This window comes from Streptomyces sp. NPDC085937, assembly GCF_044540535.1.
In the GTDB taxonomy this organism is placed as follows: domain Bacteria; phylum Actinomycetota; class Actinomycetes; order Streptomycetales; family Streptomycetaceae; genus Streptomyces.
In genome coordinates this window covers 1-56,533 of sequence record NZ_JBITSH010000009.1, presented here as the reverse complement: position 1 = coordinate 56,533, position 56,533 = coordinate 1, and the positions used below count along the sequence as shown (strand labels likewise).

The following is a 56,533-nucleotide window of genomic DNA, read 5'->3' as shown; positions in this document are numbered from 1 at the left end:
GGCCGCTGCCGCCGCGAGCAGTGATCACCGGCTGCCGCCGGACGGGTCCGGCCTGTGTGATCCGCCGCCCCGGCTGGGCGGGCGGTCCCCTCCCGGAGGCGGTGTCCCCGCTTGCACCGCGAAGTCTCTCCCCCGACCGGGACGGAGGGAACATCGTAGTCGAGGTCCGGACGGACCGGTTTCCGTACGTCATGGTGGTCGCCGCAACGTATCCGGGCAAGATCGCCAGGACGACGCGACACGCACTTTTCGGTCATAAGCCGTATTTACGGCGGGTGATGGGGCGCGCGAGCGGGGCGCGCGTCAGCCCTCCACGACCTCGGCGTACCACTGCGACAGCTCGGGTACGCCGTCGGCCGCCCACTGGTGACCCGCGTCCACAACGTCGAACTCCCGTCCGCCGGTGAGGTGTACGACCGGCTGACCGTCGGCGCGGAGCTCCCAGACCGCGCCCGGCACGGTGCGCACGATGACGGTGCCGAGGTACAGACCCGCGTCGTTGCCCAGCCAGTCGGAGGTGTCCTCGTCGTCCCGCCACCTGGGGACCAACTGGTCCAGTGCCTCCAACGAGGCCGGGCTGTCGTCGAGTCGGACTCCCGCCCCGTAGGCCTGGGAGCGCAACAGCGCGCACTCCGCGAGGAGTTCCGCGAGACCCGCCGGATCGGGAAGTTCGTCCTTCCGGCGCCGCCTGCCCAGGAACGGGATCTTCATTTCTCCAGCCTGTCATTCGAACCGCCGCGCGCAAACAGGCGCGCGGGGTCCTTCGACGGCCGGCCGGGCCTTGTTACACGTCCAGGTCGACCACGACCGGCGCGTGGTCCGAGGCGCCCTTGCCCTTACGCTCCTCGCGGTCGACGTAGGAGTCGGTGACCGCCTTGGCGAACGGCTCGTTGCCGTAGACCAGGTCGATGCGCATGCCGCGGTTCTTGGGGAAGCCGAGCTGGCGGTAGTCCCAGTAGGTGAAGGGCTGGTCGTACTTGAGGGGGCGCGGGACCACGTCCGACAGGCCGGCCTCGCGCAGGGAGGCGAGGGCGGCCCGCTCGGCGGGCGTGACATGCGTGGAGCCCTCGAAGGCGGCGCGGTCGTAGACGTCGTCGTCGGTCGGGGCGATGTTGTAGTCGCCGAGGATCGCGAAGGGGCGGTCGCCCGCCGCGTCACCGGCCACGGCCGCCTTCAGCGCCTCCAGCCACTGCAGCTTGTACGCGTAGTGCGGGTGCTCCACCTCGCGGCCGTTGGGCACGTAGACCGACCAGACGCGGACCGGGCCGCAGGTCGCGGAGACGGCGCGGGGCTCGACGGAGCCGTCGTACCCGGGGTCGCCCGGAAGCCCCTTGACGACGTCCTCCAGGCCGACGCGGGAGAGCACCGCCACGCCGTTCCACCGGCCGGTGGCGTGCACCGCCGACTCGTACCCCAGCTCGCGCAGCTGGTCCACCGGGAACTGGGCCTCGGCGACCTTGGCCTCCTGGAGGCACAGCACGTCCGTGCCGCTGCTCTCCAGCCAGGCCAGGAGCCTCGGCAGGCGGGCGGTGATCGAGTTCACGTTCCAGGTCGCGATGCGCATGCTTCACAACCTACCCGCCGGGTCCGACAACGCTCGACCGGCGGCCGCCGGCTGTGGACGGCCGTGCCGGACGGGGCCCGCGCGGTCAGATCCGGACCGCTCCCCGCGGGGCCAGCCGCAGGTGCTCGGCACCGCCGAGGGCGCCGATCTGGCGGTCGTAGACCGGCCGGGCGAGGTCGGTGAGCAGCGCGTCATGGATGTCGTACGCCCGTTCGGGACGGACCTCGCGGACGTAGTCGATCACCTCGGAGATCTTGTTCCAGGGCGCCATGACGGGCAGCATCAGCGTCTCGACCGGGTGGTCGGGGACGGTGAGCGCGTCGCCGGGGTGGAACAGCTTCCCGCCGTCGACGAGGTAGCCGACGTTGGTGACGCGCGGGATGTCCGGGTGGATCACGGCGTGCAGTTCGCCGTGGACAGCCACGTCGAAGCCGGCGGCGGTGAAGGTGTCACCGTGCCCGACGGTGTGCACACGGCCCGGGAACGCGGCGGAGATCTGGTCGGCGACCGACTTGAGGGTCCAGATCTCGGCCGCCGGGTTGGCCTCCATCGCGGTGCGCAGCCGGCCCTCGTCGAAGTGGTCCGGGTGCTCGTGGGTGATCAGCACCGCGTCCGCGCCGACGGCGGCGTCCTCCTCGCTGAACCCTCCCGGGTCGAGGACGAGGACGCGTCCGTCCTTTTCCAGCCGGACGCAGGAGTGCGACATCTTGATGAGCTTCATGGCTCCATCCTGCATCCGGCGCCCGGAGCGGCGCGCAGGGGGACGGACCGGGGACGGCCCCCGGTGGCCGCGGCTCACTCCGGCGGGGTGGTCTCCTCGCGCACGACCTGCTGGGCCACCCGGAAGGCGGCGCTGGCCGCGGGGACGCCGCAGTAGACCGCCGCCTGCAGCAGCACCTCCTTGATCTCGGCCGGGGTGAGCCCGTTGCGCAGCGCGGCACGGGTGTGCACGGCGAGTTCGTCGAGGTGGCCGCCCGCGACCAGGGCGGTCAGCGTGACGCAGCTGCGGGTGCGGCGGTCGAGTCCGGGGCGGTCCCAGACCTCGCCCCAGGCGTACCGGGTGACCAGCTTCTGGAAGTCCTCGGAGAAGGGGTCGGTCTGCTCCAGGATCCGGTCGACGTGCGCGTCGCCCAGCACCTCGCGGCGCACCTTGATGCCGGTGTCGTACGGGTCCGGGACGCCCTGCGCCTGCGCGGGGACGGCGGCCGGGGCGATCTCGGCGAGGGGGGCGGGCTGCGCGGGGGCGACGGCCGGGACGGGCGGCCGTGGCACGGCGGCGGGCATCACGACGTGGCCGGTCGCGTTGTCGGGGAGGGGCTGCCAGGCGGTGGAGAAGTGCCGGACCAGCAGGTCGGTGACGGCGGCCGGCTGCTCCACCGGCACCAGGTGGGAGGCGCCGGGTACGACGGCGAGCCGGGCGTCCGGGATGCCGGCGACCAGGGTGCGGGCCTCGGCGGGGCCGGTGACCTGGTCCTCGGAGCCCACCAGCACCAGGGTCGGTACGCCGACGCTGCCGAGGCCGGCCCGGACGTCGAAGGAGGCGAGCGCCTCGCAGGCGGCGATGTAGCAGCCGGGGTCGGTGGTGCGGACCATCTGCACGGCCCACTCGGTGATCGCGGGCTGGGCGGCGGCGAACCCGCCGGTGAACCAGCGTTCGGGCGCGGAGCGGGCGATGGGGTCCAGGCCGTTGGTCCGCACGATCACCCCGCGCTGCCGGAACTCGTCCGCGGTGCCGAAGCGGGGGGAGGCGGCGATCAGTGCGAGGGACGCGAGCCGCTCGGGGTGGCGCAGGGCCAGCTCGATGCCGACGGCGCCGCCCAGGGCGCAGCCGGCGTACCCGAAGCGCTGCACGCCGAGGCCCTCGAGGGTGGCGAGCAGCCGGGTGGTGAGATCGGTGACGGAGACCGCGGGGTGGGCGGGGGCGCCGCCGTGCCCCGGGAGGTCGAACCGGAACACCCGCCACTGCTTCGTCAGCTCGGGAATCTGGCGGTCCCACATGTGCCAGGTGGTGCCGAGGGAGGGCCCCAGGATCAGAACCGGAGCGTCTTCTGGTCCGTCGAAGCGGTATTGCAGGGTGTTCGGTGCTGTCTCGCTCACCCGTCAGACCCTCTCACGTCTCACGCAATGCGACGTGGCCGGGGGAATCACGGACGGTCGACCGCCCCCCACGCCCCGCCACGTCCGGTACTGCCGGAACCTTAATGGATGGAGCGGAGACTTCTCCGGCGCACGCTTCATCCCGGGCCTCCCGATACGACCGAAACACACACGTTCGAACCGCCACCCCACTCGTTGCGTTACAGGAGCGGCCATGCATCCGCATGACACGTTCACGAACTCCGCACGATCCGCGCCCGCCTGGGACGGGCGCCGCGACCGCCGGCCGCGACCGGCGAGGGAGGATGGCAGCTGACGTGACGGACGTCGAACACCGGACGCGACGCGCCTGGGACACCTACGGAACGCATCACCTGAGGCGCGGGACACCGCTGCCCGACGTGAACGAAGTCGCCTGGGGCCCGGCCCCGGACGACCCTGGTGACGAGATCCTCGGGGACGTCAGCGGCCTGCGCGTCCTCGACATCGGCTGCGGGACGGGACGGCACGCCGCACACCTGGCCCGCGCCTACGGGGCGCAGGTCGACGGTGTCGACGCCTCCGCCGCCCAGATCGCACGAGCCCGCGCCCGTCATCCCGACGTGCCGGGGCTCCGGCTGATCCACGCCGACGCCGTCGGACACCTGGGTACGGCGCCGCCGTACGACGTGATCTACTCGGTCAGCGCCTTCCACTTCTTCGACCCGCACCGTCTGCTGCCTGCCCTGGGGACCGCGCTCACGCCGGACGGACGCTTGGTCTTCACCGTGCTGCACACCAACTCCGACGGCCACGGGCCCAGTTCCACGGTCACCCCGCGCCCGGAGGTCCTGCACCTGGCCGGCGGCGGCACCCTCACCCTGCACATGTGGGTGCTCACGCCGGAACTGTGGCAGGTCCTGCTGGACCGACATGGACTTCACGTACGGCGCATCACGGCTCTCGACGCCCCGGAGGAGGAGAACCACGCCTCCTACCGGCTCTTCGAGTGCCGGGCCACGGCATCCGACGGCTAGGGCGCTGTCCGCGTACCCCGGGACGCTCCGTACGGCGTCCCGGGGGCAGTCGGGGCCACAGCGGAGGGGTGATGGTGGCCAGGCCGTAGGGCGGAAGGCCGCCGTGGGTCAGCGGGTTGCCAGGGTCTCCAGGGTCGTCACCGCCTCGGCCGGCCCCTGGCGCGGGCCGTGCCGGGGGCCGGGCGGCTACCGGCCCAATCTCGTCGTCACCGCGGAGCCGGTGGTCAACTGACGTTCCACGTCCAGGCGTTCGGAGTCTTTTCGAACTCGCCTCACCCAAACGGCAGTTCTTTGGCGCACGCATTCGATCATCCGAGGACATCCCCGAAAACCCGTGCCCTCGGGCCGGTGTGGCCCGCCTACGGTTCCAGCGCGGCCGGGGCGAGTGCGCTGCCCCGTGGAGGCCGCCGCGAGCACGCAACGACTGGAGAGGGAGACACCCGTGGCAACTGTGGAAGTGTCGCTGAAGGACGTCATGACCGTCGTCGAAGGGGCCCTGGGAGCGGCCGTCGTCGACTACTCGAGCGGCATGGCGCTGGGAACGCTGGGCGGGGGGAAGGACCTGGACCTCACCGTCGCGGCGGCCGGCAACACGGATGTGATCCGCGCCAAGGTGCGCACGATGGAACTGCTGGGCCTCACCGGCCAGATCGAGGACATCCTCATCACGCTGGAGTCCCAGTACCACCTGATCCGCCTGGTCACCGGCCGCAGCGGCAACGGCCTGTTCCTGTACCTCGTGCTGGACAAGTCCCGCTCGAACCTGGCGATGGCCCGCCACCAGCTCAAGCGGATCGAGGAACAACTGGAAGTGTGAACCGCCCCGGGTCCCCGGCCGACGCGCGCCCATGATGTGAAGAATTTTTCAAGTCGCCACATGAACATGGCTCCAAGCCATGGGCGCGCGTCACGCCGGGCCAGAAGGATCGACGGCGAAGGACGGCACATCGTGCGGCGGCGCCCACGCCGGGCGCCGCCGCGCCCTGGAGAACATTCCCGACGCGGCAGGGAGCGCGCACCCATGCAAGTCCCCCTCTACCAGGCCAAGGCAGAGTTCTTCCGGATGCTCGGGCACCCGGTGCGCATCCGGGTCCTGGAGCTGTTGCAGCACGGGCCCGTGCCGGTGCGTGACCTGCTCGCCGACATCGACATCGAACCGTCCAGCCTGTCGCAGCAGTTGGCCGTGCTGCGCAGGTCCGGCATCGTCGTCTCGGTACGGGAGGGCTCCACCGTGACGTACGCCCTCGCGGGCGGCGACGTCGCCGAACTGCTCCGCGCGGCCCGCAGGATCCTCACGGAACTCCTGGCCGGGCAGAGCGAACTGCTGGCGGAGCTGCGGCAGGTCGACGTGCCGGTGCCGACGGCGCCCGGCGGCGGGGACGGTTAGGCCCGCGCCGACGGCGCCCGGCGGCGGGGACGGTAGGCCCGCGCGTCACCAGGGCCGCTCAGGCACTCGGGAGCGGGGACGGCCGGGACCTCTCGTCACAGGTCGCCGAGGGTGTCGAGGCCGGTCAGGGCGCCGACCGGGTCCGGGTCGGGGGTGCCCCGGGGCCACCAGTCGTCCTGGTCCGGCTCCGACTCGTACGCGTACCAGAGGTGGTCGCGGCCGAGGCGGAGCTGGACATGGCCGCGGGGGTGGGTGAGGCGGTTGCGCCAGGGCCGGAAGGCGGGCAGGTCGGCGGCGAGCAGCAGGGGGCGGGCACGGTCGAAGCGGCCGGCCGGGGGGTCCCACGGCTCCTCCAGCACGGCCAGCCCGGTCGGGCCGCCCTGACGCCAGGCGGCCACCGCGCGCGCCAGGTCGCCGGGGGTGCGGCCGGCGGCCCGGGCGAAGGAGGAGTACAGCGCGCGGGTGCCGGCGGTCAGTCCGGAACCGGGGCGGGCGGCGGCCAGTCGCACCGCGTCGTGCCACAGGGTGAGCGGGCCGACCGGGTCACGGCCGGTGGTGAGCAGGGCGTGCGCGCGGGCGGCAGCGTCGGTGGCGAGCTGGTCCAGCGCGAACGGGTCGGGGCCGCCGGGCGACGCGGGGTAGACGGGGGGCTGCTCCGGGTGCGGCGGCGGGGGCAACGGCGCCGGGGGCGGCGGGAGTTCGGTGCCGCGCCGGGCCAGGGCGTCGGTGGCCCGTATGCCGGGCAGCGGCTCCGGTTCCTTGCCCTGGGCGGCACGGGCGGCGCGGGCCGCGCTGAGCCGGGACAGCACGTCGATCACCTGGCGCTCGCTCCGCCCGCGCAGCAGGAGCAGCACGAACGGGTCCGCGTCGAGCAGCCGGGCGGTCTGGTAGCAGAGGGCTGCCGCGTGTTTGCACGGGTGCCCGGAGTCGGGGCAGCTGCAGCGCGGGGCGAGGTCGCCGGGGCCGGGCAGCAGCGGGACCCCGCAGTCGGCGAGGGACTGCGGCATCTCCTTGTCCAGCAGCGCCGCGATGTGGCCGGGGCGTTCGGCGGCGGCGTCCAGGAACCGCTCCCAGTCGGCGTCGTCGAACGTCCGCAGCCGCACCTGCACGCGGTAGGGCCGGGCGCGGCTGCCCCGGACGTATGCGAGGACCAGGCCGGGCGTGACGGTGATGGCGTCGACGTGTCCCTGTTCGGCGTAGCCGCGTCCGCGGGCGAGCCGGGCGGGGTCCAGCGCGCCGTCCTCCAGCGCGGTCACCCACGCCCTGCCCCACCACGTCTCGGCGAACTGCTCGGCGCCGTCCGAGGAGCGGGGCGGGAACGGCGGGAACGAACGGCGCAGGTCGCCGTCCCGCGCGGGGGCGGCCATGGAGGACGGGGCGACGGGGGGCACCGCCGCCGGTTCGCCGGTGATCCCTGTGCCTCGCGCTGTCCCAGGCGCGGTGTCTTCGCGGGCGGTCGGCCGGGCATCCGGCCCGCGGCCGGGAACGCCGGCGGGTGCGTCCGGGGCCGGGTCGTCCGCCGTGTCGGGCATGCGGAAGGCGTCGGCCAGGGTCTCACGGATCTCCCGCGCGCGGCGGTCGGCGGCACGGTCGCCCCGCGTGGTGCGGGGCACCCTGGGCGCGGGTGCGGAGGCCCGTCGGGTGCGCTTGGCCTCGTCCACCTGCTCGCGGGCGCGGGCCCGCGCGGCTTCCTCGCGTGCGGCGCGCAACGCCTCCCGCGCGACGTCACCGGGGCGGTGGGCCGACGGCTCCGCGCCGTCGCCGGTGGCGGGGGCCGTGGCGTCCGCTTCGTGCGCGGAGTCGGCGCTGTCCTCCGGGACGGGCGCCGGGGCCGGGGCCGGGGTCTCGCCTGCGTTCGGTCCTTCTCCGGCGGGTGTTCCTCCCTCTGCGGGAGACTCACCCTCGGCCGCCGTGGCCTCGATGACGTCCGTGACCGTCGTGTCCGTGTACGGGTGCGCGTCACCCGCCGCTTCCCCGGCCACCGCGTCCGAGATCGGCCGCGGCTCGGCGGCCACCTCGGCGGAGGCCTCGACGTCGGACTCCGGCCCGGGCCCCACCCCGGGTTGCGGCTCGCCGGTCGCTCCCCTCCGTGCCCGCAGCGCGCGGTGCAGGGCCTCCCGGGCCGCGTCGGACGGACGCGGGGCCTGAGGCGCCGGGGACGCCTCCCGGACCGGAGAGGGCTCCTCCCCCGCCGACGGCCCGCCCCGCGGCTCTCCCCGCCACGCGTCCTCCGAGGTCTCCCCCTCCGACACCCGTGCCCGAGCCGCGCGCAGCGCCTCCCGTGCCTCCTCCGACGGGCGGGGTGTCATGCCGACCTCCGCAGGGACACCAGGTCGGACAGGTCGCGGTCGGACAGCTCGGTGAGCGCGGACTCGCCCGAGCCGAGGATCGCGTCGGCGAGGGCCCTCTTGGACTGGAGCATCTCCGCGATGCGGTCCTCGACGGTGCCCTCGGTGACCAGGCGGTGGACCTGGACGGGCTGGGTCTGGCCGATGCGGTACGCGCGGTCGGTGGCCTGTTCCTCCACCGCCGGGTTCCACCAGCGGTCGAAGTGGACGACATGACCCGCCCGGGTCAGGTTCAGTCCCGTCCCCGCCGCCTTGAGGGACAGGACGAGCACCGGGACCGCGCCGCTCTGGAAGCGGTCCACCATCCGCTCCCGCTCGGGCACCGGCGTACCGCCGTGGAGCAGGTCGACCGGTACGGCGCGCTCGGCGAGGTGGCGGGTGATCAGGCGGGCCATGCCGACGTACTGGGTGAAGACGAGGGCCGAGCCGTCCTCGGCGAGCACCGTGTCCAGCAGCTCGTCCAGCAGGGCGAGTTTCCCTGAGCGGGCGGCGAGCCGGTCGCCGGCCGGGGCGTGTTCCTCCTTCAGGTACAGCGCGGGGTGGTCGCAGATCTGCTTGAGCGCGGTCAGCAGCTTGAGCACCAGCCCGCGGCGCCCCATGCCCTGCGCGGTCTCGATGGCGACCATCGACTCGCGCACCACCGCCTCGTACAGCGCGGCCTGCTCCCGGGTGAGCGGCACCGGGTGGTCCGTCTCCGTCTTCGGCGGGAGCTCGGGGACGATCCCCGGGTCGGACTTCTTGCGCCGGAGCAGGAAGGGGCGGACGAGCCGGGCCAGCCGCTCGACCGCCTGCTCGTCCTCGCCGGTCTCCACCGCGCGCGCGTGCCGGGCGCGGAAGGACTTCAGCGGGCCGAGGAGCCCGGGGGTGGTCCAGTCCAGCAGGGCCCACAGCTCGGAGAGGTTGTTCTCCACGGGGGTGCCGGTGAGGGCGACCCTGGCGGGGGCCGGGATGGTGCGCAGCGCCTTGGCGGTCGCCGAGTGGGGGTTCTTGACGTGCTGCGCCTCGTCGGCGACGACCATGCCCCAGCGCTGTTCCGCGAGGGTGGGCGCGGCGGAGCGCATGGTGCCGTAGGTGGTGAGGACGAAGCCGCCGTCCAGGTCGTCGAGGCTGCGGTCCGGGCCGTGGAAGCGGCGTACGGGGACGCCGGGGGCGAACCGGGTGATCTCCCGCTGCCAGTTGCCGAGCAGGGACGCGGGGCAGACCACCAGGGTGGGTTCGGGGCGGGCCCGCTTCAGGTGCAGGGCGATGAGGGTGACGGTCTTGCCGAGGCCCATGTCGTCGGCGAGGCAGCCGCCGAGGCCGAGGGAGGTCATGAGGTCGAGCCAGGCCAGGCCGCGCAGCTGGTAGTCGCGCAGGGTGGCGTCCAGGCCGGGCGGAGGCGCCGCGGGCCGCACGCCGGCGGTCAGGCGGTCGCGGAGGGCGGCCAGTGTGCCCGCGGGCACCGCCTCCACCGTCTCGCCGTCGACCTCCGCCTGCCCGGTGAGGGCGACGGACAGGGCGTCGACGGGGTCGAGCAGCCCCAGGTCACGCTTGCGGGCCTTGCGGACGAGGGCGGGGTCGACCAGCACCCACTGGTCACGCAGCCGGACGACCGGGCGGTGCGCCTCGGCGAGGGCGTCCATCTCGGCCTCGCTGAGCGGGTCGCCGCCCAGGGCGATCTGCCAGCCGAACCGCAGCAGGTCCTCGCTCTCGAAGAATCCGGTGCCGTCGGTCGCCGAGCCGGGCGCGGGCCGGACGACGGCCGTGGCGGTGAGGTCCTGCGCGAGGTCGCGGGGCCAGTGCACGGCGACGCCGGCCGCCGCGAGCCGGGTGGCCGCGACCCCGAGCAGATCGCTCAACTCGTCCTCGGACAGCGCCAGTACGTCCGGTACGTCCTGGTCGGCGAGCCGGTCGAGCGGGGGCCAGACGCGGGCCGCCCGGCGCACGGCGAGGGCGGCGTCCACACGGGCGCGCGGCCCGAAGCCGTGGTCCGCCTCGCCCGACCACAGGGCCGCCGCGTCGGCCACCAGCGTCGGGTCGGAGAGGCTGTGCACCTGCACGATCGCGGCGCCCGCGCCACGCGCGCCGCCGCCCGCGCCGCCGGCGGTCTCGCCGGTGTCGAAGAGGTCGTGGGCGGACAGGTCCAGGCGGAGCGAGATCCGCACGCCCGCGTCCATGCCGGCGGCGACCTCGGCGGCCCAGTCCCGGGCGTCGGGCAGCTTTTGGGGCCGCCGCGCGGCGAACGGCAGGCCGGAGGCGTAAGGGGCGGCGGGGGTGCGGGGCAGGGCGTCCGCGACCGCGTCCAGGAAGGCACGGACGAGCGCCTCGGGCGTGGGCAGGCGCAGGGGGCCGGGTCCGGGCAGCGGCACCGCGTGGCCCTCGTAGGGCAGGGCGGCGGCCACCGCGCGCAGGTGTGCCACGTCGTCCGGTTCGAGCGGGCCGGCCCGCCAGGCGTCGTACCCCTCGGCGGTGAGGCCGGGCAGCAGGCGTCCGCGGGCGGTGAGCCGCAGCGCGTGCAGGGCGGCGGCGCCCCAGCAGGCGGTGGCCGGGTGGGCCGCGGCGTCGTACCGGGCGGCGACCAGCAGGGGCAGGGCCTCGTCCACGGGCAGGGACAGCGCGGGGACGGTGCGCCGGCGCACTCCCGCGCCGTGCGGCCGGACGACGGTGAGGTCCGTACGCCGGTCGTCGTCCCCCTGCTCGGAGGGCAGGTCCGCGCCCTCGGGGTCGTAGAAGGCGATCCGCCCGTCGCGTGGGAGGGGTGCGGGCAGGAACACGGCCGGAAGGCGCGACGACGCGACGAGCCCGTCGTCCTTCCCGGACACCGCCGTCACGGACACCGCCGTCACGGTCGCCTCGCTCATACGCCTTGTCACCTCCCCGCCCGCCGTTCGGACCAGTCGTCTTCGACTTTACGGGCGGGGTCCGACAACCGGCTCCGGAGGCCAGGTCGGGCGGGCGGGTCAGGGCACGGTGCGGGCCACGACGTACACCCGGGGGTAGCCGGGTTTGTCGTGGTTGACGACCACGTCGTGGGTGGGCGCCGGGTCCTCCTGCTTGTGCACCAGGCCGGACCAGGTGCCGGGTCCGTCGAAGGTCCAGCCGGTGACGTCGCGGTCGCGGTCGCCGATGGTGAGGCGGTCCTCCTTCAGGTCCTTCTCCGCCATGCCCATGCTGGTGAGGAAGGCGGTCAGGCCCGCGTCACTGGTCTCGAACTCGACGTACAGGCGGCTGGTCTTCCAGTTGTTGGTCTCGTAGGAGGCCACCCACCAGGCCGGATGCGGTATCGGCACCTGGTAGATGCGGCGCTGGAGCTTCGACGGCCAGCCCTCGGTCAGGCCGGTCGCGGAGTACTTCGCCTCCTTGTCCTTGCCGCTGGCCCGGCTCTGGTTCGCGGAGATCACCAGGTAGCCGGCCGGGACGCCGATGAGCAGCACGATGATCAGCAGGGTGAGGGCGCGGCGGCGGATCATGTGCCGCCGGTCCTCGCCCGGCTGCGACCCGCCCGCGCCGTCCTGCCCGCCGGGGTCGCCCGTCAGCGGGGGAAGCTCGCCCGTCACAGCGACTCCGAGCTCGTACGGCGGGCCTCGGCGAAGCGCTCGTAGCGCTCGTACCGCTCGACACGGCGGCGCTTGGCGCGGCGGAAGCGGCGGGCGACGAGACGGGCGAGGTCCGCGGCGCCGACCATGCCGGCCTCGGGGCCGAGCTGGGCGCGGACGATACGGGCCTCCGGGCGGTAGCCACGGCCGGTGAGGTGCCGCTTGAAGGCGTCCCGGGCGGGGCCGATGAGCAGGTCGTCGGCCGCGGAGACACCGCCGCCGATGACGAAGCAGGAGGGGTCGAGGGCGGCGGCCAGGTTGGCGATGCCCACGCCGAGCCACTGGCCGATGTCCTGGAGCAGTTCGATGCACATGGCGTCGCCCTCGCGGGCCAGCTCGGTGATCATCGGCCCGCTGATGTCGGCGATGTTGCCCTTGACGTGCTCGATGATCCCGTAGGCGACCGGGGAGTCGGCGGCGGCCAGCTCCCTGGCCTCGCGGACCAGGGCGTTGCCGGAGCTGTACTGCTCCCAGCAGCCGCGGTTGCCGCACGGGCAGCGGTGGCCGCCGGGGACGACCTGCATGTGGCCGAACTCTCCGGCGACGCCGTACTTGCCGCGCTTGACCTTGCCGTCCTCCAGGATCGCGCCGCCGATGCCGGTGCCGAGCGTGATCATGACGAGGTTGTCCTCGCCGCTGCCGGCGCCGAAGCGCCATTCGGCCCAGGCTGCGGAGTTGGCGTCGTTGTCGACGAGGACCGGGACGGCGAGGCGGTCGGCGAGACGGTCCCGGAGGGGTTCGTTGCGCCAGGACAGGTGGGGGGCGAAGAGCACGCGGTTGCGGTCGGCGTCGACCCAGCCGGCCGCGCCGATGCCGACGGCGTGCACGTCGTGGCGGTCGGACAGGTCCAGCACCAGCTCCACGATGGTGTCCTCGACGACCTTCGGGCTCTTGGACTTGTCCGGGGTCTCCGTGCGGAGCTTCTCCAGGATGTTGCCGTCGGCGTCCACGACGCCCGCCATCACTTTGGTGCCGCCGATGTCGATGCCCACGGTCGGGACCCGGGGGGCCGACAGGTGGGAGCGGCGCTCCCGGGTGCCGACCGTTCTCAGGACGGTGGCGCGCCGGGATCCGATGGGGGCGGTGAAGTCGCGGTAGGTGCTCATCGGGTGCGATTGTGCCGCACGGGACCGCCGATCGCGGTACCGGGCAGGTGACGGGGTACGTCGGATCCGGCACCGGAAACCGACGGCGGCGGGCCTTCCCCCGTTCGCGTCCGCACCGGTTCACGGTGGGCGCGTCATGCCCCTGTGGATCCGGTCACATTGTCCGGACAATGCGACGACCACGACGACGACCGTGCGCGCACGGGCCCCGCGGGAGCCCTTACGGGATCGCGCTCAGTTCCGCACCAGCAGCTGGAACTCGAAGGAGTACCGCGAGGGCCGGTAGGTGTGCGTGCCGTACTCCACCGCGCGGCCGGTGTCGTCGAAGGTCACCCGCTGCATCGTGAGCAGCGGGGCGCCGGGCTGCTCACGCAGCCGCTCGGCCTCGACGGCGGTGGCGGCGCGCGCGCCGATGGTCTGCCGCGCGCTGTGCAGGGTGATCCCGGCGGCCCGCATCAGCCGGTACAGGCCGGTCGCCTCCAGCTGGCCGGTGTCCAGGTCGAGCAGGGCGGGCGGAATGTAGTTGCACAGGTACGCGATGGGCTCGCCGTGCGCGGACCGCAGGCGTTCGATGCGGTGCACCTCGGTGCCCTCGGTCACCCCGAGCGCGGCGGCGACCTCGGCGGACGCGGTGACCGTGGTGTTGACCAGCACGGCCGTGGTGGGCCGCTGCCCGGCGGACTCCAGGTCGTCGTAGAGGCTGCTCAGTTCCAGCGGGCGTTTGACCTGGCTGTGCACCACCTGGGTGCCGACCCCGCGGCGGCGCACCAGCAGGCCCTTGTCGACGAGCGACTGGATGGCCTGGCGGACGGTCGGCCGGGACAGGCCGAGCCGTGCGGCCAGCTCGATCTCGTTGCCCAGCAGGGTGCCGGGGGTCAGGGTGCCGTGCTCGATGGCGGACTCCAGCTGCTGGGACAGCTGGAAGTACAACGGCACGGGGGAGCCGCGGTCCACGCTGAGCTCCAGCTGCACGGTCGGGTCCACTTCTGGTTTCGGCACGGGGTGAGCGTAGTCCGGCGGGCTGTTGACGGGAAGTCGTGTAGTTCGGTTGTCCGGACATACGCATTGACAGGGAGCGGTGCGAGCCCCACTTTGTTTCCATGCGCATCGGGGTCATCGGTACGGGCCGCATCGGCACCATTCACGCCCACACACTCAGCAGGCACCGCGAGGTCGGGTCCCTGATCCTCACGGACGTCGATCCGGCACGGGCGCAGGCCCTCGCCCAACGGCTCGGCGAGACGGCGGCGCCGGGGGTGGACGAGATCTACACCTGGGGAGTGGACGCCGTGGTGATCACCGCGGCCACGTCCGCGCACGCCGATCTGATCGGCCGGGCGGCCCGCGCGGGGCTGCCGGTCTTCTGCGAGAAGCCCATCGCCCTTGATCTCGCCGGGACGTTACAAGCGATCACGGAGGTGGAGACCGCCGGGACGGTGCTGCAGATGGGCTTCCAGCGGCGGTTCGACCGGGGGTACACGGGCGCCCGTGAGGCGGTGCGGTCGGGCAGGCTGGGGCGGCTGCACACGGTACGGGCGATGACGAGTGACGCGGAGCCGCCGGCCCCCTCGCGTCTGGCGCAGTCCGGCGGGCTGTACCGGGACACCCTGATCCACGACTTCGACGTCCTGCGCTGGGTGACCGGCCGGGAGGTCGTGGACGTCTACGCCGGCGGGTCGGACGCCGGTCCCCCGATGTTCCGCGAGGCGGGCGACGTCGACACCGGCGCGGCGCTCCTCACCCTCGACGACGGCACCCTCGCCACGGTCACCGGGACCCGGCTGAACGGCGCCGGCTACGACGTACGCATGGAACTCGCCGGGGAGCTCGACCAGATCGTGGTCGGCCTGGACGACCGTACGCCGATCGCCTCCACGGAACCGACCGGGCCGCCGGCCGCGGACAAGCCGTGGACGGGCTTCCTGGAGCGGTTCGGACCCGCGTACGAGGCCGAGCTGGTCGCGTTCGTCGAGGTGGTCCGGGGCGAGCGGCCCAACCCCTGCGACGGCCGTGAGGCTCTGCGGGCCCTGCTGATCGCGGAGGCCTGCGAGCGGTCCCGCCGGGAGCGCAGACCGGTCCGCCCCGCGGAACTGCTGAGCAGCTCCACGGACGCGCTGACCTAGCGCGCGTTCACGATGGACAGCGCTGACCTGGAGGCGTTCTCGATGGACGCGCCGACCTGGAGCGCGTTCTCGATGGACGCGCCGGCCTGGAGCGCGTTCAGGACGTCCTGGCGGTGACCGGCAGGACCGTTCCCTGGGCCACCGCGCACAGGGTCTGCGTGCCGTCCTCCGCCACGGTGAGCAGGTCGCAGCGGGTCACGGCCTGGCGCCGGCCCGCGTGGACGACATGGGCGCGGGCGCGCAGGGTGCGGCCGGTGGCCGGGCGGAGGTACTCTGGACGGAGAAGCCACCGGTCAGCACGGACGGGCCGAGGACGGCGCCCGCGGCGAAGGTGAGCGCGTTGTCCGCCGCGTAGGCGAGGACCCCGCCGTGCAGGAAACCGTTCTGCTGGCGCAGGTCCTCGCGGACGTCGATCTCCAGGGTCGCCCCGCCGTCGCCGAAGTCCGTGAGCCGGGCGCCCAGCAGCCTGCTGAAGGGCTGCGCGTCCAGCAGCCGCCGTGCGGTGGCGAGGTCGAGCTCGGGGGGCGGGGTCATGCGGCGGGCCTCCTCGGGGCGGACGGACGGTGCGCGGGCCGGACGGCGGACGTCAGGAGCTCCCGGTCTCCTCCAGCAGGCCCGCGTCATGGGCGAGCAGGGCGATCTGCACGCGGTTGTTCAGGCCGAGCTTGGCCAGGATGCGGGAGACGTGCGTCTTGACGGTGGCCACGCTCATGTACAGCTCGGCGGCGATCTCCGCGTTGGCCAGGCCCCGGCCGACCGCGACGGCGACCTCGCGTTCGCGGTCGTTGAGCCCGGTGACGCGCTCCCGGGCCCGGGCCCGACGTGTGTCGCCCGCGGCACCGGCCGCGTGGGCCATCAGCTGCCGGGTGACCGCCGGCGACAGCACCGGGTCCCCCGCCGCGACGCGTCGTACGGCGGCGACGATCTCGGCGGGCGGGGTGTCCTTGAGCACGAACCCGGCCGCGCCCGCGCGCAGGGCCCGCAGTACCTGGTCGTCGGCGTGGAAGGTGGTCAGCACCACGACCTGGGGGGCGTCCTCGCGGGTCCGCAGCGACTCGGTCGCGGTGAGCCCGTCGACGGACGGCATCCGGATGTCCATGAGGACGACGTCCGGGCGGGTGCGGTCGACGAGCGTCCCCACCTCGCCGCCGTCGGCGGCCTCGCCGACGATCTCGATGTCGCCGGCCCCGCCCAGCATGAAGGACAACCCGGCCCGCACCAGCGGGTCGTCGTCGACGAGAAGCACGCGGATCGCAGTCATGGGCGGTACGTAATCATGGCCGGGCGGGAGGGGGACACACCGAGGGGCCGGGCAGGAGTCATCGCCATGGCAGCCGTGCCCGTACCTCGAAGCCGCCGTCGGGGGCGGGGCCGTGTTCCAGGGTGCCGCCGGCCAGGGTGGCCCGTTCGGTGAGCCCGATCAGTCCCTGCCCGGCACCCGGCACCGCCGGTACGTCCCCCTCCGGGGCGGGGTTGCGCACGGTGACCGCGAGGTCCTCCCCCGGCCCGCCGGCGACCGACACGGTGACCTCCGTGCCGGGCGCGTGTTTGCGGGCGTTGGTCAGGCCCTCCTGGGCGATCCGGTAGGCGGTGCGGCCGACGGACGCGGGGACGCCGGCCGGGTCGGTGACCCGCTGCTCCAGGGTGACCTTCATGCCCGCCTGCCGGGACTCGGCGACGAGGGAGTCGAGCGCCGCGAGCGTCGGCTGCGGGCGGCCGCCGTCCTCGCTCTCGCCGGCCCGCAGCACCCCGATGATCTCCCTCAGGTCCTGCAGTGCCTCGTGGGCACTCTCCCGGATCACGCCGGCCGCCCGCGCGACCTCCTCGCGCGGGGCGCCGGGCCGGAACTCGAGGGCGCCCGCGTGCACGCTGAGCAGCGTCAGCCGGTGCGCGAGCACGTCGTGCATCTCGCGGGCGATGGCCTCGCGGGCCAGCCGCTGGGCCTGCTCGGCCCGCAGCCGCGCCTCCGTCTCGGCCCGCCGGGCGCGCTCTCTCAGGCTCAGCATGAGCTGCCGCTTGGAGCGGACGAACATGCCCCAGCCGACGACGGCGACCGTCAGCACGACGAGCAGGACGACCGCGGCCGCATAGGGCAGGTCGGGGTCGGGACGCCACCAGAAGTACAGCGGTACGAGCGCCAGCTGGACGCCCCCCACCCAGGCCACGTACCGGAAGGGCCGGTGCACGGCGAGCGTGAACAGGGCGATGACCGCCACGCCGCCGGAGGTCTCCGAGACGAAGCTGACCGGCATCATGACGGCGGCCAGGGCGAACGGCCACCGCCGGCGCAGCCAGACCGCGCCGCACGACAGCGCGCCCAGCACCTGGTCGGCCACGCTCACGAACCGGGGAAGATCGGGGGTGTCGGCGAGCGTGTCCGCGCCGAGCAGTCCGATCAGGACGGCCAGCAGGAAGCAGGCGAAGTCGACGAGCCAGTCCCGGGCGGTACGCCGGGGCCGGCGCCCCGAGCGGGCGGCGTCCGGGTCGAGTTCGTGGATGAGGGCGGACGGGAAGAACCACCTGGGCCCCGTGAACACCGGGGCGGTCCACGCCGCCTTGTCATCGGTCACGGTCGACAAATCTATGCGGGAAGCGGCGCGCGGGACGCCACGCGGGCGGGATCGTCGACCAAAGTCGGGCCGGTGGCGACTTTCGGCGTCCCTGAGCACGCCGGTCGTCCACCTCGGTCGGAAGGGGCTCGCCCCGCGGCCGATGTGGGTGGGGGGTCCGCGGGGCGAGAGTCGGGGGCATGAGGAAACTGCTGGAGGTTCTGGGCTTCGTGGTCGTGCTGCAGGGCGTGGCCGGTCTGGTGACGGAGTTCACCGACTGGGACTGGGGCCTGGTGCGGCGGACCGGGTTCTTCGACGGCTACGAGGTCTACGCGAGCGTCGCCCTGCTGGTGCTGGGGATCGCCCTGTTCGCCGTCGCGGAGAGCCGGAGGCCGGGCGGGTGACCGGCGGGCGGCCGGCCGCCGCACCGTCCCCGCCGCCGCGTCGCCGTCCTGGTCAGCAGGTGTGGTCGACCAGGTCGAACGACGCGTAGTGGTCGGCGGTGTAGTAGTCCTCCTGGTACTCCTCACCGGTCACGATCCGGCGGGCGCCACGGGTGGGGGAACCGGGCGTGATCACCGTGTACTCGTGGTAGTAGCCGCTCGACCGGTCCGGCAGGACGCCTTCCCGGTTCTGGAAGACGGTGCCGTCCTGCTCGAACGGGAAGGGCCCGCCCTGGTCGATCAGGTCGAGGGTGTCGTGCGCCTCGGCGGGCAGGTCGCTCGCGCATATGTCACCGACCGCGAGGACGGACGCCGCGGCGACGGGGGCGGCGTGGGCCGGCGGCGCGGAGACGGCTCCGCCGCCGCCCAGCAGAAGGACGGACAGAAGGGCTGTTGCGGCGCCGGACCGGGCCGCGCGTGGGGGGAATCGCATATCCCATGATGACGCGCGTAGACCCTGGCATGTCAATGTCAAGTACATGGAGTTTTCGGTGCGGTCCAGTGAGTTTCCCGTGACGTGACGTGCGCCGCCGTCCGCGGCGGCCCTCCGGGCGCAGGTCGACGTCCGTTCGCCGCCAGCACGGCGGGACGAGCGGCGGTGGGATGGACCCATGACCACGCACACGATGGAGAAGACCCTGCTGGACAAGGCGGCGCTGGTGACCGGCGGCAGCCGCGGCATCGGCGCCGCGACGGCGCTCCGGCTGGCGCGGGAGGGCGCCGACGTCGCGGTGACGTATGTGAACGGCAAGGAGGCCGCGGAGGACGTCGTACGGGCCGTCGAGGCCCTGGGGCGGCGCGCGGTGGCGCTCCGCGCGGACGCCGGCGACGCGGAGGAGGCGTCGGCGTCGGTGGGCGCCGCGGTCCGTGAACTGGGCCGCCTGGACGTCCTGGTGAACAACGCGGGCGTCGGCCTGCTCGGCCCGCTGGAGTCCCTCTCCCCCGCCGACGTGGACCGGGTGCTCGCGGTGAACGTGCGCGGTGTCTTCCTGGCCTCGCGCGCGGCGGCCGCCGTGATGCCGCGCGGGGGCCGGATCGTCACCGTCGGCACGTGCATGACGCAGCGGGTGCCCGGCCCCGGCGGGACGCTCTACGCGATGAGCAAGGCGGCGCTGGTGGGGCTGACCAAGGCGCTGGCACGGGAGTTGGGCGAGCGCGGGATCACGGCGAACATCGTCCACCCCGGGCCGGTCGACACGGACATGAACCCGGCGGACGGCCCGTACGCGGCCGGGCAGGCGGCGGCGACCGCGCTGGGGCGTTTCGGCACGGCCGCGGAGGTGGCGGAGACGATCGCCCACCTCGCGGGCGCGGCGTACGTGACCGGGGCGGAGTTCGCGGTGGACGGGGGGCACGCGGCCTGAAGTCCGTCCCCTGCGGTCCTGAGAAGCGAGGGCGCTCGGTCCCGAGGGGATCGAGCGCCCTCGCGTCACAGCCGCCGAAGTCCGGTACCCGGCACCAGAGGTGCCGGCCCGGGTCGCCGATTCCCGCGCTCAGCCGCCGAGTTCCTGCCGGCGCGCTTCCAGGGCCGCCTCGCCCTGGTCGGTCAGGGAGCCGAACAGGCGCAGGCGGGAGATGCCGCCGTCGGGATGGATGTCCACGCGCGCGTGGGTGCCCACCGCCGGTTCCGGGAGGACGAAACGGTGGTTGGTGTCGGGCTGCAGGCGGGTGCGCGGCAGGATCTCCCGCCAGTCGCCGTCCTCGCCGTCCCGCACCGACACCGACGCCCAGCCCGCCGCGTTGCCCTTGAGGTAGGCGGTGTCGATCTCCAGGGCGCGGATCCGCGCCTGCGCGACCAGGCGGTAGCTGATCCAGTCGTGGCCCCGGTCGCGGCGGCGCCGGGTCTCCCAGCCGTCGTCCATCTTGAGGGAGCGGCCGGGCCGGATCGTGTTGGCGGCCGGCGAGTAGAACAGGTCCGAGGCGTCCAGCACCCGGCCGCCGTTCTCCAGGGCCACCACGTCGAAGGTGCCGAGCGCGGTGAGCCACGCCAGGTCGGGGACGACCTCGCCGTACACCCGCAGCCGGGCGATGCCGCCGTCGGGGTGCTGGTTGAGGCGCAGGTGGGTGAAGCGCTGTTCGGCCGTGACGGCGAAGCCGTTGGCCGCGTGGCCGCCGATGCGGGTGCGCGGCACCAGCGTCGTCCACTTCACGTCGTCCGCGAGCAGGTCCTCGGGCGACGGGGAGCCGTCCACCGCGGTGCCCTCGACCGACACCGCCTGCGGGTGGTTGCCGCGGAAGTGGGCGGTGTCGACGACGACGCCGCGGACGACGCCGGGCGTGCCGAGCCGGATCAGCGCCCAGTCGTGGTCGTCCTCCGTCGGCCAGGGGTGCCCGGCGGAGGTGCCGCGCCGCCGGCGGGTCTCCCAGCCGTCCATGATCTTGCCCTTGTGCCCGAAGCGTTCGGGGTCGAAGACGGCGCGTCCGGGCAGCAGGAGGTTCTCGCGCTGGGCGAAGAACTCGTCGTTGGCGGCGATCACACCGGCGCCGAGCCGGCGGTCGGCGAGGTCGGCGAGGTGGGTGAAGGGGAAGTCGGCGGTGCGGTAGTCCGCGTACGGGTCGCCCCCGCCGTAGGGGTGGGCGTCGCCGGTGAAGGTCTCGATCGCCGTCACGGTGATGTGATCCTGCCTTTCGTGTGTCGGGTCAGCTGGGTCGGGTGAGGAGCAGGCCCTTCGGTGCGGTGAACTCTCCGTCGGCCAGGATCCGGTGGCCGCGCAGCCAGGTGGATCTGACGACGCCGTACAGGGTGCGGCCGGCGTACGCGGTCACCCGGTTGCGGTGCTGGAGGGCGGCCGGGTCGACGGTGAAGCTCTCGTCGGGGGCCAGGACGGCGAAGTCGGCGTCGTGGCCGGGCGCGACGGCACCCTTGCGGGCTTGGAGACCGGCCAGCCGGGCCGTGCGCGTCGCCATCCAGCGGACCACGTCCTCCAGGGTGTGGCCGCGCCGGCGGGCCTCGGTCCAGACGGCCGGGAGGCTGAGCTGGAGGCCGGAGATGCCGCCCCAGGCGGTCGCGAAGTCGTCGGTCTTGAGGTCGGCGGTGGACGGGGAGTGGTCGGTGACGACGCAGTCGACGGTGCCGTCCGCCAGGGCCCGCCAGAGCAGGTCTTGGTTGGCCGACTCACGGATGGGCGGGCAGCACTTGAACTCGCTGGCTCCGTCCGGGACTTCCTCCGCGGTGAGGGTGAGGTAGTGGGGGCAGGTCTCGACGGTGACGCGGACGCCGTCCGCCCGGGCCTCGGCGAGGAGGGGCAGCGCGTCGGCGGAGGAGAGGTGGAGCACGTGCACCCGGGCGTCGAACCGCCGCGCCTGCTCCAGGAGCCGGGCGATCGCGGTGTCCTCGGCCCGGCGCGGGCGGGAGGCGAGGAAGTCGGCGTACCGGGGGCCGCCCCGCTGCGGGGCGTCGGCGAGGTGCCCGGGGTCCTCCGCGTGCACGATCAGCAGGCCGTCGAAGGCGGCGATCTCCGCCAGCGAGCGCGCCAGTTGCTCCTCGTCGAGGTGCGGGAACTCGTCCACGCCGGACGGTGAGAGGAAGGCCTTGAAACCGAAGACTCCCGCCTCGTGCAGCGGGCGCAGGTCCGCGACGTTGTCGGGGAGGGCGCCGCCCCAGAAGCCGACGTCGATGTGTGCCTTGTCGGCGGCGGTCTTCCGTTTGACGCGCAGGTGGTCCACCGTCGTGGTCGGGGGGAGGGAGTTGAGCGGCATGTCGACCAGCGTGGTGATGCCGCCGGCGGCGGCCGCGCGGGTGGCGGTCCAGAAGCCTTCCCACTCCGTGCGGCCGGGGTCGTTGACGTGCACGTGGGTGTCGACCAGGCCGGGCAGCAGGACGTCTTCGCCGAGGTCCTCCAGGCGGGCGCCCTCGGGGACGGGGGCGTCGTACGGCAGGACGGACGTGATGGTGCCGTCGGCGACGGCGACGGAGGCGGCGCGCGTTCCCTCGGGGGTGACGACGCGTGTCGAGCGCAGCACCAGTTCGACGTCGGGCACCTGGAGCCTCCTGCACGTCAGCGGGAAATTCAACGTTCTGTTGAAGGAGTCTTCCCCTCGGCACCCGCCGCGTCAAGGGCCCGCCCGCCGCCCCGGCCGCCCAGGCGGCAGCTCTGGACGATTCCACAAGGCGGAATTACACTTTCGGCACGCAGAACGTAGTTCCGCACAAGCCGGCTGCCGGGCGGCCGCCGGGTAGGCTTCTGCCCTCCCCGCCAGTCCCGGAAGGAACGCACCGTGCCGACGTCCAGCGCCAGCACCACCGACTCCGCCCGTTCCGCCGCCAGTGGCGGCGTGCAGTCCCTCGAGCGCGCCTTCGACCTGCTGGAACGGATGGCGGACGCGGGGGGCGAGGTCGGCCTGAGTGAGCTGTCCGCGAGCAGCGGCCTGCCCCTGCCGACGATCCACCGGCTGATGCGCACCCTCGTCGCCTGCGGCTACGTGCGCCAGCAGCCCAACCGGCGGTACGCACTCGGCCCGCGCCTGATCCGCCTCGGCGAGTCGGCGTCCCGCCTGCTGGGCACCTGGGCCCGGCCGTACCTGGCGCGCCTGGTGGAGGAGACCGGCGAGACGGCGAACATGGCCCTGCTGGACGGGGACGAGATCGTGTACGTGGCGCAGGTGCCGTCGAAGCACTCGATGCGGATGTTCACCGAGGTGGGGCGGCGCGTGCTGCCACACTCCACGGGCGTGGGCAAGGCACTGCTGGCCGGCTTCCCGCCGGAGGAGGTGCGGGCCCTGCTGGGCCGCACCGGCATGCCGGCCGCGACGGAGAAGACCATCACGACGGCGGACGGCTTCCTCGCGGCGCTGGAGGAGGTCCGAAGCCAGGGGTACGCCATCGACGACAACGAGCAGGAGATCGGCGTCCGCTGCCTGGCCGTGCCGGTGCCGGACGCCCCGACGGCGGCGGCCATCTCCATCTCCGGCCCGGCGGGCCGGGTCACGGAGGCGGCGACGGAGAGGATCGTACCGGTCCTCCAGCAGATCGCGACGGAACTGTCGGAGGCCCTGACGACCCCGGGCGCGGGCCCGAACGCCTGACCCCCGAGGACGGCCCGCGGGCCGCCGGGGGCGGGCTTCCGCCCGGGACGCGGCACCGCGACACGCGCCCGGGAGCCGCTCGCACGAAGGGGCGTCAGGGGCGAGGGGCCGGGCCGAAGAGGTCGACCGCCTCCCGGAGTTCCCGTACGCCCTGCCCGAGCGCGCTCACCGAGCCGATCGCGCCGGCGACCAGCAGCAGGGAGCGGCGCAGGCGGGGGATGTCGGGGTGGTCGGCGGTGGCCAGGCCGGCCAGTGTCGCGAGTTCCTCCTCCGCGATGCTCCTGTCCCGGAACTCCGCGCGATGGGCGGCGAGTTGGCGGCGTAACCGGGACACGGCGGAGCGCAGCTCCGTCACTCGCGGGTCCACCTGACTGCCGGGCACACACCTCTGGTCCACGCTCCGCAACACGGTCCTCCCCCTGGCAGGTCGTCGTGCGCCTCCCCTGACCGGCCCAGCGCGCCCCCGTGGAGCCGGTGCGCGCCAGTAAACGCCACCCCGGGGCCTTTGCGCCAGTCCGCTGCGTCATCGAGTTGTTCCGTAGCGTGACACCGTGGCCCAAGGCACCTTCCCGAACACCCCCGGACCACGGGCGGCGGTGGGGTATGCAGGACCTCATGACGGACGACGAGAACCGGGTGGTCGGCCTGCTGCTGGCCGCGGGCGGCGGGCGCAGGCTCGGCGGGCGCCCCAAGGCACTGCTCACGCACCGGGGGCGCCTCCTCGTGGAGCACGCGGCGCGGGTGCTGCACGCGGGTGGTTGCGCGGGCGTGCACGTGGTGCTGGGGGCGCGCGCGGACGAGGTGCGCGCCCGCGCCGTACTCCCGGACTGCGTGCTGGTGGACAACCCTGACTGGGAGCAGGGCATGGGCTCCTCCCTGCGGGCGGGGCTGGACTCCCTGGCCGGCACCGGCGCCGGGGCCGCGCTGGTCCTGCTGGTGGACCAGCCGGGGATCGGCCCGGAGGCGGTCGCCCGGGTGCGGGGCGCCTACCGGTCGCCGCGGTCGCTCGTCTCGGCGGCCTACGACGGCGTGCGCGGCCATCCGGTGCTGTTCGGCGCCGCGCACTGGGCGGCAATCGCCGCGACCGCCACCGGCGACCGGGGGGCGCGCGCCTATCTGAAGGAGCACGCGGACCGGGTCGAACGCGTCGAGTGCGGCGACATCGCGCAGGCGTACGACATCGACACCGAGGCCGATCTGACGCACCTTGAATGAGCCGGTGCACGCCGCCGGGGCGGGCGAGACACCCCGCGCCACCGTCCCTCGACCCGGAGATTCTCGACATCAACAAAACATTGAACTTCCACCATGAGGAAACTACTATCCACCGATCAGAAGTCCCTTGCCCCCGCGAGGGCCTCTCCCGCCGTACCCGGGTCGCCCGGCACCCGGTGCCCCCGCACGCCGAAGGAAGTGACAGCTGATGTCCGCACCAGCGCCGTCCCCGCTGGCCATCGTCGACGCCGAGCCCCTGCCGCGGCAGGAGGAGGTCCTCACCGACACGGCGCTCGCCTTCGTGGCCGAGCTGCACCGGCGGTTCACGCCCCGGCGTGACGAGCTGCTCGCCCGTCGCGCGGAGCGCCGCGCCGAGATCGCCCGCACCTCCACCCTCGACTTCCTCCCCGAGACCGCCGCGATTCGCGCCGACGACTCCTGGAAGGTGGCCCCGGCCCCGCCGGCCCTGGAGGACCGCCGCGTCGAGATCACCGGCCCGACCGACCGCAAGATGACCGTCAACGCGCTCAACTCCGGTGCGAAGGTGTGGCTCGCGGACTTCGAGGACGCCTCCGCGCCCACCTGGGAGAACGTGGTCACCGGCCAGCTGAACCTGATCGACGCCTACACGCGCGCCATCGACTTCACCGACCCGAGGTCCGGCAAGTCCTACGCCCTGCGCCCTGCGGAGGAGCTGGCCACGGTCGTCACTCGGCCGCGCGGCTGGCACCTGGACGAGCGGCACCTCACCGACCCGGACGGCACCCCGGTGCCCGGCGCCCTCGTCGACTTCGGCCTGTACTTCTTCCACAACGCCAAGCGGCTGATCGACCTCGGCAAGGGCCCCTACTTCTATCTGCCGAAGACGGAGTCGCACCTCGAGGCCCGGCTGTGGAACGACGTGTTCGTGTTCGCGCAGGACTACCTGGGCATCCCCCAGGGCACCGTCCGCGCCACCGTGCTCATCGAGACGATCACGGCCGCCTACGAGATGGAGGAGATCCTCTACGAGCTGCGCGACCACGCCTCCGGGCTGAACGCCGGCCGCTGGGACTACCTGTTCTCGATCGTGAAGAACTTCCGTGACGGCGGTGAGAAGTTCGTGCTGCCCGACCGCAACGCGGTCACCATGACCGCCCCGTTCATGCGCGCGTACACCGAACTGCTCGTCCGCACCTGCCACAGGCGCGGCGCGCACGCGATCGGCGGCATGGCGGCGTTCATCCCGTCCCGCCGGGACGCCGAGGTCAACAAGGTCGCCTTCGAGAAGGTCCGCGCCGACAAGGACCGCGAGGCGAACGACGGCTTCGACGGCTCCTGGGTGGCCCACCCGGACCTGGTGCCGATCGCCATGGAGTCCTTCGACCGGGTGCTCGGCGACAAGCCGCACCAGAAGGACCGGCTCCGCGAGGACGTCGACGTCAAGGCCGCGGACCTCATCGCCGTCGACTCCCTCGACGCCAGGCCGACGTACGCGGGCCTGGTCAACGCCGTGCAGGTGGGCATCCGCTACATCGAGGCGTGGCTGCGCGGCATGGGCGCGGTCGCCATCTTCAACCTGATGGAGGACGCCGCCACCGCCGAGATCTCCCGCTCCCAGATCTGGCAGTGGATCAACGCGGGCGTCGTCCTCGACAACGGCGAGCGGGTCACCGCCGAGCTGGCGCGCGAGGTCGCCGCGGAGGAACTGGCGAACATCCGCGCGGAGGCCGGCGAGGAGGCGTTCGCGTCAGGCAACTGGCAGCAGGCGCACGACCTGCTGCTGAAGGTCGCCCTCGACGAGGACTACGCCGACTTCCTCACCCTGCCGGCGTACGAGCAGCTGAAGGGCTGAGGCGGCCCGGGAACCGTCCGGTCCGGCTCACCTGTCCGAGTGGCCCAGGGGTTCGACCGAGTGGCCCAGGGGTTTCCCCCTGGGCCACTCGGTGGCGTACGGCCCACGAGCGGTGCGCCGGCCGTCATCGCAGGTGCACCGTCCCGTCCTGTTCCACCGCCGGCCGGCCGTGCAGGTCGGGCACCTGCTTGAGCCAGTCCGGGCGGCCCCGTTGCGTCCGTGCCGCGCGCAGGGCGTTCTCCGCGGCGACCTGGTCGGCCGTGGGGAAGTCGAGGGGCAGCCACGCGCCGGAGGCCCGCACCCGGGCGTGCAGATGACTCACGTAGGCGGCGCGGACCGCCTCGGGCGAGCCGAACCCCGGCTCGCCGTCCAGCCAGGCGTCGGGCACCTGGTCCACGACCGACCGCAGCAACTCCTCCGTCACCCGGGGGGCGAGCTCCGCGTCGGCGGCGCGCACGTCGGGGCCGTACCGGCCGAGGGCGTGATGCCGGAAGTCGTACGCCTTCTCGGGGTCACCGGCCTCCCAGCGGTGGTGGAAGACGAGCGCCGCGCCGTGGTCGATCAGCCACAGCCGGGGCGGGGCGACACCGAGGGTGGGCCACAGGAGCAGGTTGGAGCTGTGCACCGTGCGGTCGACGTTCGCGGTCAGCGCGTCGAGCCATACGATCCGCCCGGCCTCCAGCGGGTCGACGGCGAACCTCTCGGCCACCTCGGGGGTGAAGTCGCGCGCTCCCGGCAGGTAGTCCATGCCGAGGTTGGTCCCGGCGCTGGAGGCGTGCAGCTCACGCACCTCCTGGTGGGGTTCGGCGTCCGCGATCGCCGGGTCGAAGTCCACCAGCACCAGCTCGGGGAAGCGCAGACCGAGCGCCCGCGCCAGCTCCCCGACGATCACCTCGGCGACCAGCGCCTTGCGGCCCTGCGCGGAGCCGGTGAACTTCACGACGTACGTCCCGAGGTCGTCGGCCTCGAACACCCCGGGGACGGAGCCCCCGGAGTGCAGAGGCGTGACGTAGCGCGTGGTGGTCACACTTCTCAGCCCGTCGGTCACGGTGCGCCCCTTACTTGCCGGCCTCCGGCACAAAATGAGCATAGTAACCGGGCGTGACCGTGGCTCCCGCGCCACGGACGGGTGGCGCGGGAGCCGCGCGCGTCAGTGGAGGGTGCGGATCCGGCTCACGTGGAAGGGGGTCAACTCGCCGGTGCGGCCCGAGAGGATCTTGGTCAGCCACTCCGGGTCGCCGAGGAGGGCACGGCCCACCGCGATCAGGTCGAACTCGTCGCGCTCCATGCGGTCGAGCAGGTTTCCGATGTCCGTGACGGCCGCCTGCTCGCCCTGGAACACGTCGAGGAACTCGTTGCTCATGCCCACCGAGCCCACGCTGACGGCGGGCTTCCCGGAGAGCTTCTTCGCCCAGCCCGCGAGGTTGAGGTCCGAACCCTCGAACTCCGGGAGGTGGAAGCGCCGGGTGGAGCAGTGGAAGACGTCGGCACCCGCCTCGGCCAGCAGCCCGAGCACGGTCTCCAGCTCCTGCGGGGTCTCGGCGATCCGCGCCCCGTAGTGGTTCACCTTCCACTGGGACAGCCGGAACGAGATCGGGAAGTCGTCGGACACGGCCGCACGGCAGGCCGCCACGATCTCCGCGGCGAACCGGGTGCGCCGGGCGACGTCGCCGCCGTAGCCGTCGGTGCGCCGGTTGGTGTGGGCCCACAGGAACTGGTCGACCAGGTAGCCGTGGCCGCCGTGGATCTCCACGCCGTCGAACCCCAGGGCCTCGGCCGACGCGGCGGCGGACGCGTAGGCCGCCACCACGTTGTCGATGTCGGCCTGGGTCATCTCCCGGCCCGAGTGCGAACCGTCCAGGGCGATGCCGGAGGGACCGATCCTCGGGGCGTCCGGCACGGGCGGGTTGCCCGCGGCGCGGTCCATGCCGACGTGCCACAGCTGGGGCATGATCCTGCCGCCCTCCCGGTGGACCGCCTCGGCCACGGCGGACCACCCGGCCAGCGCCTTGTCACCGTAGAAGTGCGGCACCCGGGCGCTGTTGCCGGCCGAGGCGTGGTCGATGTAGCTGCCCTCGGTGACGAGCAGACCGACGCCGCCCGCCGCGCGCCTGGCGTAGTAGCGCGCCACGTCCTCGCCGGGGACCCCGCCCGGGGAGAACTCCCGGGTCATGGGCGCCATCACGACCCGGTTGGGCAGGTTGAGGCCGCCGACGGAGAACGGGCGGACCAGGATGTCCCGGACGCGGTCCAGGGGGTGTGCGGACATGGGTGATCGCCTCAGCTCTGGGGGCCGGCCGCACGACGGCGGGGGATTGCGCCGTGCGGCCGGCGGCTCGGATGGGGAAAGGTGCCTGTGGTGCCTGTGGTGCGTGGGTTGCGTGGGTTGCGAGGGGGCGGCTCGCGGTCGGGACCGGATCGTGCTCCCGGCCGCCCGCCGCCCGCCGCCGGGCGGGACGGTGCTCAGTCCGCCGGTGAGGGGCGCAGGGCGTTCTTCTCGGCGGCCGGCGGGCTCTCCGGCCGTGAGGCGTCCGGTGCCGCGCGGACGAACCACGCCGCGGCGAACGCGCACACCGCCAGGAGAGCCGCGCCGGTCGCGACGCCGTGCAGACCGCTGCTGACCGCCTGCGCGACGGCGTCACGCACCGCCCGGGGCATGCCCTCCAGCGCCGCGGGTGTCAACTCGCCGCCGACGGTCAGTCGTTGTTCCGTTCCTTCACCGAGCCTCCCGGCGAGGACGTCGGACGTGCGGCTGCTGTGCACGGCCCCGAGCACGGCGACGCCGAGGGAGCCGCCGATGGTGCGCACGAGTGTGACGGTGCCGGTGGCGGCCCCCATGTCACGGGGGTCGGCGTTGTTCATGGTGGTGAGCAGGGTGCTCTGCATCAGCGTCCCGACACCGATGCCGACCACGAGGGTGAGCGCCGAGGCCGCGGCGACGGGGGTGGCGCTGCCCAGCAGGAGCAACAGCAGCGCGCCCGCGACGGTGACGGAGGCGCCGGTGAGCGGCACGATCCGGTCCAGGCCGCCGCGGTCCATGAGCCGCCCGGTGGTCAGTTGGGCCGACAGCATGCCGAGCATCAGCGGCAGGATCAGCATGCCGCTGGCGGTGGGTGACGCGCCCTGAACGAACTGCATGTACTGCGGGAGGTAGTTGACGACGGAGATGAGGATCGCGCCGACCAGGAGACTGAGCACCTGCGCCAGGGTGAACTCCCGCCGGGCGAACAGCCTGGGTGGCGTGATCGGCTCGGCGGCGCGCCGCTCCACCCGGACGAACCAGGCCAGGCTCACCGCGACCAGGGCGGCAAGTGCGGTGATCTGCCAGGACAGCCATGCGTACGTGGTGCCGGCCCACCCGGCGAGCAGGGTGAGGGCGAGGACGCCGCTGGTGAGAAGAGCGGCCCCGGCGTAGTCGACGTGTCCCGTGACGCGCTGTGCGGGCAGCCGTACGCCTTTGGCGACGGCCAGCAGGGCGACGAGACCGACGGGCACGTTGACGTAGAAGGCCCAGCGCCAGTTCAGGTGCTCGGTGACGAGTCCGCCGAGCAGGGGGCCGCCGACGAAGGCGACGGGCATCATGACGCCCACCATCGACTGGATGCGGCCACGTCCCTCCGGGGGCACCAGGACGCCGATCACCGAGAGCGCGCCCACCATCAGCCCGCCGGCTCCTAGACCTTGCACGGCCCGGAAGGCGATGAGCTGTTCCATGTTCTGCGCCAGGCCGCACAGCACCGTGCCGATCAGGAAGAGCACCACGGAGTTGGTGTAGGCGCCCTTGCGGCCGTACAGGTCACCGAGTTTGCCCCACAACGGGGTGGAGGCCGCCATGGTGAGCAGGTAGGCCGTCACCGACCACGAGAAGAGTTCGAGTCCGCCCAGGTCGCCCACGATGGTGGGCAGTGCCGTGCTGACGATCTGCCCGTCGAGGGTCGCCAGGAAGATGCCCAGCATCAGGCCGAAGACGCCGAGTCGGGGCAGGCCGGCGCGGTCGGGTGCGGTGGGTGCTGCGGTCGGACGGTCCGTCATCGGAACCCCAGACTTCGGTGGTGGGACGTCAGACGGCGTAGGGCCTGACGGCCTTGGCCTCGCGCACCGCGTGGCCCCACCAGGTGAGCTGGTCGAGCATCGCCTTGGCGGCGACGTCACAGCCGGGGTCCGTCGGCTTCCCGTCGCTCCCGAAGACCTCGCCGTAGTTGTGGAAGCTGACCGTGTTGCGGATCGTCACGGCGTGCACTTCGGCCAGGACGACGCGGAGCTGTTCGACGGCGCGCAGCCCTCCGGACAGACCGCCGTAGGAGACGAATCCCACCGGCTTGGCGTGCCACTGCTCGTTGTGCCAGTCGATGGCGTTCTTCAGCGCGGCCGGGAAGCTGTGGTTGTACTCCGGGGTGACGATCACGAAGGCGTCGGCCGCGGCCAGCCGCGGTGTCACCTCGCCGAGCTGCACCACCACCTCGTCGGAGGGCGGTTGGCCGAAGGCGGGGAAGACGGTGGGGAGCGGGGTGGCGACGAGGTCGATCACGTCGACCGTCATGTCCTCCCGCTCGGCCATGTGCCCGGTGATCCAGTCCGTGACGACGGGGCCGAACCGGCCGTCCCGGGTACTGCCGATGATCACCGCGGTCCGCAGGGGGCGGTCAGTGGTGCCAGCCATGGAAAGAACCTCCGAGTGCACGAGCCGGATGTGTACGACGTATCCTCAACGTACAACGTACACGCCTGGGTGTACGTTGTCCACGGCTGATACGCTGTACACAGAACCGTCCGGAGGAAGGAACCCCGTGATGCCCTCCCAGGAGCGACAGACACAGGCCCACGACAAGGACCACGTCTCCGTGTGGGAGCGCCTGGAACGGCCGGCACCCGCGCCCCGCACCACGCTCACGCCCCGGCGCATCGCCAGGGCGGCGGTGACCCTGGCCGACGCGGAGGGCCTGGACGCGGTCACGATGCGGCGCCTGGCCACCGAACTGGGCGTCGCGCCCATGGCCGCGTACCGCTATGTGACCGGCAAGGACGAGCTCATCGAGCTCATGGTCGACTTCGTCTACGCGGAGATGGAGCTGCCGCAGGACACCGACAGCTGGCGCACGACCATGCACACGCTCGCCCAGCGCATCAGGGACGTCCTGCTCCGGCACTCCTGGGTCACCCGCGCCACCTGGTGCGCCCCCACCCCCAACCAGCTGGCCGTGCCGGAGGCCGCCCTGGCCGCACTCGACGGCCTCGGGCTGGACGCGGACACGGCGATGGTGGTCTACAGCACCGTCACCTCGTACGTGCACGGCGCGGTCAACGCGGAGGTCGGCGTGACCCAGCTGCTGCGCGTACACGGGTGGTCCAGCCGGGAGGAGGCCCGGTCGGGACTCGCCTCGCAGATGGCCTGGCTGCTGAGCACGGGCCGTTTCCCGATGTACGAGCGCTACATCGGCGAGGCCGGACGCAAGGACGACCTGGAGTGGCAGTTCGAAACCGGCCTGGAGTGCGTTCTGGACGGCATCTCCGAGCGCCTGAAGATCTGAGGCGCTTGCCGGAACCGGAAGACATCGCGCGAACAGGTCCTCAAGGAAATCGTAGGACCGCTACAGATCGACGACATATAATCGGCCTTCGCTTGTCCGTTCGCCTCACCCGAAATACGTTCGCCCCACTGCTGAGCGGTGGGGGATATGACATACCGATTCACGGACATCACCAGGAACGAACGGACCACGACACAGCCGGCGGAGTGCGAGGGCTCGGCCTGCCGGCACGGCGCTACGGACCGCGCCCGCGATCTCGCCGCCGCGGGCGGCCGGCTCTGCCCACCCTGTGCGCTCCGGCTCACCCACGACCTGCGACGGCTGCCCCGTCTCCACGACGAGTGCGGCGGACTGCTCACCGGCGCCGACCGGCCCCGTGACCGTACGTCCGGCGGCCCGCTGCCCGGAATGCCCTTCAACACCGAGGCGGCGGAGGTCCGGTCGGCCATCGTCGGGACGCTGCGGGCCTGGGCCTCGCTCGTCAAGGAGGAACGGCGGGTGAGCGCTCCGCCGGACACCGTCGCGCACACCGCCGGCTTCCTTCTCCTGCACATCGACTGGCTTGTCGCCCACCCGGCCGTGGCCGACCTTTCCGCCGAGGTCGCACGGTGTGTGCGTCGGGCGCGACGGGTGATCGACCCCCCGCCGGGGCGCCGCGTCCCGGTCGGCGACTGCGTCGTTCCCAGCTGTGACGGGACGCTGACGGCGGCGGTGCGGCCCGGCCCGGGCGACACGGTCGAGGTGGCCTGCGACGCCGAGTCCGCGCACCGCTGGTCCGGGCAGGAGTGGCTCCGCCGCGGCGACCGGTCCACGCGACGGGAACCGGCCGTGCGCTGGATGACGGCACGGGACATCGCCCGGCTGTGGGGCCTCGCCCCGGGCAGCGTCTACCGCCGCGCCAGCGAGGACCGGTGGCGCCGGCAGGCTCACGGCGGGCGTACGTACTACCACGGGGAGGACGTCAGCACCTCCCTCGGAACACACGCGTAACCCCGCGGAAAAGAAATCGGAAAACCCCTCGAAGAATAAGAAGCTCTGCCGGAACGAGAACGTTCCGGCAGAGCTTCTTTTTTTGTCCCGCGTCCCCCGCACAGGCATGAAGTTGCCTGCGGAAATCTACTTGACGATTCTCTGACGCAAGCTTGTTGCAAGCGTCGAAGATTTGCATTGACATCGTCCGTGATTCCGAAGAAGCTCTTCATTAGCTTCCGCAGCACTGTGTCGATCGACCGTGTCGCTCCGCCGGCACGTTTCCTTCGCGGCCCGGAAGCACGACCCCCTTCCGAGGCGGCGCACCGGGACTCGTCCGGTGCGCCGCCTCGTCGTTTCCACCATTCCGACGCCCCGGAGGACACATCCATGGACGCTTCCGTCATCGTCGCCGGCGCGGGTCCCGCCGGACTCATGCTCGCCGGGGAACTACGGCTCGCGGGGGTCGACGTCATCGTGCTGGACCGGCTCACGGAGCGCACCGGCGAGTCCCGGGGACTGGGCTTCACCACCCGCACCATGGAGGTCTTCGACCAGCGCGGACTGCTCCACCGCTTCGGTGACATGGGCACCAGCAACGCCGGGCACTTCGGCGGCCTGCCGGTCGACTTCGGTGTCCTCGACAGTGTCCACGAGGCCGCCAAGACCGTGCCGCAGTCGGACACCGAGACGATGCTGGAGGGCTGGGTCCGCGAACTGGGCGCCGACATCCGGCGCGGCCACGAACTGGTCACCCTGCACGACCACGGTGACCACGTCGAGGCCGAGGTGCGCGGTCCCGGGGGCGAGGAGATTCGGCTCACCGCGCCCTTCCTCGTCGGGTGCGACGGCGGACGCAGCACCGTGCGCAAGGCGGCCGGCTTCGACTTCCCGGGCACCGCGGCGACGCTGGAGATGTACCTCGCGGACATCAAGGGCGTGGATCTGCAGCCACGGCTGATCGGTGAGACCTTCCCCGGCGGCATGGTGATGTGCGGCCCGCTCGGCAACCGGGGCGTCACCCGCATCATCGTCTGTGAACGCGGCACCCCGCCCCGCCGGCGTACCGAACCCCCCTCCTACGCGGAGGTGGCGGCCGCCTGGCAGCGGATCACCGGCATCGACATCTCGCACGCCGAACACGAGTGGGTCAGCGCCTTCGGTGACGCGACCCGGCTCGTCACCGAGTACCGCCGAGGTCGCGTCCTGCTCGCCGGGGACGCCGCGCACATCCATCTGCCCGCAGGCGGCCAGGGGATGAACACCGGCATCCAGGACGCCGTGAACCTGGGCTGGAAACTGGCCGCCGTGGTCCGCGGCAGCGCCCCGGAGGAGCTGCTGGACACCTACCACGCCGAGCGGTACCCGGTCGGCGAGCGGCTGATGATGAACACCAAGGCCCAGGGGCTGCTCTTCCTCACCGGCGAGGAGGTCCAGCCGCTGCGCGACGTCCTCGCGGAGCTCATCCAGTACGAGGAGGTCAGCCGTCATCTCGCCGGCATGGTGAGCGGCCTGGAGATCCGCTACGACGTCGGCCCTGGCCCGCACCCGCTCCTGGGACTGCGCATGCCGCACCTGGAGCTCGTGGGCGAACGGCGCAAGACCAGCAGCACCGCACTGCTCGGGCCGGCCCGTGGCGTCCTGCTCGACCTGGAGGACAACGCCGTCCTCCGGGAGCGCGCGGCCGGCTGGTCGGACCGGGTGGACGTCGTCACGGCGGAGCCCCACGGCGTCCGGCCCGGTGCTCCCCTCGCGGGCACGGCGGCGGTCCTGGTGCGGCCCGACGGACATGTGGCCTGGGCGGCACCGGGCAGCCACCACGACCTGCCCATGGCACTGGAGCGCTGGTTCGGTCCGTCCCGGATCCAGCAGCCCTGACAAGGAGAGACTCATGCACAGCACGTTGATCGTGGCCAGGATGGAACCCCGTTCCGCCGAGGACGTGGCCCGCCTCTTCGGCGAGTTCGACGGCACGGAGATGCCCGACCGGATGGGCACCCGGCGCCGGCAGCTCTTCTCGTACCGCGGCCTCTACTTCCACCTGCAGGACTTCGACACCGAGGACGGCGGCGAGCGGATCGAGGCCGCGAAGACCGACCCGCGCTTCGTGGGGATCAGCGAGGACCTCAAGCCGTTCATCACCGCCTACGACCCGGCCACCTGGCGCTCGCCCGCCGACGCGATGGCGCAGCGCTTCTACCACTGGACCGCCCGGTGAGCGGCGCGTACCCCCGGCGCGTGGTGATCACCGGCATCGGAGTCACCGCCCCCGGCGGCGTGGGCGTCAAGAACTTCTGGAACACGCTGTCCGGCGGGCACACCGCGACCCGTCGCATCACCTTCTTCGATCCCTCCCCCTTCCGCTCCCAGGTCGCCGCGGAGGTCGACTTCGACGCGGAGCTGCTGGGACTGAGCGCCCAGGAGATCCGGCGGATGGACCGCGCCGCCCAGTTCGCCGTGGTCACCGCCCGGGACGCGGTGGCCGACAGCGGCCTGGAGTTCACCGCCCTGGACCCGCACCGCACCGGCGTCACCATCGGCAGCGCGGTCGGCGCCACGATGGGACTGGACCAGGAGTACCGCACGGTCAGCGACAGCGGCCGGCTCGACCTGGTCGACCACACCTACGCGGTTCCGCACCTGTACAACCACCTGGTCCCCAGTTCCTTCGCCGCGGAGGTGGCCTGGGCGGTGGGCGCGGAGGGGCCGGCCACCGTGGTGTCCACCGGCTGCACCTCCGGGCTGGACGCCGTGGGCTACGCCGCCGACCTGATCCGGGAGGGCTCGGCCGACGTCATGGTGGCCGGCGCCACCGACGCTCCCATCTCCCCCATCACGGTGGCCTGCTTCGACGCGATCAAGGCGACGACCCCGCGCAACGACGACCCCGAGCACGCCTCACGCCCCTTCGACGGCACCCGTAACGGCTTCGTGCTGGGCGAGGGTTCGGCCGTGTTCGTCCTGGAGGAACTCGGCAGCGCCCGGCGGCGCGGCGCCCACGTCTACGCGGAGATCGCCGGTTACGCCACGCGCAGCAACGCCTTCCACATGACGGGCCTGCGCCCCGACGGCCGGGAGATGGCCGAGGCCATCCGCGTCGCGCTGGACGAGGCACGCCTGGCCCCCGGGGCCATCGACTACGTCAACGCGCACGGTTCGGGCACCAAGCAGAACGACCGCCACGAGACCGCCGCGTTCAAGCGCAGCCTCGGAGAGCACGCCTACGCCGTGCCGGTCAGCTCCATCAAGTCGATGGTGGGCCACTCGCTCGGAGCCATCGGCTCCATCGAGATCGCGGCGAGCGCGCTGGCCATGGAGCACGGCGTCGTACCGCCCACCGCCAACCTGCACACCCCGGACCCCGAGTGCGACCTGGACTACGTCCCGCTCACCGCGCGGGAGTGGCCCACCGACGCCGTGCTGTCGGTGGGCAGCGGCTTCGGCGGTTTCCAGAGCGCCATGGTGCTCGCCCGACCCGACCGGAGGACCACATGAGCGCGACGGACGTCCGGGCCGCCGTCACCGGACTGGGTGTCGTCGCGCCCAACGGGCTCGGCACGGAGGCCTACTGGACCGCCACCCGCAAGGGGATCAGCGGCATCGGACGCATCACGCGTTTCGTGCCCGACCAGTATCCCGCCCAACTGGCGGGCGAGATCGCCGGGTTCGACGCGACCGAGCACCTGCCGGGCCGGCTGCTGCCGCAGACCGACCGGATGACCCAGCTCGCGCTGGTGGCCGCGGACTGGGCCTTCCAGGACGCCGCGGTCCGGCCGGAGGACCTTCCCGGGTTCGAGATGGGAGTCATCACCGCCGGCTCGTCCGGGGGCTTCGAGTTCGGCCAGCGGGAGCTGCAGGCCCTGTGGAGCAAGGGCAGCAGGTACGTCAGCGCCTACCAGTCCTTCGCCTGGTTCTACGCCGTCAACAGCGGTCAGATATCCATCCGCAACGGCATGCGCGGTCCCAGCGGTGTGGTCGTCAGCGACCAGGCCGGCGGGCTCGACGCGGTCGCCCAGGCACGTCGGCAGCTCCGCAAGGGCACGCGGCTGGTGATGTCGGGCGCCGTCGACGCCTCGATCTGTCCCTGGGGCTGGGTCGCCCAGATGGCGAGCAACCGGCTGAGCACCGGCCGTGACCCGGCACGCGCCTACCTCCCCTTCGACGACGCGGCGGCCGGACACGTGCCCGGTGAGGGCGGCGCCCTGCTCGTCATGGAAGACCTGCGGCAGGCCCGGGCCCGGGGGGCGCGGATCTACGGCGAGATCGCGGGATACGGCGCCACGCTGGACCCGCGGCCGGGCAGCGGACGGCCTCCCGGCCTGCGCAAGGCCGTCGAACTCGCCCTGGCCGACGCCGGTGCGGCGCCCGGTGACATCGACGTGGTGTTCGCCGACGCGGCCGCCCTGCCCGACCTCGACCGGATCGAGGCGGAGACGATCACGGCGGTGTTCGGCGCCCGGGCCGTACCCGTGACGGCCCCCAAGACGATGACCGGGCGGCTCTACTCGGGGGCGGCGCCGCTGGACCTGGCCGCGGCGTTCCTCGCCATGCGGGACGAGGTGATTCCGCCGTCCGTCGGTGTCACCCCCTCCCCCGGTCACGACCTGGACCTGGTCGTCGGCCAGGAACGGCCGGCCCCGGTGCGCTCCGCCCTGGTACTCGCCCGCGGCCACGGCGGTTTCAACTCCGCGGCCGTGGTGCGCGCGGCCTGACCGCCGCCGGTCACGGCGGCGTGCGGAGGGCCGGCCGTGACGACCACCCCACAACAGCGACGAAAGGACAGTCACCCATGCCCGCCCATGAGTTCACACTTGAGGACCTCAAGCGCATTCTGCGCGAGGGAGCCGGCGCGGACGAAGGCGTCGATCTCGACGGCGACATCCTCGACACCGACTTCGGACTGCTGGGCTACGAGTCCCTGGCGCTGCTGGAGACCGGCGGCAGGATCGAGCGCGAGTTCGGTATCACCCTCGACGACGAGACGCTGACCGACGCCGCGACCCCGCGGTCGCTGCTGGAGGCCGTCAACGCCCTGCTGGTGCCGGCCGAGGTCGGCTGAGCACACCCGGACCGCGCCCGCCGGTTCCGGCCCGGCCACCGTCGATGCCTCCGGCGGGAACCGGCGGCGCGCACTTCCCGTACCACCCCGTCCCCCGCCGTCCGCCCTCCTCCGTTGCCGCCGCGTGCCCTGGCCGGGCCCGGCGGCAGCGGCGCGTCGAGGGCCGGCCGCACACCGACGCATCCAGGAGACAGACATGACGCAGCAGAACCCGAGGGTCGCCCTCGTCACGGGCGCGACCAGCGGCATCGGCCTGGCGGTGACCAGGCTGCTGGCCCGCCAGGGCCACCGGGTGTTCCTCTGCGCCCGCACCGAGACCGGCGTGACCCGCACGGTCAAGGAACTGCTGGACGAGGGACTGGACGTGGACGGCGCCCCGTGCGACGTACGCTCCGGTGCCGACGTCAAGCGGTTCGTGGAGCGGGCCGTCGACCGCTTCGGCACCATCGACGTACTCGTCAACAACGCGGGCAGGTCGGGCGGCGGAGTCACCGCCGACCTCTCCGACGACCTCTGGTCCGACGTGATCGACACCAATCTCAACAGCGTCTTCCGCATGACGCGTGAGGTGCTCACCACGGGTGGCATGCGCGAGAAGGACCGGGGCCGGATCATCAACGTCGCCTCCACCGCGGGCAAGCAGGGCGTGGTGCTCGGCGCCCCCTACTCCGCCTCCAAGCACGGCGTGGTCGGCTTCACCAAGGCACTCGGCAACGAACTCGCGCCCACCGGCATCACCGTCAACGCCGTCTGCCCCGGTTACGTCGAGACACCGATGGCCCAGCGGGTGCGCCAGGGCTACGCGGCCGCCTACGACACCACCGAGGACGCGATCCTCGAGAAGTTCCAGGCGAAGATCCCGCTCGGCCGTTACTCGACCCCCGAGGAGGTCGCGGGCCTGGTCGGCTACCTGGCCTCCGACACCGCCGCCTCCATCACCTCCCAGGCGCTCAACGTCTGCGGCGGCCTGGGCAACTTCTGAGACACGGAGGGCACACCGTCATGACGACCCGTCAGGTCGAGCACGAGATCACCGTCGAGGCCCCGGCCGCCGCCGTCTACCGGCTGATCGCCGAGGTGGAGAACTGGCCGCGGATCTTTCCTCCCACCATCCATGTCGACCATGTGGAGCGCTCCACGGGCGAGGAACGCATCCGGATCTGGGCGACCGCCAACGGCGAGGCGAAGAACTGGACCTCGCGCCGCACACTGGACCCGGAGCGTCTGCGGATCACCTTCCGGCAGGAGGTGTCGACCCCGCCGGTGGCCGCCATGGGCGGCGCGTGGGTCATCGAGCCGCTGTCGGGCGACTCGGCCCGGATCCGGCTGCTGCACGACTACCGGGCCGTGGACGACGACCCCGCGGGCCTGCGCTGGATCGACGAGGCCGTCGACCGCAACTCCCGCGCCGAGCTGGCCGCGCTCAAGACCAACGTGGAACTGGCCCACGCCGCCGAGGACCTCACCTTCTCCTTCGAGGACACCGTGCACATCGCCGGCTCCGCCAAGGACGCCTACGACTTCGTCGACGAGGCGGGGCTGTGGGCGGAGCGGCTGCCTCACGTGGCCTCGGTCCGCTTCACGGAGGACACCCCCGGACTGCAGACGCTGGAGATGGACACCCGGGCCAAGGACGGCTCGACGCACACCACGAAGTCGTACCGGGTGACGTTCCCGCACCACAGGATCGCCTACAAGCAGGTGACCCTGCCCGCGTTGATGACCCTGCACACCGGCCTGTGGACGTTCACGGAGGACGAGAGCGGGGTCGCCGCCACCTCCCAGCACACCGTCACCCTCAACACGGAGAACATCGCCCGGGTCCTCGGACCCGACGCGACCGTGGCCGACGCCCGCGCGTACGTCCAGGGCGCGCTGAGCGCCAACAGCCTGGCCACCCTCGGCCATGCCAAGGACCACGCCGAGAAGCGGCGCTGACATGGCGGCGCCGGACACCGATGTGATCGTCGTGGGAGCCGGGCCGTCCGGGCTGATGCTCGCCGGGGACCTGCGGGCCGGCGGGGCGCGGGTGACCGTACTGGAACGGCTGGCGCGGCCCACCACCGAGTCCCGGGCGTCGGTCCTGCACGCACGCACCCTGCACCTGCTGGCCGAACGGGGTCTGCTGCAACGGTTCGGTCAGCTGCCCGCGGCCGGACCCGGTCACTTCGGCGGCATCCCTCTCGACCTGAGCGAGGCCGGGGACAGCCCGTACGCCGGACAGTGGAAGGCGCCCCAGACCCACGTCGAAGCCGTCCTCGCCGCATGGGCCACGGAACTCGGCGCCGAGGTGCGGCGGGGACTCACGGTGACCGGCCTGGCCCAGAGCTCCGACCGGGTGCGTGTCGTCGCCGTCGCACCGGGCGGGCGGCGCCTGCGGCTGGACGCCTCCTACGTCGTCGGCTGCGACGGCGAGGACAGCGCCGTACGGCGGCTGGGCGGCTTCGGCTTCCCGGGGGCCGCGGCCACCAAGGAACTGCTGCGCGCCGACCTGGCCGGCATCGAACTGCGGGAGCGGCGTTTCGAGCGTCATCCCCGGGGCGTGGCCAACGCCCGCCGCGGGCCGGACGGCGTCACCCGCATCATGGTCCACGCCTTCGACCGGACCCCCGGACCGTCCCGGACCCCCGCCTTCGACGACGTCTGCGCGGTGTGGGCGCGCGTCACCGGCGAGGACATCAGCGGCGCCCGGCCCGTCTGGCTCAACGCCTTCGACAACGCACGCCGGCAGGCGGACGGGTACCGCGACGGCCGGGTGTTCCTCGCGGGGGACGCGGCGCACGTGCAGCTGCCGGTGGGGGGCCAGGCACTCAACCTCGGTCTGCAGGACGCCATGGACCTGGGCCCGAAGCTCGCCGCTCACCTGGCCGGCCGGGCCGGTGACGAGGTGCTGGACACCTACGACACGGTCCGTCGTCCGGTGGGCGCCCGGGTCCTCACCAACATCGAGGCCCAGGCGCAGCTGTTGTTCGGCGGACCCGAAGTGGATCCGTTGCGGGCGGTCTTCCGTGAGTTGCTGGACCTCCCGGCGGCCCGCCGTCATCTGGCCGCCATGGTCGGCGGGCTCGACGGCGGCCGTCCGGCGTGGGCCGGCACCGGCGGGCCGGGGAAGCCGGCCGCCCCCGCCCCGACTCGTCAGGACATCAGGCACAGGAGGATCACCATGGGCAAGCTCTCCGGCAAGACCGCACTCGTCTCCGGCTCCAGCCGGGGCATCGGACGGGCCACGGCCCTCCGGCTGGCCCGCGACGGGGCGCTGGTCGCGGTGCACTGCTCCAGCAACCGGGAGGCGGCCGAGGAGACGGTCGCGGCCATCGAGAAGGACGGCGGCCGCGGGTTCTCCGTGCTGGCCGAACTCGGGGTGCCCGGTGACGTGCACGAGCTGTTCCTGGCCCTGGAGAGGGAGCTGAAGGAACGCACCGGAAACACCACGCTCGACATCCTGGTGAACAACGCCGGGGTGATGGGCGGGGTGGATCCCGAGGAACTGACCCCCGAGCAGTTCGACCGCCTCTTCGCCGTCAACGCGAAGGCACCGTACTTCCTGGTGCAGCGCGCCCTGGCCAACCTCCCCGACGGCGGGCGGATCATCAACATCTCCTCGGGGCTGACCCGGGTCGCGAACCCCCAGGAGGTGGCGTACGCGATGACCAAGGGCGCCGTCGACCAGCTCACCCTGCACTTCGCCAAGCACCTCGGCCCGCGCGGCATCACCGTCAACAGTGTGGGCCCGGGCATCACCGACAACGGGTCACCCGTCTTCGACGACCCGGAGGCGGTGGCCGCGATGGCGGGCTACTCGGTGTTCAACCGGGTCGGTGAGACCCGCGACATCGCCGATGTGGTGGCCTTCCTGGCGAGCGACGACTCCCGCTGGATCACCGGCTCCTACCTGGACGCCAGCGGCGGCACCCTGCTCGGCGGCTGAGCGGGCGGACGGACGGATGCCGACGCCCTTCGCTTCGCTGTCGACGCTCTTCACCTCGCCGCGCCCGGACCGCGCCGGTGCCGGGCGGCGGGCCCTTCTGTTCGTCCTCGCCGGCAACATGCTCATCGACGCCCTGGAGGTATCCGTCGTCCTGGTCGCCCTGCCGGCCATGGGGCGGGACCTGGGGCTGTCCATGTACGGCGGACAGTGGATGATGAGCGGCTTCGCCGCGGGGTTCGCTGCCCTGCTGCTGCTCGGCCCGCGTCTGGCCGCCCGGTGGGGACGACGACGCGTGTACCTCGCCGCGCTGACGGTGTTCATCGCCGCCTCGCTGGCCGGCGGCCTGACCGACGAAGGCGCCGTGCTGGCCGCGACCAGGGTGGTGAAGGGCATGTGCGCGGCGCTGACCGCGCCCACCGGGCTGGCCATCATCGGCACCGTCTTCCGGCCGGGACCCGAGCAGAGCCGGGCGGTGTCCGTGTACTCCCTCTTCGGCGCGGCGGGATTCACCGTGGGCCTGCTCTCCTCCGGTGCGCTCACCGAGCTCAGCTGGCGCTGGAACCCGGTGTTCCCGGCGCCGTTCGCCGTCCTCCTGCTGCTGGCCGGTGTCCGGCTCATTCCCGGGGACACCGGCCGGACGTCCGCCGAGCCACTGCGGCCGGCCATGGCCCGGCTGGTGCGCAACGGGCCGTTCGTACGGTCGGCGCTGTGCGCGGCGACGCTGAACGGCACCTACCTCGGGCTGTTGCTGCTTCTCACCCACTGGCTGCACGACACGTGGGGGTGGGGCTCCTGGGAAACGGCGCTGGCGTTCCTGCCGGCCTGTGTGCCGCTGGCGCTCGCCCTGCCGTTCGCCGGCCGGATGGTGGCGCGTTTCGGCACCGGACCGCTGATCGCGGCCGGAGGGTGCGCGACGGCGCTGGGCTGTGCGACGGCTCTGCTGACCGGAGCGCCCGGGACCTACGTCACCGGGGTGCTGCCGGTGCTCCTGTGCGTCGAGGCCGGTTTCGTCCTGGCCTTCGCGGCCCTCAATCTGCAGGCCGTGTCGGGCATCCCGGCCGAGCGGCGGAGCACGGCGGTGCCGGTCTACCAGACGGCGGTTCAGCTCGGTCCCCTGCTGTCCCTGCCGGCGGTGGCCACGGCGGCCGGCTCGGGCTACCGCCCGGCCCTGCTGATCCTGACGGCGCTGTCGACGACGGGAGCCGTGATCGCCTGCGCCCCGTCTCGCCGCGCCCGCGCCGGCACCGCTGCCTGACCGCCCCAGACCCGCGTCCCAACGCGATCGGAGATCAAGAATGCGTGTCCTGTTCACCATCTTCCCGGCGACGGCACACCTGTATCCGGTGGTGCCGCTGGCCTGGGCGCTGCAGAGCGCCGGGCACGAGGTCGTCGTGGCGAGTCACGCGGGCGTCGTGGACCCGGGGGTGATCGACAACATCGCCGCGGCGGGGCTCACGGCCGTACCGCTGGGCACGCCGGACGAACTGCCGGAAGCTCTCGGCCCGCACACGGGCGACGCCGAGCCGGACCGGCCCTCCCTGGGATTCGACGCCTTCGAACCGGAGGAGACGGGGTCCTGGCGCACCACCCGCGCCATTCTCACCGGCATGTTCCGGTTGCACTATCCGGAGCCCTCGGAGCCGGGCGGCCGCCGGCCGGTGCTGGACAACCTGGTCGACTTCGCCCGTGCCTGGCGTCCCGACCTGGTGCTGTGGGACCCGCTGATGTTCCCCGCCCCGGTCGCCGCCCGGGTCAGCGGCGCGGCGCACGCCCGGCTGCTGTGGGGCATGGACAACATCGGTGTGATCCACGAGCGCACGAAACGTGAACTGGCCGATCCCTCGTCGGACCTGACGGAACATCCGTGGCTGGGCTGGTTCGGCCCCGTTCTGGAGCGTCACGGGCTGGAGTTCGGCGACGAGATGCTGCTGGGCCAGTGGACGCTGGACCTGACCCAGTCCCGGATGCAGGCTCCGCTCGACCAGACACGCATACCGGTGCGCAGGGTCCCGTACACCGGCGCGGGCCGGCTGCCCGGCTGGCTGCACACCCGTCCCGAGCGCCCCCGAGTGGTGCTGTCCCTGGGCGTGAGCCGGCGCAAGATCTTCGGCAGGTACAGCGGCTTCCCGATGCGGGAGTTCTTCGCGTCGGTGTCGGAACTGGACATCGAGGTCGTCGCCACGCTGAACAGCCAGCAGCTCGACGCGGCGGGAACGCTGCCCGGCAACGTACGCGCGGTGGAGTACGTCCCGCTCAACCAGGTCCTCCCGACCGCTTCCGCGATCATCCACCACGGCGGCGGCGGCACGTTCTCCTCCGCCGTCGCCCACCAGGTGCCGCAGCTGGTGATGCCGCTGGTCATGTGGGACGAGATGGTCACCGCCCGCTACGTGCGGGACATGGGCGCGGGCCTCGTCGCCGACCCGGACGCCCTGGACGTCGCGGAGATGCACAAGCAGCTCGTGCGGCTTCTGGAGGACCCGTCCTTCCCGTTGGGCGCCCGGCACCTGCACGACGAGATGCTCGCCGCGCCGGCACCCAAGGAGATCGTTCCGCTGCTGGAGCGGCTGACCGCCGAACGCCGCTGACCACGCGCCCCGAGAGGACGGTCCGTCAGATGCGCGTACTGGTGATCTCCACTCCCGTTCCCACTCACTTCCTTCCGCTGGTACCGCTGCTGTGGGCGCTGCGCTCGGCCGGTCACGAGGTGACCGTGCTGGCCCAGCCCGATGTGGTCGGAGCCGTACGGGCCTGCGGCCTCACGGCGATTCCGGCGGGCCAGCCGTTCGAGGTGAACGGGATGCTGCTGAAGGGGCTGGGTCGGGACCGGCGTCCGCTGCAGGCCCGGCCCCGGCCGGCTCCCGAACTGCTCGGCGGCTACGGCAGGTTGTGGTGGGCCCATGCGGCCTCGATGCTCAGCCGCTACAGCGACGTGGCCGAGGGGTACCGGCCGGACATCGTCCTCGCCGATCCGCTGGAGTACTGCTCGCTGATCATCGGGGCACGGCTGGGTGTGCCGGTGGTGCACCACCGGTGGACGGTGGATGCCATCTCGGGGCCCGCCCGTGCCTTCGTCCGCCCCGGCGCACGTGAGCTGTGCGAGCGGCTCGGCGTTCCTGGCCTTCCCGACCCGGACGTGCTGCTCGATCCGTGTCCGCCCACCCTGCGACTGCCGGGCGGCGAGCCGGGCACGCCCGTCCGGTACGTGCCGTACAGCGGCGGTGGTGAGGTTCCCGCCTGGGTCCGGACGGATGACGGACCGAGGGCCGGACGGCGACGGGTGGCCGTGTCGCTGGGCAACACCCTGGCCCTGCACGGCGTGGGCTTCACCCGCGCTCTGCTGCGGGCCCTCGCCGCATCGCCCGGAACCGAGATCCTCGTGACGCTGCCCGAGCCGTACCGTTCCCGGATCGGCCCGCTGCCGGACACGGTGACGGCGGTGGACCCGCTCCCCCTCCATCTGTTCCTCGGGACCTGTGACGCGATGGTCCACCACGGGGGAGCCGGCACGGCCATGACGGCGACCTCCTTCGGACTCCCCCAGTTGGTGCTCCCTCAGCTGGCGGACCACTTCCCGCTGGGCGACCGGCTCGCCGCGACCGGAGCCGGTCTGTCCTTCGACACGGCGGAGCGGCAGGACGACCCGCGGACCGTCGGCGCGGCCCTGGACGACCTGCTGACCGACCCCCGGTACGCGGAGGCGGCCCGTGGACTGGCGGCGGAGATGGCCGCGATGCCGTCCCCCGCCGCCGCGGCCGCCGAACTGGAGCGGCGAGCCCGGGCGGGCACCCGACCGAGAAAGGCGAGCGTCTAGTGCGCATCGAGGAACTGCCCCTCCCGGGCACGTACGTGATCACACCCGAGCTGATCCCCGACCCACGGGGGTCGTTCTACGAGGCGATGCGGGGCGACCTGCTGGAAGAAGCCACCGGTGTCCCCTTCCTGCCCCGGCAGATCAACTACTCGGTCTCCCGGCGCCACACACTGCGCGGCATCCACAGCGTGCGCATCCCGCCCGGGCAGGCCAAGTACGTCACCTGCGTACGGGGCGCGCTGCGCGACATCGTCGTGGACCTGCGGATCGGCTCCCCCACCTTCGGGGAGCACCGGGTGAACGTGCTGGACGCGGACTCCGGGCGTTCGGTGTACGTGCCGGAGGGCGTGGGGCACGGGTTCCTCGCGCTGACCGACGACGCGTGCATCTGCTACGTCGTGTCCTCCACCTATATGCCGGGCACGCAGATCGACATCAATCCGCTCGACCCGGATCTCGGGCTGCCCTGGGACTGCCCGGAGCCCCCTCTCATCTCCGACAAGGACGCCAAGGCCCCCACCGTGGCCGAGGCCGTACGGGCAGGTCTGCTGCCCCGATTCGACAAGGCAGGGACACCGTGAGGATGCTCTTCGTCGCCGCGGGAAGCCCGGCGACCGTGTTCGCCCTGGCCCCGCTGGCCACCGCCGCGCGCAACGCGGGACACCAGGTCGTGATGGCCGCGAACGACGACATGGTCCCGTACATCACGTCGTCGGGCCTGCCGGGCGTGGCCACCACCGATCTGCCGATCCGGCACTTCATCACCACCGACCGGGCCGGCCGTCCGGAGGCCATCCCCTCCCACCCGGTGGAGCAGGCGCTGTTCACCGGGCGCTGGTTCGCACGCATGGCCGCCTCGAGCCTGCCCCGGATGCTGGACCTCTGCCGGTCCTGGCGGCCCGATCTGATCGTCGGCGGCACGATGAGCTACGTCGCCCCGCTGCTCGCCCTGCACCTGGGCGTGCCCCACGTGCGGCAGACCTGGGACGCCATCGAGGCGGACGGCATCCACCCCGGCGCGGACACGGAACTGCTGCCGGAGCTGGAACCGTTCGGGCTGGACCGGCTGCCCGAGCCGGACATGTTCGTGGACATCTGCCCGCCGAGCCTGCGTCCCGCCGGTGCCGCTCCCGCACAGCCCATGCGCTACGTCCCGGCGAACGCCCAGCGGCGGCTGGAGACCTGGATGGTCACCCGCGGCGAGCGCCGCAGGATCCTCGTCACCTCGGGCAGCCGGGTCGCGAAGGAGAGCTACGACAAGAACTTCGACTTCCTGCGCGGCCTCGCCGCGGACGTCGCCTCGTGGGACGTCGAGCTGATCGTCGCGGCGCCCGACGGGACCGCCGACGCGTTGCGCGACGGCCTGCCGGGGGCCCGCGTCGGCTGGGTGCCACTGGATCTGGTGGCGCCCACCTGTGACCTGCTGGTGCACCACGCCGGCGGGGTGAGCACCCTGACCGGCCTGAACGCCGGTGTGCCTCAACTCCTCATTCCCAAGGGTGCCGTGCTGGAGAAGCCCGCCCTGCGCGTCGCCGAACACGGGGCGGCGATCACGCTGCTGCCGGGCGAGGACTCGGCCGACGCGATCGCGGACTCCTGTCAGGAGCTGCTGGCCAAGGACACCTACCGGGAGGGTGCGGGCGCCCTTTCCCGCGAGATCGCCGCCATGCCCTCCCCCGCGAGCGTGGTCGCCACGCTCGGAGATCTGGCGTGAAGACGACACGAACCGAGAGGACCTCTCGATGAAAGCTCTGGTGCTCGCAGGCGGGTCCGGTACCCGGCTGCGGCCTTTCAGCTATTCGATGCCCAAACAACTCATCCCCATCGCCAACACACCCGTCCTGGTGCACGTGCTCGACTCCGTCCGGGAGCTGGGCGTGACCGAGGTGGGGGTCATCGTCGGCAACCGCGGTCCGGAGATCGAGGCGGTCCTCGGTGACGGCTCCCGGTTCGGTGTGCGGATCACCTACATCCCCCAGGACGAACCACGGGGACTGGCCCACACCGTCGTGATCGCGCGGGACTTCCTCGGTCCGGACGACTTCGTGATGTACCTGGGCGACAACATGCTGCCCGACGGGATCGCCGAGACCGCCGCGGAGTTCGTCCGGCACCGCCCGGCCGCGCACGTCGTCGTGCACAAGGTCGCGGACCCTCGCTCGTTCGGTGTCGCCGAACTGGGGCCCGACGGCGAGGTGCGGCGCCTGGTGGAGAAGCCCCGTGAGCCGCGCAGCGACCTGGCGTTGATCGGCGTCTACTTCTTCACCGCCGCCATCCACGAGGCGGTGGCGTCGATCGAGCCGAGCGCCCGCGGCGAACTGGAGATCACCGATGCCGTCCAGTGGCTCCTGTCCTCCGGGGCGGACGTGCGTGCCAGCCGCTACGACGGTTACTGGAAGGACACCGGGAAGGTCGAGGACGTCCTGGAGTGCAACAGCCATCTCCTCGACGGCCTGACCCGGCGCGTCGACGGACGGGTCGACGAGGCCAGCGTGCTCGTCGGCCGGGTCGTGGTCGAGGCCGGGGCACGCGTCGTCAGGTCCCGGGTGGAGGGTCCGGCGATCATCGGCGCGGGCACGGTGCTGGAGGACAGTCACATCGGTCCGCACACCTCCATCGGGCGGGACTGCCTGGTGGCGGACAGCCGGCTCGAGGGGTCGATCGCCCTGGACGAGGCGACCGTCACCGGTGTCCACGGCCTGCGCAACTCGCTCATCGGGCGCGCCGCGTCCGTGGGCACCACCGGACGGGGCACCGGCCATCACTGCCTCGTCGTGGGAGATCACACCCGAGTGGAGGTCGCGGCATGAGGATTCTTGTCACCGGAGCGGCGGGCTTCATCGGCTCGCACTTCGTCCGCAGTCTGCTGGCGGACGAGTACCGCGGCTGGGAAGGCGCCCAGGTCACCGCCCTGGACAAGCTGACCTACGCCGGCAACCGGGAGAACCTGCCCGCCTCGCACGAGCGCCTGGTGTTCGTCCGCGGCGACGTGTGCGACCGGTCCCTGCTCCGCGAACTGCTGCCCGGCCACGACGCCGTGGTGCACTTCGCGGCCGAGTCCCACGTGGACCGGTCCCTGGAGGGGGCCGGGGAGTTCTTCCGGACGAACGTGCTGGGCACCCAGACCGTGCTGGACGCCGTGCTGGAGAGCGGGGTCGAGCGGGTGGTGCACGTCTCCACCGACGAGGTCTACGGCTCGATCGCGGACGGCTCCTGGACGGAGGAGTGGCCGCTGGCGCCCAACTCGCCCTACGCGGCTTCGAAGGCGGGCTCGGACCTGGTCGCCCGCGCCTACTGGCGGACGCACGGCGTGGACCTGTCGATCACCCGCTGCTCCAACAACTACGGCCCCTACCAGCACCCCGAGAAGGTCATCCCGCTCTTCGTGACCAATCTGCTGGAGGGCGGTCAGGTCCCGCTGTACGGGGACGGACGCAACGTGCGTGAGTGGCTCCACGTGGCCGACCACTGCCGCGGCATCCACCTGGTGCTGAACGAGGGCCGGGCCGGGGAGATCTACAACATCGGCGGCGGCAACGAGTACACCAACCTCGATCTCACCCGGAAGCTGCTGGAACTGACCGGTGCCGGCGAGGAGAAGATCCGCCGGGTGGCCGACCGCAAGGCGCACGACCTGCGGTACTCGATCGACGAGTCGAAGATCCGCGAGGAACTCGGCTACGCGCCCCGGATCGGGTTCGAGGAGGGTCTGGCGGAGACCGTGGCCTGGTACCGCGACAACCCCGACTGGTGGAAGGCCGTCAAGCACGGGACGGGCCGTGCGGCCTGACCGCGGGCGCGTGCCGGGGCTGTCGGTCGTGGTCCTGGGGAGCGGCGGGTTCCTGGGCCGCGGGCTCGGCGCGGCGTTCGCCTCGCGGGGTGCGCGGGTGCACCTGTTCTCGCGCGGCGGTCCGCCGCCCGTCACCGGTCCGCCCGCGGGCCGGACCACGACGGCCACCCGCCTGGACCTGCTGACGGCGGGCCCGAAGGAATTGCGGACGGCCTTGGCGGCGGCCCGCCCGGACGTCGTGGTGAACGCGGCGGGGCGGGCCTGGCGGGCCGACGAGGCGGAGATGGCCGCGGGCAACGCCACGCTCGTCGAGCGGGTCGTGACCGCCCTCGCCGCGCTCCCCGGCCCTCCGGTACGGCTGGTGCAACTGGGCAGCGTCCACGAGTACGGAGCCGGCGACCCGGCCGGCGCCACGGGCGAGGACCACCGCCCCGAACCGGTCACGCCCTACGGCCGCACCAAACTCCTCGGGACGCGGGCCGTGCTGCGCGGGGCGCGGGAGGGCAGCGTCGAAGGGGTGGTGCTCCGGCTCGCCAACGTGATCGGCGCCGGGGTTCCCGAGGGCAGTCTCTTCGGCTGGGTGGCGGCCCATCTGGGTGAGGCGGCGGCGGCGCGGGCTCGCGGGGAGCACATCGCCGCCCTCCGGCTGCCGCCGCTGCGCGCGGCCCGCGACCTGGTCGACGCCGGTGACGTCGCCGACGCGGTGGTGGCCGTGGCCACGGCCCCGTCGGCGGCCGTCAACGGTCAGGTGATCAACGTGGGCCGCGGCGAGGCGGTGGCCATGCGCGCACTGATCGACCGGATGATCGCGCTCAGCGGACTGGACGTGCCCGTGACCGAGGCCGCCGAGGCGCCGGCGGCCCGTACCGACGTGGCCCGTCAGTGTCTGGACATCTCCCGGGCCCGGCGCCTGCTGGGCTGGCGCCCCTCGCGCGGACTCGACGACTCCTTGCGGGACCTCCTGGCCTCCGTGCTGCCGCCGGAGCGTCCGTCGCACAGCACACCACTCGGCATCACGGCCGGAGTCCCGGCCGGAGAAGGGAAATGATCATGAGCGAGCGCAAGGATCGGATTCTCGAAGAGGTCCGCGCGTATCACCAGGAGACCGCCCCGGCACGCGAGTTCGTGCCGGGGACGACGGAGATCTGGCCGTCCGGCGCGGTACTGGAGGACGCGGACCGGGTGGCGCTGGTGGAGGCCGCGCTGGAGATGCGCATCGCCGCCGGGACCAGCTCCCGCAAGTTCGAGTCACAGTTCGCACGACGCCTCAAGCGCCGCAAGGCGCATCTGACCAACTCCGGTTCGTCGGCGAACCTGCTGGCCGTGTCGGCGCTGATGTCGCACGCCCTGGAGGAGCGGCGGCTGAAGCCGGGCGACGAGGTCATCACGGTCGCGGCGGGCTTCCCCACCACGGTCAACCCGATCCTGCAGAACGGTCTCATCCCGGTCTTCGTGGACGTCGACCTCGGCACCTACAACGCGACGGCCGACCGGGTGGCCGCGGCGATCGGACCCAAGACCCGCGCCGTCATCATCGCGCACGCGCTGGGCAATCCCTTCGAGGTCACGGAGATCGCCCAGCTCTGCGAACAGCACGACCTGTTCCTGATCGAGGACAACTGCGACGCGGTCGGCTCCCTCTACGACGGGAAGCTCACCGGCACCTTCGGCGACATGACGACGGTCAGCTTCTACCCGGCGCACCACTTGACCATGGGCGAGGGCGGCTGTGTGCTCACCTCCAACCTGGCCCTGGCCCGCATCGTGGAGTCGCTGCGCGACTGGGGGCGGGACTGCTGGTGCGAACCCGGTGAGAACGACCGCTGCCTGAAGCGGTTCACGTACCAGATGGGCACGCTGCCGGCCGGGTACGACCACAAGTACATCTTCTCCCACGTGGGGTACAACCTGAAGGCCACGGACATCCAGGCCGCACTCGGGCTCACGCAGCTGGCCAAGCTGGACTCCTTCATCGAGGCGCGGCGGCGCAACTGGCGGCGGTTGCGGGAGGGACTGGACGGGGTCCCGGGCCTGCTGCTGCCCGAGGCCACGCCCCGCTCCGAGCCCAGCTGGTTCGGCTTCGTCATCACCGTGGACCCCGAAGCTCCGTTCAGCCGCGCCGAGCTGGTCGACTTCCTGGAGGGCCGCAAGATCGGCACGCGTCGGCTCTTCGCGGGGAACCTGACCCGTCACCCGGCCTACATCGACCAGCCGCACCGGATCGTGGGCGACCTGGCCAACAGCGACGTCATCACCGAGCACACCTTCTGGATCGGGGTCTACCCGGCGCTCACGGACGAGATGCTGGACTACGTCACCGCCTCGATCAAGGAGTTCGTGGCCGCGCGCGGCTGAACCGGCAAGGCCCACGCGGCCCCCTCACTCCTCAGAGATCGGGACGACGTATGGACATTGTGGGAACCGGTTTCCTGGCGCGGAACCTGCGCCCGCTGGCCGGCCGGCATCCGGACACCGTGGCCTTGGCAGCCGGGGTGTCGTGGGCGAGCGGCACCTCCGACGCGGACTTCGCCCGCGAGGCGGCGCTGCTGCGCGAGGTCGCCGGCCGGTGCCGCGACACCGGCCGGCGGCTGCTCTTCTTCTCCACCGCGGCGACCGGCATGTACGGACTCGCCGACGGGCCCGGCCGGGAGGACGTCCCGGTGACCCCCTGTACCCCTTACGGCGCGCACAAGCTCGCCCTGGAAGGAATGCTGCGCGACTCCGGCGCCGACCATCTGATACTCCGGCTGGGGCACCTGGTCGGCCCGCACCAGCCCGAGCACCAGCTGCTGCCCACCCTGGTACGGCAACTGCGCGAGGGGATGGTCCGGGTGCACCGGGGCGCGGCCCGGGATCTGATCGGTGTGGAGGACGTCATCACCGTCGTCGACCATCTCCTCGCCGCCGGTCCGCGCGCCGAGACGGTCAATGTGGCGTCCGGTTTCGCCGTACCGGTGGAGGACATCGTCGGCCACCTCGAGCAGGCGCTCGGACTGCGGGCGCGCCGGGAGTTCGTCGAGACGGGCGGCCGCCAGCACGTCATCTCGACGGAGAAGCTGCGCTCCCTCGTGCCGCAGACCGCGCACATGGGGTTCGGCCCCTCCTACTACCGGCGGATCCTCGGGGACTTCACGGCCTCCGTGGCGTCCGGCGCCTCCGCACCTGCCTGACACCACCGACCCCCAGGGGGACGCTCGTGACGCACCACAGGAACCGGACGAGGAACGACCGTCGGCGCACCGTGCGCCGAGCGGTCACGCTGGCCGGTGCCGCACTTCTGCTGGCCGGACTGCACGGGCCCGCCCCCGCGGCCCCCGCGCCTGCGGTGAGCGCGGCGGACGCCTCGTACACCGCCGGGGCGACGGCCACGGTGGACCTCGTCTCGACCGCGACGGAGTTCACCGCACCGGCCACCACCCGCCCGGGACCGGCCACGTTCCGCGCCTCGACCACCCAGTCGGGCAAGGGCTGGATCGGGCTGGCCCGGCTGAAGGACGGCAAGGGCTGGGACGACTTCCTGGACGTTCTCTCCCGCGCGCTGTCCGACACCCCGTCCGACGTTCCGCGGGGTGCGAAGGACCTGGACGAGACCGCCGTCCTGCTCGGAGGGCTGGTGGTCCATCCCGGACAGCCCGGGACGTTCACGCAGCACCTGCGTCCGGGACGGTATCTGCTGTTCGACTACCTCACGGCCGGCGACGCCGAGCCTCGGCACCGCTGGCTGACGGTCACCGGCGAAGCCGCCGGCCGGTTCCCGGAGCCGACCGCGACCGTCGTGGCGAGGAACGTCCCCGGCGTGGGTCCGCGCTTCGAGGTCCATGGCGGTCTCCGCGCCGGCCGGCCGCTGCGCTACGTCAACCGGATCCCCGGGCAGGTGAACGAACTGCTTTTCGTGAAGATCGCGGAAGGGACCACCGAGGCGGAGCTCAAGGCCTGGTTCGACGCCCTGCCCGACGACGGCACCTTCCCGCCCGACTCTCCGTTCCGCTCGGTCAGTCTCGGCAGCCTGCACCTGTCCACGGGCCGCTCGTCCGTCGTGCGGGTCCCGCTGGAGCCCGACCGGTACGCGGCGATCACCTACTCGAAGGACGCCACCGACGGCATCAAGCTCGTCAAGAAGGGCCTGTTCGCCATCGTCGACGTGCACTGAGCCGCGTGCCGTCCCACCCCTCGCCTCCCCACCCCGTTCCTCAGGAGTACTCCGTGACGCCACCTCCCCTCCCGCAGGCCCGCGCCAACACACGGCGGGTGACGGAACGCCTCGGGCTGTCCGCCGCCACCTCCCGGGGCGCTCACCTGCCGACCGACAGCTTCTCCGCATGGCTCGCCGAACGTGGCAGGGCGAACGCCTTCCGCGTGGACCGGATCCCCTTCGCCGGCCTGGACGGCTGGTCGTTCGAGGAGACCACCGGCAATCTCGTGCACCGCAGCGGCAGGTTCTTCACGGTCGAGGGCATGCGGGTGACCGAGCGGGACGAACCCTACGGCGACGGCCCGTTCGCCGAGTGGCACCAGCCCGTGATCAAGCAGCCCGAGGTGGGCATCCTGGGCATCCTGGCCAAGGAGTTCGACGGGGTCCTGCACTTCCTGATGCAGGCGAAGATGGAGCCCGGCAATCCCAACCTGCTCCAGCTGTCCCCCACCGTGCAGGCCACTCGCAGCAACTACACCAAGGCCCATCAGGGCGCGGATGTGAAGTACATACAGCACTTCGTCGGTCCCGGGCGGGGCCGGGTCATCGCGGACGCCCTGCAGTCCGAGCACGGTTCGTGGTTCTTCCGCAAGGCCAACCGCAACATGATCGTGGAGGCCACCGACGACGTGCCGCTCCTCGACGACTTCTGCTGGCTCACCCTGGGCCAGATCGCCGAACTGCTGCACCGGGACAATGTCGTCAACATGGACTCGCGGACGGTCCTGTCCTGCCTCCCGGTCCCGGAGACGGCGGACGGCGCCCTGCACTCCGACGTCGAGCTGCTGTCCTGGATCACCGGTGAGCGCGCCCGGCACGATGTGCACGCCGAACGTGTCCCGCTGGCCGGGCTGCCCGGCTGGCACCGCCATGAGACGGCCATCGAGCACGAGGAGGGCCGCTACTTCAAAGTGGTGGCCGTGTCCGTACAGGCCGGCAACCGCGAGGTCACCAGCTGGACCCAGCCGCTGTTCGAGCCGGTCGGCCAGGGGGTGACCGCGTTCCTCACCCGCACCTTCGACGGCGTCCCGCACGTGCTGGTGCACGCCCGGGTCGAGGGGGGCTTCCTCGACACCGTCGAACTGGGCCCCACGGTCCAGTACACCCCCTCCAACTACGCCCACCTGCCGGAGAAGGAACGCCCGCCGTACCTCGACACCGTGCTGGAGGCCCCGGCGGAGCGGATCCGCTACGAGGCCGTGCACGCGGAGGAGGGGGGCCGGTTCCTCAACGCCGAGAGCCGGTACCTGCTCGTCGACGCCGACGAACGGGACGCTCCCCTCGACCCGCCGCCCGGATACGCGTGGGTCACTCCCGACCAGCTGACCTGGCTGGTCCGTCACGGCCACTACCTGAACGTCCAGGCGCGCACACTGCTCGCCTGCCTCAACGCCCGTGCGGCGGTCGCCCGATGAGCGCGCCGGTGCGTATCGGGGTGCTCGGCTGCGCCGACATCGCGGTACGGCGGATGCTCCCCGCGTTCACCGCCTCCCCGGACGTGGAGGTCGCGGCCGTCGCCAGCCGTGACCGGGGCAGGGCGGAGGGCACGGCGGGGCGCTTCGGCTGCCGGCCCGTCCACGGGTACGCGGAACTGCTGGACCGCGACGACGTGCAGGCCGTGTACGTGCCGCTGCCGGCCGCCCTGCACGCGCACTGGGTGGAGGCGGCACTCGAGGCCGGCAAGCACGTGCTCGCCGAGAAGCCCCTGACGACGGACCCGGACACCACCGAACGCCTGCTGGAGCTGGCCGGCAAGCAGGGCGTGGCACTGATGGAGAACGTGATGTTCCTCCATCATCCCCGGCACGAGGCGGTACGGCGCCTCGTCGCCGACGGTCGGATCGGCGAACCGAAGTCCCTGCACGCGGCGTTCACCATCCCTCCGCTCCCCGACAGCGACATCCGGTACGACCCCGGCCTGGGCGGCGGCGCACTGGCGGACGTCGGCCTCTACCCGCTCCGGGCCGCACTGCACTTCCTGGGCCCTGAGCTCGAAGTGATCGGTGCCCGGCTCGCCCAGGGTCCCGGCCGGCGGGTCGAGACGTCCGGCGCGGCACTGCTGGGCACCCCCGACGGAGTCACCGCGCACGTCACGTTCGGCATGGAGCACGCCTATCTGTCGCGGTACGAACTGTGGGGCAGCGAGGGACGGATCACCGTGGACCGGGCGTTCACCCCGCCGGCCGACTTCGTCCCCCTGGTCGGCTTGCACACGTCCGCGGGTACGGAGGAGATCCGGCTGACGCCCGCCGACCAGGTCGCGGCGACGGTCGCCGCGTTCGTCGCCTCGGTCAGGGCCGGTCACGCGCCGGGCGCGGACACTCTGCGGCAGGCCGTTCTGCTGGACGCCGTACGCCACAGGTCCGGGTGATCCGGCCGCGCCTCCGCGGCCACCGGCACACAACCGTTCCGGCCCGCGTGAGAAGGAGACGCACATGACGGTCGAGCTGCACGAGATCCGTGCCCAGGCACTGGCCGGCCCGAGCGAGAAGGCGACCCGGGCGCAGCATGCCAAGGGCAAGCTGACCGCGCGGGAGCGCATCGAACTGCTGCTGGACGCGGGGTCGTTCCGTGAGGTGGAGCAGTTGCGGCGGCACCGGGCGACCGGTTTCGGTCTGGAGGAGAAGAAGCCTTACACCGATGGTGTGATCACCGGCTGGGGGACGGTGGAGGGGCGGACGGTGTTCGTCTACGCCCATGATTTCCGGATCTTCGGCGGTGCGCTGGGGGAGGCGCACGCCACGAAGATCCACAAGATCATGGACATGGCCATCGCGGCGGGTGCGCCGCTGGTGTCCCTGAACGACGGTGCGGGCGCCCGTATCCAGGAGGGCGTTTCCGCGCTGGCCGGGTACGGCGGGATCTTCCAGCGCAATACCAGGGCCTCGGGGGTGATCCCGCAGATCAGCGTGATGCTGGGTCCGTGTGCGGGCGGTGCGGCCTACAGCCCGGCGCTGACGGACTTCGTGTT

Annotated in this window: 52 protein-coding genes and 1 pseudogene; 33 read left to right on the top strand and 20 right to left on the bottom strand. The window is 72.6% G+C overall.

What is annotated here, in order from left to right:
* Window positions 1-303: 303 nt before the first annotated feature.
* The 4 genes from ACIF8S_RS19975 to ACIF8S_RS19960 all read right to left on the bottom strand — a co-directional run bounded on the left by ACIF8S_RS19975 (window position 304) and on the right by ACIF8S_RS19960 (window position 3,661).
* Window positions 304-711, bottom strand: coding sequence for a DUF6278 family protein (locus ACIF8S_RS19975; RefSeq protein WP_400000459.1), 408 nt, complete (start codon window positions 709-711; stop codon window positions 304-306).
* 73 nt (window positions 712-784) lie between these two features.
* Window positions 785-1,564 (bottom strand): exodeoxyribonuclease III, encoded by a 780-nt coding sequence (locus ACIF8S_RS19970; protein WP_400000458.1) that lies wholly within the window; start codon window positions 1,562-1,564, stop codon window positions 785-787.
* Window positions 1,565-1,649: 85 nt separating this feature from the next.
* On the bottom strand, window positions 1,650-2,285 hold the full coding sequence (locus ACIF8S_RS19965) for an MBL fold metallo-hydrolase (protein WP_400000456.1): 636 nt from the start codon (window positions 2,283-2,285) through the stop codon (window positions 1,650-1,652).
* Between the two features lie 74 nt (window positions 2,286-2,359).
* Entirely contained in the window at window positions 2,360-3,661 is a 1,302-nt protein-coding gene (locus ACIF8S_RS19960) for an alpha/beta fold hydrolase (protein WP_400000454.1), read from the bottom strand.
* A gap of 317 nt (window positions 3,662-3,978) precedes the next feature.
* Between ACIF8S_RS19960 and ACIF8S_RS19955 the strand changes: the two genes are divergently transcribed.
* The 3 genes from ACIF8S_RS19955 (at window position 3,979) to ACIF8S_RS19945 (ending at window position 6,064) form a co-directional block, all read left to right on the top strand.
* Window positions 3,979-4,677, top strand: coding sequence for a class I SAM-dependent methyltransferase (locus ACIF8S_RS19955; RefSeq protein WP_400000453.1), 699 nt, complete (start codon window positions 3,979-3,981; stop codon window positions 4,675-4,677).
* Window positions 4,678-5,119: 442 nt separating this feature from the next.
* Complete coding sequence (locus ACIF8S_RS19950) at window positions 5,120-5,494, top strand: hypothetical protein (RefSeq protein WP_400000451.1); 375 nt, start codon at window positions 5,120-5,122, stop codon at window positions 5,492-5,494.
* 204 nt (window positions 5,495-5,698) lie between these two features.
* Window positions 5,699-6,064, top strand: coding sequence for a metalloregulator ArsR/SmtB family transcription factor (locus ACIF8S_RS19945; protein ID WP_349800002.1), 366 nt, complete (start codon window positions 5,699-5,701; stop codon window positions 6,062-6,064).
* Window positions 6,065-6,159: 95 nt separating this feature from the next.
* Here the strand turns inward: ACIF8S_RS19945 and ACIF8S_RS19940 are convergent, their stop codons facing one another.
* The 5 genes from ACIF8S_RS19940 to ACIF8S_RS19920 all read right to left on the bottom strand — a co-directional run bounded on the left by ACIF8S_RS19940 (window position 6,160) and on the right by ACIF8S_RS19920 (window position 14,065).
* On the bottom strand, window positions 6,160-8,373 hold the full coding sequence (locus ACIF8S_RS19940) for an SWIM zinc finger family protein (RefSeq protein ID WP_400000449.1): 2,214 nt from the start codon (window positions 8,371-8,373) through the stop codon (window positions 6,160-6,162).
* On the bottom strand, window positions 8,370-11,252 hold the full coding sequence (locus tag ACIF8S_RS19935) for a DEAD/DEAH box helicase (protein ID WP_400000447.1): 2,883 nt from the start codon (window positions 11,250-11,252) through the stop codon (window positions 8,370-8,372). Before ACIF8S_RS19935 ends, ACIF8S_RS19940 begins: the two co-directional genes overlap by 4 nt.
* Window positions 11,253-11,351: 99 nt before the next feature.
* Window positions 11,352-11,948: a sugar kinase gene (locus ACIF8S_RS19930; protein ID WP_400000445.1), complete on the bottom strand. Its 597-nt coding sequence runs from the start codon at window positions 11,946-11,948 to the stop codon at window positions 11,352-11,354.
* Window positions 11,945-13,093, bottom strand: coding sequence for an ROK family glucokinase (locus tag ACIF8S_RS19925; RefSeq protein ID WP_400000444.1), 1,149 nt, complete (start codon window positions 13,091-13,093; stop codon window positions 11,945-11,947). Before ACIF8S_RS19925 ends, ACIF8S_RS19930 begins: the two co-directional genes overlap by 4 nt.
* 234 nt (window positions 13,094-13,327) lie before the next feature.
* A complete protein-coding gene (locus ACIF8S_RS19920; RefSeq protein WP_400000782.1) occupies window positions 13,328-14,065 on the bottom strand; it encodes a GntR family transcriptional regulator in 738 nt (245 codons plus the stop codon).
* Window positions 14,066-14,193: 128 nt separating this feature from the next.
* Between ACIF8S_RS19920 and ACIF8S_RS19915 the strand changes: the two genes are divergently transcribed.
* Window positions 14,194-15,216 carry a Gfo/Idh/MocA family oxidoreductase gene (locus ACIF8S_RS19915; RefSeq protein ID WP_400000442.1) on the top strand — a complete coding sequence of 341 codons (1,023 nt, stop codon included), beginning with the start codon at window positions 14,194-14,196 and terminating at the stop codon, window positions 15,214-15,216.
* Between the two features lie 97 nt (window positions 15,217-15,313).
* Here ACIF8S_RS19915 and ACIF8S_RS19910 read toward each other — a convergent pair.
* The 3 genes and pseudogenes from ACIF8S_RS19910 to ACIF8S_RS19900 form a co-directional block, all read right to left on the bottom strand.
* Window positions 15,314-15,750: pseudogene (locus ACIF8S_RS19910) on the bottom strand (PaaI family thioesterase).
* A gap of 52 nt (window positions 15,751-15,802) precedes the next feature.
* A complete protein-coding gene (locus ACIF8S_RS19905; protein ID WP_150154584.1) occupies window positions 15,803-16,477 on the bottom strand; it encodes a response regulator transcription factor in 675 nt (224 codons plus the stop codon).
* Between the two features lie 58 nt (window positions 16,478-16,535).
* Window positions 16,536-17,786 carry a sensor histidine kinase gene (locus ACIF8S_RS19900; RefSeq protein ID WP_400000440.1) on the bottom strand — a complete coding sequence of 417 codons (1,251 nt, stop codon included), beginning with the start codon at window positions 17,784-17,786 and terminating at the stop codon, window positions 16,536-16,538.
* A gap of 179 nt (window positions 17,787-17,965) precedes the next feature.
* Between ACIF8S_RS19900 and ACIF8S_RS19895 the strand changes: the two genes are divergently transcribed.
* Window positions 17,966-18,169: a hypothetical protein gene (locus ACIF8S_RS19895; RefSeq protein ID WP_400000439.1), complete on the top strand. Its 204-nt coding sequence runs from the start codon at window positions 17,966-17,968 to the stop codon at window positions 18,167-18,169.
* A 52-nt stretch (window positions 18,170-18,221) separates the two neighbouring features.
* Here the strand turns inward: ACIF8S_RS19895 and ACIF8S_RS19890 are convergent, their stop codons facing one another.
* On the bottom strand, window positions 18,222-18,641 hold the full coding sequence (locus ACIF8S_RS19890) for a ribonuclease domain-containing protein (protein WP_400000437.1): 420 nt from the start codon (window positions 18,639-18,641) through the stop codon (window positions 18,222-18,224).
* Window positions 18,642-18,819: 178 nt separating this feature from the next.
* On the opposite strand from ACIF8S_RS19890, the gene ACIF8S_RS19885 reads away from it, so the two are divergent.
* Window positions 18,820-19,572, top strand: coding sequence for an SDR family oxidoreductase (locus ACIF8S_RS19885; protein WP_400000435.1), 753 nt, complete (start codon window positions 18,820-18,822; stop codon window positions 19,570-19,572).
* A 129-nt stretch (window positions 19,573-19,701) separates the two neighbouring features.
* On the opposite strand, the gene alc is transcribed toward ACIF8S_RS19885, so the two are convergent.
* Entirely contained in the window at window positions 19,702-20,817 is a 1,116-nt protein-coding gene (gene alc, locus ACIF8S_RS19880; RefSeq protein ID WP_400000434.1) for an allantoicase, read from the bottom strand.
* Between the two features lie 31 nt (window positions 20,818-20,848).
* Entirely contained in the window at window positions 20,849-22,189 is a 1,341-nt protein-coding gene (gene allB, locus ACIF8S_RS19875) for an allantoinase AllB (protein WP_400000432.1), read from the bottom strand.
* Between the two features lie 237 nt (window positions 22,190-22,426).
* Here allB and ACIF8S_RS19870 point away from each other — a divergent pair, with 237 nt between their 5' ends.
* Window positions 22,427-23,233 (top strand): IclR family transcriptional regulator, encoded by an 807-nt coding sequence (locus ACIF8S_RS19870; protein WP_400000430.1) that lies wholly within the window; start codon window positions 22,427-22,429, stop codon window positions 23,231-23,233.
* Window positions 23,234-23,327: 94 nt separating this feature from the next.
* Here ACIF8S_RS19870 and ACIF8S_RS19865 read toward each other — a convergent pair whose 3' ends face one another.
* On the bottom strand, window positions 23,328-23,642 hold the full coding sequence (locus tag ACIF8S_RS19865) for a DUF5955 family protein (protein ID WP_400000428.1): 315 nt from the start codon (window positions 23,640-23,642) through the stop codon (window positions 23,328-23,330).
* A 206-nt stretch (window positions 23,643-23,848) separates the two neighbouring features.
* Here ACIF8S_RS19865 and ACIF8S_RS19860 point away from each other — a divergent pair, with 206 nt between their 5' ends.
* A complete protein-coding gene (locus tag ACIF8S_RS19860) occupies window positions 23,849-24,448 on the top strand; it encodes an NTP transferase domain-containing protein (protein WP_400000427.1) in 600 nt (199 codons plus the stop codon).
* A 208-nt stretch (window positions 24,449-24,656) separates the two neighbouring features.
* On the top strand, window positions 24,657-26,282 hold the full coding sequence (gene aceB / locus ACIF8S_RS19855; protein WP_400000425.1) for a malate synthase A: 1,626 nt from the start codon (window positions 24,657-24,659) through the stop codon (window positions 26,280-26,282).
* A 124-nt stretch (window positions 26,283-26,406) separates the two neighbouring features.
* Here aceB and ACIF8S_RS19850 read toward each other — a convergent pair whose 3' ends face one another.
* The 4 genes from ACIF8S_RS19850 to ACIF8S_RS19835 all read right to left on the bottom strand — a co-directional run bounded on the left by ACIF8S_RS19850 (window position 26,407) and on the right by ACIF8S_RS19835 (window position 30,942).
* Window positions 26,407-27,318 carry a HipA family kinase gene (locus tag ACIF8S_RS19850; protein WP_400000780.1) on the bottom strand — a complete coding sequence of 304 codons (912 nt, stop codon included), beginning with the start codon at window positions 27,316-27,318 and terminating at the stop codon, window positions 26,407-26,409.
* Window positions 27,319-27,432: 114 nt separating this feature from the next.
* Window positions 27,433-28,551 carry an NADH:flavin oxidoreductase gene (locus ACIF8S_RS19845; protein WP_400000423.1) on the bottom strand — a complete coding sequence of 373 codons (1,119 nt, stop codon included), beginning with the start codon at window positions 28,549-28,551 and terminating at the stop codon, window positions 27,433-27,435.
* Between the two features lie 194 nt (window positions 28,552-28,745).
* Window positions 28,746-30,314, bottom strand: a complete 1,569-nt coding sequence (locus tag ACIF8S_RS19840; protein WP_400000422.1) for an MDR family MFS transporter — start codon at window positions 30,312-30,314, stop codon at window positions 28,746-28,748.
* A gap of 28 nt (window positions 30,315-30,342) precedes the next feature.
* A complete protein-coding gene (locus tag ACIF8S_RS19835) occupies window positions 30,343-30,942 on the bottom strand; it encodes an NADPH-dependent FMN reductase (RefSeq protein ID WP_400000420.1) in 600 nt (199 codons plus the stop codon).
* 130 nt (window positions 30,943-31,072) lie between these two features.
* On the opposite strand from ACIF8S_RS19835, the gene ACIF8S_RS19830 reads away from it, so the two are divergent.
* From ACIF8S_RS19830 to ACIF8S_RS19715, 24 genes are all read left to right on the top strand, one after another.
* Window positions 31,073-31,810, top strand: a complete 738-nt coding sequence (locus tag ACIF8S_RS19830; protein WP_215213117.1) for a TetR/AcrR family transcriptional regulator — start codon at window positions 31,073-31,075, stop codon at window positions 31,808-31,810.
* A gap of 147 nt (window positions 31,811-31,957) precedes the next feature.
* Complete coding sequence (locus tag ACIF8S_RS19825) at window positions 31,958-32,800, top strand: hypothetical protein (RefSeq protein WP_400000418.1); 843 nt, start codon at window positions 31,958-31,960, stop codon at window positions 32,798-32,800.
* Between the two features lie 369 nt (window positions 32,801-33,169).
* The gene (locus ACIF8S_RS19820) at window positions 33,170-34,657 is read left to right on the top strand and encodes an FAD-dependent monooxygenase (protein WP_400000416.1); all 1,488 of its coding nucleotides are present in this window, start codon (window positions 33,170-33,172) and stop codon (window positions 34,655-34,657) included.
* 13 nt (window positions 34,658-34,670) lie between these two features.
* Entirely contained in the window at window positions 34,671-34,997 is a 327-nt protein-coding gene (locus ACIF8S_RS19815; RefSeq protein ID WP_400000414.1) for a TcmI family type II polyketide cyclase, read from the top strand.
* The gene (locus ACIF8S_RS19810) at window positions 34,994-36,274 is read left to right on the top strand and encodes a beta-ketoacyl-[acyl-carrier-protein] synthase family protein (protein WP_400000412.1); all 1,281 of its coding nucleotides are present in this window, start codon (window positions 34,994-34,996) and stop codon (window positions 36,272-36,274) included. Before ACIF8S_RS19815 ends, ACIF8S_RS19810 begins: the two co-directional genes overlap by 4 nt.
* Window positions 36,271-37,491 carry a ketosynthase chain-length factor gene (locus tag ACIF8S_RS19805; protein WP_400000410.1) on the top strand — a complete coding sequence of 407 codons (1,221 nt, stop codon included), beginning with the start codon at window positions 36,271-36,273 and terminating at the stop codon, window positions 37,489-37,491. Before ACIF8S_RS19810 ends, ACIF8S_RS19805 begins: the two co-directional genes overlap by 4 nt.
* 77 nt (window positions 37,492-37,568) lie before the next feature.
* Window positions 37,569-37,838: an acyl carrier protein gene (locus ACIF8S_RS19800; protein ID WP_215213123.1), complete on the top strand. Its 270-nt coding sequence runs from the start codon at window positions 37,569-37,571 to the stop codon at window positions 37,836-37,838.
* Window positions 37,839-38,034: 196 nt separating this feature from the next.
* Window positions 38,035-38,820: a 3-oxoacyl-ACP reductase FabG gene (gene fabG / locus ACIF8S_RS19795; RefSeq protein ID WP_400000408.1), complete on the top strand. Its 786-nt coding sequence runs from the start codon at window positions 38,035-38,037 to the stop codon at window positions 38,818-38,820.
* 20 nt (window positions 38,821-38,840) lie between these two features.
* Window positions 38,841-39,776: an aromatase/cyclase gene (locus tag ACIF8S_RS19790; RefSeq protein WP_400000407.1), complete on the top strand. Its 936-nt coding sequence runs from the start codon at window positions 38,841-38,843 to the stop codon at window positions 39,774-39,776.
* A gap of 1 nt (window position 39,777) precedes the next feature.
* Window positions 39,778-41,766 carry an SDR family oxidoreductase gene (locus ACIF8S_RS19785; RefSeq protein WP_400000405.1) on the top strand — a complete coding sequence of 663 codons (1,989 nt, stop codon included), beginning with the start codon at window positions 39,778-39,780 and terminating at the stop codon, window positions 41,764-41,766.
* 16 nt (window positions 41,767-41,782) lie between these two features.
* Window positions 41,783-43,021, top strand: coding sequence for an MFS transporter (locus ACIF8S_RS19780; RefSeq protein WP_400000404.1), 1,239 nt, complete (start codon window positions 41,783-41,785; stop codon window positions 43,019-43,021).
* A 40-nt stretch (window positions 43,022-43,061) separates the two neighbouring features.
* On the top strand, window positions 43,062-44,354 hold the full coding sequence (locus ACIF8S_RS19775) for an activator-dependent family glycosyltransferase (RefSeq protein WP_400000402.1): 1,293 nt from the start codon (window positions 43,062-43,064) through the stop codon (window positions 44,352-44,354).
* Between the two features lie 29 nt (window positions 44,355-44,383).
* Window positions 44,384-45,580, top strand: a complete 1,197-nt coding sequence (locus ACIF8S_RS19770) for a nucleotide disphospho-sugar-binding domain-containing protein (protein WP_400000400.1) — start codon at window positions 44,384-44,386, stop codon at window positions 45,578-45,580.
* Complete coding sequence (locus ACIF8S_RS19765) at window positions 45,580-46,161, top strand: dTDP-4-dehydrorhamnose 3,5-epimerase family protein (RefSeq protein ID WP_400000399.1); 582 nt, start codon at window positions 45,580-45,582, stop codon at window positions 46,159-46,161. The genes ACIF8S_RS19770 and ACIF8S_RS19765 overlap by 1 nt, the downstream gene beginning before the upstream one ends.
* Before the next feature lie 2 nt (window positions 46,162-46,163).
* Complete coding sequence (locus tag ACIF8S_RS19760) at window positions 46,164-47,294, top strand: nucleotide disphospho-sugar-binding domain-containing protein (protein ID WP_400000778.1); 1,131 nt, start codon at window positions 46,164-46,166, stop codon at window positions 47,292-47,294.
* Between the two features lie 28 nt (window positions 47,295-47,322).
* Window positions 47,323-48,390 carry a glucose-1-phosphate thymidylyltransferase gene (locus tag ACIF8S_RS19755; RefSeq protein WP_400000397.1) on the top strand — a complete coding sequence of 356 codons (1,068 nt, stop codon included), beginning with the start codon at window positions 47,323-47,325 and terminating at the stop codon, window positions 48,388-48,390.
* Window positions 48,387-49,370: a dTDP-glucose 4,6-dehydratase gene (rfbB, locus tag ACIF8S_RS19750; protein ID WP_400000395.1), complete on the top strand. Its 984-nt coding sequence runs from the start codon at window positions 48,387-48,389 to the stop codon at window positions 49,368-49,370. The genes ACIF8S_RS19755 and rfbB overlap by 4 nt, the downstream gene beginning before the upstream one ends.
* Window positions 49,360-50,418, top strand: a complete 1,059-nt coding sequence (locus tag ACIF8S_RS19745) for an NAD-dependent epimerase/dehydratase family protein (RefSeq protein ID WP_400000393.1) — start codon at window positions 49,360-49,362, stop codon at window positions 50,416-50,418. Before rfbB ends, ACIF8S_RS19745 begins: the two co-directional genes overlap by 11 nt.
* A gap of 2 nt (window positions 50,419-50,420) precedes the next feature.
* Window positions 50,421-51,725: a lipopolysaccharide biosynthesis protein RfbH gene (rfbH, locus tag ACIF8S_RS19740; protein ID WP_400000391.1), complete on the top strand. Its 1,305-nt coding sequence runs from the start codon at window positions 50,421-50,423 to the stop codon at window positions 51,723-51,725.
* A gap of 50 nt (window positions 51,726-51,775) precedes the next feature.
* Entirely contained in the window at window positions 51,776-52,540 is a 765-nt protein-coding gene (locus ACIF8S_RS19735) for an NAD-dependent epimerase/dehydratase family protein (protein ID WP_400000390.1), read from the top strand.
* A gap of 26 nt (window positions 52,541-52,566) precedes the next feature.
* Window positions 52,567-53,520, top strand: a complete 954-nt coding sequence (locus ACIF8S_RS19730) for a hypothetical protein (RefSeq protein WP_400000389.1) — start codon at window positions 52,567-52,569, stop codon at window positions 53,518-53,520.
* A gap of 53 nt (window positions 53,521-53,573) precedes the next feature.
* Entirely contained in the window at window positions 53,574-54,977 is a 1,404-nt protein-coding gene (locus tag ACIF8S_RS19725) for an NDP-hexose 2,3-dehydratase family protein (protein WP_400000388.1), read from the top strand.
* Window positions 54,974-55,933, top strand: coding sequence for a Gfo/Idh/MocA family protein (locus ACIF8S_RS19720; RefSeq protein WP_400000387.1), 960 nt, complete (start codon window positions 54,974-54,976; stop codon window positions 55,931-55,933). Before ACIF8S_RS19725 ends, ACIF8S_RS19720 begins: the two co-directional genes overlap by 4 nt.
* Window positions 55,934-55,997: 64 nt before the next feature.
* A partial coding sequence (locus ACIF8S_RS19715) for a carboxyl transferase domain-containing protein (RefSeq protein WP_400000385.1) occupies window positions 55,998-56,533 on the top strand: 536 nt, incomplete at its 3' end.

Excerpts from the sequence above, each read along its gene's own strand:
- rfbB (WP_400000395.1), top strand. The coding sequence starts at position 48,387 with ATGAGGATTCTTGTCACCGGAGCGGCGGGCTTCATCGGCTCGCACTTC.
- ACIF8S_RS19915 (WP_400000442.1), top strand. The coding sequence starts at position 14,194 with ATGCGCATCGGGGTCATCGGTACGGGCCGCATCGGCACCATTCACGCC.
- ACIF8S_RS19845 (WP_400000423.1), bottom strand. The coding sequence starts at position 28,551 with ATGTCCGCACACCCCCTGGACCGCGTCCGGGACATCCTGGTCCGCCCG.
- ACIF8S_RS19940 (WP_400000449.1), bottom strand. The coding sequence starts at position 8,373 with ATGACACCCCGCCCGTCGGAGGAGGCACGGGAGGCGCTGCGCGCGGCT.
- ACIF8S_RS19820 (WP_400000416.1), top strand. The coding sequence starts at position 33,170 with ATGGACGCTTCCGTCATCGTCGCCGGCGCGGGTCCCGCCGGACTCATG.
- ACIF8S_RS19830 (WP_215213117.1), top strand. The coding sequence starts at position 31,073 with ATGCCCTCCCAGGAGCGACAGACACAGGCCCACGACAAGGACCACGTC.
- ACIF8S_RS19785 (WP_400000405.1), top strand. The coding sequence starts at position 39,778 with ATGGCGGCGCCGGACACCGATGTGATCGTCGTGGGAGCCGGGCCGTCC.
- ACIF8S_RS19965 (WP_400000456.1), bottom strand. The coding sequence starts at position 2,285 with ATGAAGCTCATCAAGATGTCGCACTCCTGCGTCCGGCTGGAAAAGGAC.
- ACIF8S_RS19970 (WP_400000458.1), bottom strand. The coding sequence starts at position 1,564 with ATGCGCATCGCGACCTGGAACGTGAACTCGATCACCGCCCGCCTGCCG.
- ACIF8S_RS19890 (WP_400000437.1), bottom strand. The coding sequence starts at position 18,641 with ATGCGATTCCCCCCACGCGCGGCCCGGTCCGGCGCCGCAACAGCCCTT.
- ACIF8S_RS19775 (WP_400000402.1), top strand. The coding sequence starts at position 43,062 with ATGCGTGTCCTGTTCACCATCTTCCCGGCGACGGCACACCTGTATCCG.
- ACIF8S_RS19945 (WP_349800002.1), top strand. The coding sequence starts at position 5,699 with ATGCAAGTCCCCCTCTACCAGGCCAAGGCAGAGTTCTTCCGGATGCTC.
- ACIF8S_RS19815 (WP_400000414.1), top strand. The coding sequence starts at position 34,671 with ATGCACAGCACGTTGATCGTGGCCAGGATGGAACCCCGTTCCGCCGAG.
- ACIF8S_RS19770 (WP_400000400.1), top strand. The coding sequence starts at position 44,384 with ATGCGCGTACTGGTGATCTCCACTCCCGTTCCCACTCACTTCCTTCCG.
- fabG (WP_400000408.1), top strand. The coding sequence starts at position 38,035 with ATGACGCAGCAGAACCCGAGGGTCGCCCTCGTCACGGGCGCGACCAGC.
- rfbH (WP_400000391.1), top strand. The coding sequence starts at position 50,421 with ATGAGCGAGCGCAAGGATCGGATTCTCGAAGAGGTCCGCGCGTATCAC.
- ACIF8S_RS19825 (WP_400000418.1), top strand. The coding sequence starts at position 31,958 with ATGACATACCGATTCACGGACATCACCAGGAACGAACGGACCACGACA.
- ACIF8S_RS19735 (WP_400000390.1), top strand. The coding sequence starts at position 51,776 with ATGGACATTGTGGGAACCGGTTTCCTGGCGCGGAACCTGCGCCCGCTG.
- ACIF8S_RS19720 (WP_400000387.1), top strand. The coding sequence starts at position 54,974 with ATGAGCGCGCCGGTGCGTATCGGGGTGCTCGGCTGCGCCGACATCGCG.
- ACIF8S_RS19760 (WP_400000778.1), top strand. The coding sequence starts at position 46,164 with ATGCTCTTCGTCGCCGCGGGAAGCCCGGCGACCGTGTTCGCCCTGGCC.
- ACIF8S_RS19790 (WP_400000407.1), top strand. The coding sequence starts at position 38,841 with ATGACGACCCGTCAGGTCGAGCACGAGATCACCGTCGAGGCCCCGGCC.
- ACIF8S_RS19885 (WP_400000435.1), top strand. The coding sequence starts at position 18,820 with ATGACCACGCACACGATGGAGAAGACCCTGCTGGACAAGGCGGCGCTG.
- ACIF8S_RS19805 (WP_400000410.1), top strand. The coding sequence starts at position 36,271 with ATGAGCGCGACGGACGTCCGGGCCGCCGTCACCGGACTGGGTGTCGTC.
- ACIF8S_RS19800 (WP_215213123.1), top strand. The coding sequence starts at position 37,569 with ATGCCCGCCCATGAGTTCACACTTGAGGACCTCAAGCGCATTCTGCGC.
- ACIF8S_RS19905 (WP_150154584.1), bottom strand. The coding sequence starts at position 16,477 with ATGACTGCGATCCGCGTGCTTCTCGTCGACGACGACCCGCTGGTGCGG.
- ACIF8S_RS19860 (WP_400000427.1), top strand. The coding sequence starts at position 23,849 with ATGACGGACGACGAGAACCGGGTGGTCGGCCTGCTGCTGGCCGCGGGC.
- ACIF8S_RS19755 (WP_400000397.1), top strand. The coding sequence starts at position 47,323 with ATGAAAGCTCTGGTGCTCGCAGGCGGGTCCGGTACCCGGCTGCGGCCT.
- ACIF8S_RS19835 (WP_400000420.1), bottom strand. The coding sequence starts at position 30,942 with ATGGCTGGCACCACTGACCGCCCCCTGCGGACCGCGGTGATCATCGGC.
- ACIF8S_RS19975 (WP_400000459.1), bottom strand. The coding sequence starts at position 711 with ATGAAGATCCCGTTCCTGGGCAGGCGGCGCCGGAAGGACGAACTTCCC.
- ACIF8S_RS19935 (WP_400000447.1), bottom strand. The coding sequence starts at position 11,252 with ATGAGCGAGGCGACCGTGACGGCGGTGTCCGTGACGGCGGTGTCCGGG.
- ACIF8S_RS19780 (WP_400000404.1), top strand. The coding sequence starts at position 41,783 with ATGCCGACGCCCTTCGCTTCGCTGTCGACGCTCTTCACCTCGCCGCGC.
- ACIF8S_RS19895 (WP_400000439.1), top strand. The coding sequence starts at position 17,966 with ATGAGGAAACTGCTGGAGGTTCTGGGCTTCGTGGTCGTGCTGCAGGGC.
- ACIF8S_RS19925 (WP_400000444.1), bottom strand. The coding sequence starts at position 13,093 with ATGAGCACCTACCGCGACTTCACCGCCCCCATCGGATCCCGGCGCGCC.
- aceB (WP_400000425.1), top strand. The coding sequence starts at position 24,657 with ATGTCCGCACCAGCGCCGTCCCCGCTGGCCATCGTCGACGCCGAGCCC.
- ACIF8S_RS19840 (WP_400000422.1), bottom strand. The coding sequence starts at position 30,314 with ATGACGGACCGTCCGACCGCAGCACCCACCGCACCCGACCGCGCCGGC.